Below are 49,579 nucleotides of genomic sequence, written 5' to 3' on the forward strand. Positions count from 1 at the left end.
GGTTCCCACCCCTGCCCCTGTGCCCGATCGGGGACGGCGGATTCAAGTGCCCGGGCTGGGCACGGTCTGGACTCGTGACCCGATTATTGCGGGCGGTAACTTTAGTTGGGGTGAAGCCACCAAAGATGGCACGCGGATTCCCGAAAATTCCACCATCACCCAAAACATCATTGCCATGGCCCGGCGAATGCAAGAGGTGCGGGCCCGGCTGGGCAATCGCACCATCACCATCACGAGCTGGTATCGGCCCCCGGCCGTGAACCGGGCCGTGGGTGGGGCCCGCAACTCAACCCACATTCGGGGCCATGGCGTGGACTTTGTGGTGGCGGGGTTGTCGCCGCGTGCGGCCCAACGGATTTTGGATCCCTGGTGGCCCGGTGGTTTGGGCTATGGCTCCTCCTTTACCCACTTGGATAATCGGGGATATCGGGCCCGGTGGAATTACACCAATTAATGAGTGATCCAACCAAGGGGATGGCGGGGGAGGTCGATCGGGTTCAGTCCAGCGATCACCCCACGGCTCCACCCAGCAGCAGCACTTGAATTTCGCTGTGGGCGGCGATTTCGCTGGTTCCTTGGGGAACTTGGGCCAGGGCGGTGGTTCCCGCTAGGTTAATCAAGTTGCCAGAACTGTGGCTGCCTTTGGCCAGGCTAAAGACCAGTTGCCCTTCGATGATCTGCAACGATCCCCAAAGGTAAGTTTCTCGCCGCCCGGCCCCTTGCAGATCCTGCGCCGATCGCGCCGTCAGCCACTGCACCCCGTGGGGGCCCGATCGCCCCGACAGCTTCCGCAACAGGGGAGCCACAAACCGCCAACAACCCACCAGGGCCGAAACGGGGTTTCCCGGCAAGCCCACATAGACCTTGGGGCCAAAGGTAGCCAGGGTCAGGGGCTTCCCGGGCCGCACGGCCACGGATTTGACGTGAATTTCGCCGCCCAACTCCGCCAACACCGCATCCACATAGTCGTAGTCCCCCACGGACACGCCCCCCGTGGACAGCACCAGATCCGCTTGGTCGATCGCCTGTTCAACGGCAGCTTTCAAAGCGGCGCGATCGTCCCGCACCACCCCAAGGGAGATCGGCTCCACGCCCACTTGTTGCAAAAAGGCGATCAGGGCGTATTGATTGGAATCGACAATTTGCCCCGGTTGCAGGGGTTGATCGATCGTGCCCAGTTCATCGCCCGTGGAAAACACCGCCACCCGCGGCCGCCGCACCACCGTGACCCGATCGCACTGAGCCGCCGCCAACACCGCCAATTCAGCGGGCCCGATCGCCAACCCAGCGGGCAAAATCTGATCGCCCGATCGGCAAAACATCCCCTTCGCCCGCACAAATTCCCCCACGGCCGGCTGGCTCAACACCTTCACCCGATCGGGCCCGGCCGGTTCCGTGTCCTCTTGAATGGCGATCGCGTCGGCCCCCGGCGGCATCATCGCCCCGGTGAAAATCCGCGCTGCCTGGCCGGGGCCCAAAGTTTGTTGCGGAGCCACCCCAGCCGGAATCGTTTCAATCACCTGCAATTCTGTTGGCCCCTGGGCCAGGTCAGCTTGGCGCACCGCGTAGCCGTCCATGGCGGAGTTGTCCCAGTGGGGAAAGTCCAAGCGCGATCGCACCGGTTCCGCCAACACCCGACCCAGGGCCGCCACGCTGGCGATCGATTCAGTGTCGGTGATTGGCGGCGTGATCCGTAGGGCGATCGCTTCAGCTTCTTGGGCGGAAATCATTAGTGAGTTGGGCATAGGGAGCGATCGTCAGTTTAAAACTCCCGGCCCGTGACTACAATTCCCGCAAGAATTCCCGCAAGAATTCCCGCAAGGCGCGATCGCCACCCGCCCGCCTCCACCCTGACCGCCCCAGTAGAATGCGATATCGTTGGGGGCAAGGGGTTTCAACCCCTTGTCTATGATTGTGATCTGTTACCTGCTCGCTATTGCTTTTTGATCATGCCCCGCGCTAAAGCCCAACCCAGCCCTCCTGAAACCGCCCCCGATTGGCATTACGAAACGGCCATGGCCGAGGTGGAAACGATCGTGCGGCAACTGGAAACGGGCGACTTGGATTTGGATCAAGCTTTTGATCAATTCACCGCTGCGGTCGATCGCCTGCAACAGTGCGATCGGTTCCTGCGTGATCGACAGGCCCAAGTGAGCCTAGCGATCGAAACATTGGACCATCTCGATCTGGAATAGGCTAGATGGTCTCGATCGCCAAATCGCTCGTCGTTGTTACGCTGTTACGCCCCTACCCGATCGCGCCCCATTGACGCGGGCCGGCCAATGCGCAAGATTTCCTTACCCGATGCGCCTGGGGCGAGTCGATCGACGGGATTCAATCGGGGTGTTTGGGGGTGGTTCAATTTCGTAGAGCACCTGGCCATTGCGAACCGCCACAAAGGACAGGGACAGGGGGCCGGCGGTGTAAATGTCGCGGGCTGCAATCACCCGCACCTCGACGGGTTGGGTTTGAGACTCCAGCCAGCGCACAAATTGGATCAAGCCCGGCACATTTTCCACCCGAAAGCCATCGGCGGCGACTCCCGCTCGCTGGGCCCGAAACAGGGCTTGGCCCAAGGCGAGTTCCAGGCGATCGCGCAGTTCCGGTTGCGACAGGTTGGCAGGATCCAGGGAAGACATCGCCAGGGTTTCGCGACGGGTAAAGAGAATTTGATTCAGCGCCACATCCAAAACAACTCGGATGGGTGGTTCTTCCCCGGTTAGATAGTTGGCGGTGGAAATCACTTTTACGTAATAGGCTCGACCATCCCGCACTTGGGCGATCACCTGCTCCACTTCTCCCCGCGAGAGAGAAATGGCCTGTTGATTGGCTCCGATGCCCGGCTGGGTGCGTTCGAGGGCGGCGCGGTTGGCGGCCACTAACAACCGCTCGATCGCCGCTTGGGTCATTTCGGGAGCGGGAATTCGCAAAATGCCGGCCGCCAACACTTCGCCCCGCCGCAGGGCCACGTTTCCTTCCCGCAGGGCCTGGGATTCTCGCTCCAGCCGCCGAACGGAAACTTCTAAGGATTGCAGCTCCGATTGGGCCGACTGAAACCGCTGGTTGGCATCTTGCAGCCGGGATTCCACGTCCTTGAGCCGCTGTTCCCGATCGCGGATTTGGACGGTGCGATCGCGGTTTTGGGCAATTAGGGTTTGATTCTGGCGATCGAGGGCCGATCGCTCATCCAAAAGGCGCGATCGATCCCCCTGAAGTTGGCGATTTTCTCCCCCAAGGCGTTGCAGGTCGCTTTGCAGGCTGAGCCGCTCGCCCTGGAGGGTTTTGATGTCGCTCAGCAGTTGCCGTGCCCGGCGGGAAACCTGGGTGAGCTGGTCCTTGGCGAGTCGGAATTGTTTATCGGCCTGGAGCAGACGCTTTTGGGCCACATTGAGGCGATTTTGGGTTTGGGCTTGCCTGGCCAGGGAGGCTTGCAGCGATCGGTTGATTTGGCTCAGTTCAGCGCGGGCCTGATCCTGTTGGACGCGGGCTTGATCCAGTTCCCGCCGGGCCCGCCCCAGGCGCGTTTGAATTTCCTCAAGTTCAAAAATGCCCGCCAAGAACAACAGACCCAAGGTGGATGCGGAAATCAGGCTGCCGGTCACGATCGTGACGAGGGTGGCCGTTTGGCGCGGTCGCAGGTTGAACAGGCTGAGGCGAGCTTTGCCCACGCGGGTGCCGAGCCGATCGCCCATGGTGGCAATCGCCCCACCTAACACCAAGGTGGCTAGCAAAATTAGTACATACCCGATCGTCATCGCCCTCTGTGCGATCGCTCCTTAAGCGGCCTTTGCCCAACAATCTAGGCCTTTGCAATGATAGTTTGGGCGAGGACGTTGGATGGTTAGGTAAACTGGTTCCCCAGGCTCACGGGGTTGTGTACCGTAATTTTCTTTTTGTGGATTGAGATGGCCTTGCGATCGCGCAAATCCCCGAGTAGCCGAGTCACCGTGACCCGCGTGGACCCGATCGCCTCGGCAATGGCTTGGTGAGAGAGCTTCAGATCGATCGTGATCCCATCGGAGCTGGGAACCCCAAAATCCCGGCACAGAATTAGCAAAAAGCTCACCAACCGAGATCCCATGTCGCGGTGGGCCAGGGTTTCGATCATCATCTCCGTTTGCAAAATTCGCGATGATAATCCCTGGAGCATCACCATGGCCAAGTCGGGATCATCCTTGAGGGCCTTTTCCACCCGATCGATCGGCACCGACAGCAACTCCACGGGCGTGAAGGCCACGGCGTGATAGAAGCGATCCGATCGATTGCCCGTCAGGAGCGACAACACCCCAAAAACCGTGTTTTCGCGCAGCAGGGCCACAGTAATTTCCTCGCCGGCCTCGTAGACACGGGAGAGTTTCACGGCCCCTTTCACCAAAAAGTAAACCCGCTCAGCCGGATCACCCGGGAAAAAAATCGTTTTGCCCCGATCAAACCGCTCAGTGGGCGGTGAGAAAGAATCTCCGCTCAGTTGGCGGAAAACAACGGCTAAAGGCTTGTCTACTGATAAGGGCATCTCGCTGCGCCGAACTGCCGAACTACTGAGAAACGTTATACCAAGCGCGATCGATTCGCGCATTTTTTTCGGATTTGATTTTTTGAGAGGTGGATACAAAACCCGATCTCAATCGATTAGGTTCGCGATCGCCAAGCCCAAAACTCAAAACCCGCGAAGGTCTTTCAGAAGCCCCTGACCGGTCTAAACTGATTCAGGTCACCTTCGCAGCACTACAATCTCGAACATTGTAATTCGCTCGTTGTAGCCTCTGATACGGTTTGAGTCAACAACGGGCTGCCAATCCCCATTGAATGGCAACTTTGCAACCCACCACTGCCCCATCAAGCCCCTCGCGCCCGATCGCTGACCCGATCGCCAAGGGAAACGCCCTCGGGACTCGGTGATTGGGATTTTGAGTTGGTGTTGGGATCTTGAGTTGGTGTTGGGATTTTGTGATTTGAGATTCTGTTGCTGAAATTTAGAACACCTATGCTGCTCAACCTCTCTGGAAAAAAAGCCCTCGTTACGGGGATTGCCAACAACCGCTCGATCGCCTGGGGCATTGCCCAACAGCTCCACGCGGCCGGGGCCGAAATTGCCGCCACCTATCTCCCCGATGACAAGGGCAAGGCCGAAAAGAAAGTGGCCGAGTTGATTGAACCCCTCAACCCCACCTTTCTGGTGCCCTGCAATGTGCAGGACGATGCCCAGGTGGCCGAAACCTTCACCACCATCCAGAGCAAGTGGAGCAACTTTGACATCTTGATCCACTGCCTGGCCTTTGCTGGCAAGGAAGAACTGACCGGAGATTTCAGCAATACGTCCCGCGAAGGCTTTGCCCGCGCTTTAGACATCAGCGCCTATTCCCTGACCAAGTTGGCAGCAGCAGCCAAGCCCCTGCTGAACGACAACGGCAGCATCATCACCCTCAGCTACCTGGGCAGCGTGCGGGCCGTGCCGAACTACAACGTGATGGGCGTGGCCAAGGCGGCCTTGGAAGCCAGCGTGCGCTACTTGTCCACGGAATTGGGTGAAAAGGGAATTCGGGTAAATGCCATTTCGGCGGGCCCCATTCGGACGCTGGCTTCTTCGGCGGTGGGCGGCATTTTGGACATGATTCACCACGTGGAAGAAACGGCCCCCCTGCGCCGCACGGTCACCCAAGTGGAAGTGGGCAATACGGCGGCCTTTTTGTGCAGCGATTTGTCTAGCGGGATTACGGGCCAGGTGATTTACGTGGACGCGGGCTACAACATCGTTGGGATGTAGCTGTGGAATGTAGCTGTTGGCCCCATTCTCCACAGCCTGAGATTCGTCCTGGGATTCGTAACCCATAACCCATGGGGGCTAGACGGGCGATCGCCCTTGTCTGCCCCCCCTTTGCCCGATCGCCCCTGTTGCCGTTTGCCCTCCGATCGTTCCTCAAATCATGCAAACCACCGAGCCAATTGCCGAGCCAATCACTGAACCGATGCTCGATCGCCCCGTTATCCTCACGCCCGATCGCACTGCCCGCGTCAGCCGCAAAACCGGCGAAACCGATGTTCATGTCGGTTTGAATTTGGACGGAACGGGCCGTTGCTCTGCCCAGACCGGCGTGCCTTTTTTGGATCACATGCTTGATCAAATTGCCTCCCATGGGCTGATTGATTTGGATATCCAAGCCACTGGGGATGTGCATATTGATGATCACCACACCAACGAAGATGTGGGCATTACCCTCGGCCAAGCGCTGCATCAGGCCTTGGGCGATCGCAAGGGCATCGTCCGGTTTGGGCATTTTGTCGCCCCCTTGGACGAGGCCTTGGTGCAGGTGGCGTTGGACTTTTCCGGCCGGCCCCACTTGAGCTATGGGTTGCAAATCCCCACGGAACGGGTGGGAACCTACGACACCCAATTGGTGCGGGAATTCTTCGTGGCGGTGGTGAATCACTCGCAAATGACCTTGCACATTCGCCAACTGGATGGCATCAACTCGCACCACATCATCGAAGCCACCTTCAAAGCCTTTGCCCGAGCAATGCGCATGGCGATCGAGGTGGATCCGCGTCGTGCTGGCAAAATTCCCAGTTCCAAGGGTGTGCTCTAGTGGCAAAGGGGCGATTGATCCAAAAGCGTTGGCTTGAAAACTGGCGGGTCGGTTTGGTGCTGGCTGGGTTCCTGCTGTTGGGGGGCCTGCTAGTGGGGGTGGTTTGGGGGCTGGAAACTCCGGCAGCCCAAGCGGCGGATTTTTGTCGGCCCTGGCATGGTCAGCAAATTTGCATTCTGAAAATTCAGCGCAGCGCCAAGAAACACTGGGAGTTTCGGGCCACAGTGGCGGTGGATGGGGTGGAACGGCCCCGATCGGCCTACAACTGCCGCCGCCGAATTTGGGTCGGGCTGGATGGCATCCGCCATGTGTTTGACCCCCATGGGCCCGGCGAGCTAATTTGCAGTTTGCTGAATCGGGATGATGCGCGCGAGGGTCTCAGCCGAGAATTGATGCTCGATCGCGCTCCCCGTCTCTTGCAGCCGCGCACCAATCCAGACTCCCTCAGCAACCGATCGGGTGAAGTGGCGACCCAAACCGCCATCACTCAAACTGCCATCAATTGATGATTGATTTTTGCTAACTCTGCCAACTCTCCTGATCCCAGAGTTGAGGCGGTTTTGGCCCGGCCGATCCCCACCTCAAACAGGCCCATGGCAGGCGTGAGAATCGGCCGGGAATTTTTTTGCCTTTTTCTCAAACTTTTTAAAAACTTTCTAAAAGTTTGGGATCGTCAAAAAGTAGTTTGATTTGCATTTAAAACCATCAAAATTCTAGAGAGTTTCTTTTTTGACCAAAGACCATTTATGACGAATGCATGGCACAGGACGAATTGCAACAGAAAGTCTTTAAAAATTGTTTAAGATTGGTGAAGCCATTTTTCTCCATTCTTTGGGAGTGTCGCTATGACAGCTCGCGTTACCCGTGGCTTGAGTCCGCTGTCGGTGACAGCTTCGGTGACGGCTGAAGACCAGGCGCTGCTGCGGGACGTATTCCAATCTTTGACTCCGACGAGTTGCCCGCGTCACTACAACTTTCACATGCACACAACGGCCTCCGATGGCCGCCTCAGCCCCACCGATTTGATTAACCAGGCCCTGCAAATTGGTCTCAAAGGCTTTGCCATTACCGATCACCACAGTGTGAATGGCTATCTCGCGGCAGCGAAGGCGCTGCAATTGGCTAAGTCGGTGAACCCTGAGCTGGTGGTTCCCCATTTGTGGACGGGGGTTGAAATTAATGCAGGGTTGCTGGGAACCGAGGTGCATATCCTGGGCTATGCCTTTGATATCAGCGCTGATGTGATTCAGCCCTATTTGCAAGGACGACCCGTGCGCGATGAGTATTACTACGCCGATCGAGTGATTCACGCCATCCAACAAGCGGGGGGCATTGCCGTGCTGGCTCACCCCGCTCGCTATCGCCTGGATGCCAAGCCCCTGATTATGGCGGCGGCAACCCTAGGGATTGATGGGGTAGAGGCTTACTATGCCTATAACAATCCCAATCCTTGGACTCCTAGCCCCGATCAAACCGCCCGAGTAAAAGAGTTGGCGGAACGATTTGGGCTGCTGATGACTTGCGGGACAGACACCCACGGGCCGAATTTGCTGCTGCGTTTGTAGATCTCTAACGAGCAAATTTGGTCAAAATTTCGCCTGGGCGCTAAACTGCATTCGGCAAGGGGGCGCGATCGCGTGGGTCTGAAGTGACACCCAAGACGGGCCAATGTCGATCGCCCAATCAGCCCGGCAGTTTTGGTTTGTTGGAGATCAATTTTGGTTGCTTTGCGTTTGTTTGGCGATGGCCGGAAGTCGGCCCCCGGAAAGCAAATGGCAGCCGTCGGGCTGTTGGGGCTGCTGGGATCGTTGGTGGCAGCGTTGCCAGCCCAGGCCGGGCAACTGCTGAATTGGCGGTTTGATCCGGCACGCAATCAATTGAGCTTCACGACTGATGAAGGGGTGCAGCCCCGGGCCCAAATTGTGTCGGGGCCCGATCGCCTGGCCATTGACCTGCCAGACACCACCTTGGCCCAACCGGTTCAGGAACAGCGGTTTGGGGGCATGGTGCGAGCGGTGCGTGTGGGCCAGCCCGATCGCAACACCACCCGCATCGCGATCGAATTCCAACCGGGCTATCGCATTGATCCCGATCGGGTACGGGTGCGCAGCTTGTCTCCGACCCAATGGACGGTGGAACTGGGCGGAGAACCAATTGCCCAGCAGCCTCCCCAGCAGCTTGTGCTTCCTGGCCAGCGGAATCGCCCACAACCCACGCCTCCCAATAGCCCCAATAATTCCAACGGTTCCGATCGTCCTTGGATTCCCGGTGCATTGCGAGAGGTTTTGGAACGATCGGGCGGCAACTCCCCGATCGCCCAAGTGGAGGGGGTGGAACTGTCTGAGGGCGGATTGGCCCTGCGGGTGAGCGGCGGAACTCCTGGCATTACGGTGAACCGCAGCCCCGATCGCCGACAGATCGAAATTTGGTTAGATAACGCCTCGATCTCCAATGGGGTCGATCGACTCGTGGGCGGCCGAGCGGGCGTAACCCGTCTGATCGTCACTCCCCAACGAGGTGGGTATCCGCCTCGGGTGCGAGTTTTGTTGGTGGTGGATCCGAGCAGCCCCGATTGGCAGGCTCGCGCCGAAGAGAGCTTGGTGATTGCCCAGCCGATCGGCAGCACCACCGCCGTGAATCCCCCCGCTGCCAACCCGCCCACGGCCAATCCTTTACCGCCGCGGCCTTGGCCCCGTCAACCGGACAACTCTGGCCAATCGCCCGGCTGGGTGAACGATTACCCCGATCCTCGCCTGGGCGGTTTGCCGATGTTGAATCGGCGGGTGCGCATTGTGGTGGATCCGGGCCATGGCGGTCGCGATCCCGGGGCGATCGGGATTGGGGGGCTGCAAGAAAAGCAAGCGGTTTTGGATATTGGTCTGCAACTGGCGGCTCTGCTGCGTCGCCAAGGGGCCGACGTGGTTTTGACCCGCGATGACGACACCTTCATCAGCCTTGATGGGCGTACCCAGTTGGCTAACCGCATTAATGCCACCGTGTTTATTAGCGTCCATGCCAACTCAGCGGGCATTAATCGCCCGGACGTGAGCGGCGTGGAAACCTACTACCACCAGTCCGGTGGCCAGTTGGCCCAGGCGGTGCAACAAAGCATCATGCGCGCCTTTCCGTTCATGCGCAATCGCGGGGTGCGCACGGCTCGGTTCTATGTGCTGCGTAACAGTCGAATGCCCTCAATTTTGGTGGAAACCGGTTTTGTGACGGGCCGACAAGATGCGGCCCTGCTGACCAATCCCACTTGGCGATCGCAAATGGCCTGGGCGATCGCCCGAGGGACGATCGAATATCTCAACGGCCCTGGCCGCTAAACTGTCCTCTCCAAACCGTGGGGTGTGCCCAACCCCGCCGCCTCCAACCGATCGCGCAGGGCCTGGGGATCGGGCAAGGCTGACAGTTCTGCTTGGTGTTCCTGCATAAACACCAGGAGACGATGGGAAATTAAGCCCCGAGCCACCGCCAACTCGCCCAACGTTAGCCACTGGGGATTGCGTTGATAGGCCCGAGCCGCCGCAATCCAATCAAAATCAATCAACCCAGCTCGGTAAAGGGCCGCCTCGGGCTTCAGGGTCAGGCCGCCGGACGGGATTGCCAATTGCAACAGCCGCACCATTTGGGCGCTCAACCACCCTCGCTGGATCGCCACCAATTCCGGTGATGGGCTGTCACCGGCTTCCAACTCCCGGAGTTGTTGAGGGGTCAATAATCCAGCCTGTTCGCAGAGCTGAACGATCGCCGATCGCGACTGGAGATCCACCCCCGATCGCTCGCCCAACCGTGGCAAAACTGTTTCAAAAAACTGCAAAACCGGTGGCTGCACCACGCCCTTGGCTAACAGAATTTGTTCTAGGGGTAGCGGCTGGCGTAGTTCATACCACTCAATTAGCTCCTGCAATTGCCCTTCGGTTAAAAATCCCGCCTCTTGCAGCAAGATCCCGATCGGTCGGTGCAGTCGGTAGCGACCCAACAGGGCCGCCCCCAAATCCATAAAAAACGGCAAACTCTCCACCAAATAGCGCCGCCAAAGACGCTTTGGCTCACAGGACAACCGAAATAGCCACTCCAAACCCACATGGCTCATCCAGCGGGGCGATCGGGGCACATTGCCCGCCTCAAAGTCGATCGTCGCCCCAAAACCAAAGGCCACCGTCACATGTTTCAGCAAATGGCGATGGCGATAAAACCACTTTTCTTGCTTGGGTGCGCCAACTCCCACCAGCAGAACATTAGCCCGCGATTGATTAATCAAGTCAACAATCTTGGCGCATTCCACCGGGTCGCGCTCAAAGCCAAAAGGCGGCGAATAAACCCCCGTAACCATTTCGCGACCCACCTTTTCATTAATGAGATGGCGAGCCTTTTCGGCCACTCCCTCCATGGCCCCCAGCAGAAAAATAGTCATCTCTGGGTCATGGGCATAGTATTCATAAAAAACCGGAAAGAAATCGGATCCCGAGATTTTGTCAGTGATGTGGTAGCCCATCAGCTTGGCCACAAAAATCAAAACCTGGCTATCACAAACCAAGTAATCGGCTTTGTGATAGATCGTGTCAAAAACCTCATCTCTCCGAGTTTTAACCAAATGGTCAATATTGGGCGTGGTCACCCAACCGCCCCGTTTCAAATTTGCCAACAACTTCTGTTGGGAAATGTTGTCGAGCGTGATGTTCAGAATCGGAACCTTGGGTGCGATCGAGGTCATGGCAGCCTCTCCAAAATAGGTAGTTATTGAGATGTGACACTCAGAGTGATTGTGCAGTGATGAGAGATGGATAATCAGTGGCTCGAAAGACAAAAATGCTGATCGCTCCAGATATCTGGTCAAATACACTCGCTGCACTCGTGATATTCATCCACCCTTGGGGAACAGCCTCAGGGTTAATTTCCCCATTAGGTCAAAATTGGTCTAATGGCCGAATTCAATGGCTCAGTTGAACGATCCAATTTGCCTGTTTCATCCAGGGCCTAATCGCGATGCCCAATTAATAGCTGTAATGGCCTTGCCCAATGTTGGCTTGCACCCCGGATCCTTATGAAGCTATCATAATGCCCACCGTGATTGAGGGCATCAAGACCATCGTTTTTCGATCAATCATTCAAAAAGTCTTTAAAAAACTGACTAGTGAATTTCCCCAGCTGAATCGAGTCTGAATTGGGGTTGAATTAAGCCAATTGGAGATAATGGGGAAGTTCTCCTAATCTGGCAATTCTTGACTGAAGCCCTTTGCAAGCCCTGTGGTTTTAGGCAGAATGGAGCCGATTAAGGGTGTTTTGACGAGTATTGCGACTGATATTTCAGCTAGGTAAAGTGACAGTGATTGACCTATTTGGCGCAGATTTGACGAAAATTCGGCGCTCATGAGGCCCTGAGTTGGCCCTTGGGGTTGGCGAAGGCGATTCGCTCAACTAATCACCACAAGACTCTTTATTTCTCAGGCGATCGACCTATGGCTAACTGCTTCTCAATCTGGCAACCGATGCCGCCGCTGCTGCTTGAATCTGGGGTGGTTGGGGTCGCCTTGGGGGTGGAGTGGGCCCTGTGGGGGGTGACGGGTCTGGTGTCGTTGCCGATCGCGATGTTGGCGATCGAGTGTTTGGTGGGAGGGCTGTTGCCGGGTTTTGGCCGATCGCCCTCCACGGCGGGTTGGCGGCGGCCCAGGGTGGCGGTGCTGATTCCGGCTCACAATGAGGCGGCCTCGATCGGGACAACCATCCAAGCCATTCAGCCCCAGTTGCAACCGGGCGATCGGCTTCTGGTGGTGGCGGATAACTGCACCGATGCCACGGCGGAACTGGCTCGATCGGCCGGTGCAGATGTGGCGGAGCGCTTCAACACCGAGCAGCGGGGCAAGGGCTATGCTCTCGATTTTGGGGTGCGGGTGTTGGCCCAGGAGCCGCCGGAGGTGGTGGTGATTGTGGATGCGGATTGCACCCTGGAGCCGGGCAGCCTAGATCGTTTGGGGCAGTGGGCGCTGAAGCACAATCGCCCGGTGCAAGGACGCTATTTGATGGAACTGCCGCCATCGCCCAGCGCGGCGCGGCGGGTTTCGGCCTTTGCCTTTGCGGTCAAAAATTTTGCCCGATCGGAGGGATTGCGGCGGTTGGGGTTGCCCTGTCTGTTAAATGGAACGGGGATGGCATTTCCCTGGCAAGCGATCGCCCAACTGCCCCTGGCTAGCGGCAATCTGGTAGAGGATATGCAAATGGGCATTGATCTGACGGTGGCCGGCTCGCCGCCGTTGTTTTGTCCCGATGCGCCCGTGACCGGTCGGTTGCCCCAGGCCGAAAGCGCCGCCACCAGCCAACGCACCCGCTGGGAGCATGGCCATTTGCAAACGATGATTTCTGTTGTGCCGCCATTGTTGGGGCGTGCCATTCGCACCGGCAATGGCCCCCTGTTGGTGATGGGGTTGGATTTGCTAGTGCCGCCTCTGTCGTTTTTGGTGATGATTTGGGTGGGTGCGGTGATCGCGGTGACTGGTTTGGGGGCCCTGGTGGGGCGTTGGCAACCCGCGATCGGGATGGGGGTGTTGGGGTTGGTTTTGTTTGGGGCGATCGGCCTGGCTTGGTGGCGAGTGGGGCGGCCGTTTCTGTCAGCCCGAATGTTGCTGATGATTCCGATCTATGTGCTGCAAAAAGTGCCGATTTATTTGGGATTCCTGAAGCGGCGACAGACGGAATGGGTACGCACGGAGCGGGACTAGAACATCATTTTCGATATTTTCGATTTTGATACTTTCGATTTCGATATTTTCGATTTCGAGATTTTCGATCACTGTCCCCATTTCCCAATCCAAATTTTCCGAGCTATGGAGTGAGTGGGCAACGATGACCGTAACCTTGGGCGTAATTGGGGCCAGCGGGTTTATTGGCCAGCGAGTCGTGGAGATGTTGGCGCAGGATCCGAACTTCACGGTGGTGGCGATCGGGCGATCGGTGCCCAAGCGCGTGCCGGAAGGGGCGATCGCCCGGATCGCTGATGCCACCAAACCGACTTCCCTGGCCCAAGCCCTGACGGGTTGCCAAGCGGCGGTCTATTGCCTGGCCGGTAGTCCCAGTTTTGTGCGCAAAAACGCGCCCGTGGTTTACCAGGCGGCCGCCGATGCTGAGGTGAAACGATTTATCTATCTCAGCAGTGCCGTGGTGCATGGCCAAGCGCCGGCCCCCGGCACCACGGAAAAAAGCCCCCTGCGGGACAACTACCCGATCGCCTACAACAACGCCAAGGTGAGGGCAGAGTGGCGCTTACAGGCCGATCGAGCACAGACCAAAACCGAATTAGTCATCATCCGCCCCGGGATTGTTTGGGGCCCCAAATCCACTTGGATCGAGGCTTTTGCTAATGCGGTCACCGATGGCGTGGCTTACCAAGCGGACTATGGGCGCGGCATTTGCAACAGTGTCTATGTGGATAACTTAGTTCATGGGATTGCGCTGGCGGCCGAAGCGGCCAAGGTCGATCGCGCGGCCTTTTTCATTGGAGATCAGGAAGTGGTGACTTGGGCTGACCTTTACCGCCCGATCGCGGCGGCCCTCGGTCAATCCTTTGATCAACTGCCCAACGTCAACATCGAAGCCTTTCGCCCCAGTGTGAAGGAAGAGTTGCGGGAAACACTGCGGGGAATGCGCCTGGTGGGGACACTACTATCGGGTTTGCAGGCCCAACGCAAACGAGCCAGCGGCCAGCGGCCGCGCCCGGTGTTGTCGCCTTTGAATCAGGAGCTTTCGGCTCTCTACCGCTGCCAATGGCATTTACCCTTAACAGAGGCGGAAACCCGCTTGGGTTATCGTGCTCCGGTGTCCTTTGAGGAAGGCTGTCGCCGGACGATCGAGTGGTTGCAACAGTCCAATCGGGAATCCCTGGGTCATCACTAGTGTTTCAGCCCGTTTTTTTAACCCAAGTTTTCCAACCCCAGCACGCTAACCCAACTATTTCCACGCCCCTTCTCCACCGTCACCTATGGCTGGATTAGTCATCCAAGAAACGATCGCCTCATTGATTGAAATGGCGGAACAGGGGTCGATCGACCCGTGGGATGTGCGGGCCGTGGAGGTGTTGGATCGGTACTTGGATCAACTGCAACGGGCAATCGAACCGGTGGCAAGCCAAATGGGTAAGGCGGCCTACGATGTGCATCTGTCTCGATCGGCTCAGGCCTTTGTTTCGGCGGCCCTGTTGGTGTTGATTAAGGCGAACCGGTTGACCCTGGCCGAATTTCCACCGCTGACGGAGGGCGATGATTGGGAAGAAGAAGCGGAAGCTGCCATTGAGGCGATCGCCCGTGGTCGGTTGCCCCTGCATTTGGAACAATGCCTGAAGCGGCGCGGCGTGGCTCCCCAAACCGGCCAGCGGCGCGTGTCCTTGGGCGACATGATTGAGCAATTGCAGCAGGTGGCCAGCCTGTTGGCCACCCAACCGGCCCGCCCCCGCAAAACCCGCCGCCCCAATCGCCGTCAAAAAATGCGCGCGGTGCAGCAACTGGCGCACCAAGAAAACCTAGGGGAAGTTTCGGAGGCCTTGGCGGCATTTTTGCGCCCCTTTGGCGATCGATGGCTGAGTTTTGATGAATTGGTCGCTCAAGTCCCCCGCACGGGCCCCCAGGCAATTCCGCTGACGATCGCGCATCATGGGTCAATGGGTCAAGGTGAGCTGCTCAGTGACCAACCCACCAAAAGCGATCGGGCAGGGGCCTTTTGGGCGTTGCTGCTGCTGGCATCCCAATCGAAGGTGGAATTGGATCAAACGGAGTTTTATCAAGACCTGCGGGTGCGATCGCTGCCGGATCCTTTGCCGCCCATTCCAGACCCTTAACTCCACCTATGTCACCGCTTGATCGCCCCAGCGAACCCGACCCCACGCCCGCCGCCCGATCGCCCCGTGTGGATTGGATGCGATGGCTGGCTCCCTTCTATGGCCTGTTGTTTTGCGGCATTCTTTGGCTGGCCTACACGGGAAATTTGCCCAGTTTTTTAGGCAAAATTCCCCACTACGACATCCCCGGTCACATCATCCTCTACGCCATGGGCAGCTACCTGGGCCACCGCTTCAGCCGCTGGAAAACCATCCGCCTGGGCGGCCGCGCTTGGCCTCTGTTTCCCTTGGGCTTTGCAATTTGGACGGCGGCGGAAGAATGGTTACAAAGCCTGTCCCCTAATCGCACCTTTAGTGGGGTGGATTTGGTTTGCAGCTTTCTGGGCATTGGGCTGGGTTGGTGGTTGGCCAATCGCGATCGCCCGGTTCAACCCTAAAGATTCCTGGTTGGGTTAGCAACGATTGGTTAGGAACAATTGGTTAGCAGCAATTGATTAGCAGCAATTGATTAGCGCCGATCGCGAATGAGCCGCTCGATCGCCGCTTGCCAGTACCAATCCTCCGATTGGTCGGGCACGCGCGCTCGCTCCAGATCAACCAACCGTTCAGCCGTGGGCCGGTTTTGTTGCACCATCAGGAGCAATTGCCTTTCCAGGGATTGGCTGGGACGGCGGCGGGGTGCGGCCGCTGGGCGACGATGAGGTGAATGGGGAGGCTGTTTGTTGTTATTGGGCCGTTTGTTGCTATTGGTTGGAGGCTGGTGCTTTGCCTGACGCGCTCTCTGTGAGCGCTGTTGGCGCTTGAGGGCTAACTGATCGAAGCGATATTGACCAGGTTTGGAATGAAGGCTTTCTGGGTTGGTGCTGCTTAGGTGCTGCGTTGTTTGTGCCGTTGGCGGTGACGCAGTAGCCTGGGGCTGAGTGGGCCGGTCAGAGTGTAGGTGATCGAGCGATTGCTTACCAAGGCGATATTGCCCATTGGTGAGGTTGATGCCACGGGGTTGAGCAGTTGTCGTGGCCCTAGCGGGGCGATCTCTCTTGGGCCGAGGGGACGCGGCGGGGCGAATCGATCGCCGGGGCCGGGGCGATCGGTTCCGCCACCAGCGACTGGCCGCCAGCCCCAACCCCAAACCCACCGCCCCGCCTCCCAGAATCAGCCAAGATTCCGGATTGGCCAGCCACTGTTGCACCAATTCCCAAGAGCGCGGATTCGCCATCATCCAGTCCGTATCCGGTTCCGGGCGGGCTGTCCAATTCAGTCGATCCAAATCCCGTTGCTCAATCACCTGATAGATATTGCGCACCGAAGATTCCGAAAATTGCCCCAACCGCAGCACTTGGGCCAGCTCCTCCGGAAACAGTTCCATCACGGGATGATCGGGATAGTGAATTTCCAGAGCCACATAGGTATGGACAGCCCGGGCATATTCAGCCCGTTGGGTAAACAGCCGCCCACAGGTCAACAACAACAGCGGTGCGCTGGGGTGCTCGGCACTGACCACGGCCCGATCGAGCAGGATGGTTAACCCTCGGCAAGCTTCCGGACTGGCTAGGCTGCCCGGACTGGTGCGATCCAAAATTCGGCGCACATTAGCCCGCACCGCGCCAATTAGCGCACTGTGGGGATAAATCTTGGCAAATTGCACATAGGCTCCAAACGCCTTGTTCAATTGGCGAGCCTTTTGGGCCTGTTCAGCGGTTTGATAAAGCTGACATTCCGCTAATCGATAGCGACTTTCCACGGCCGTTGGGTCTCGATCGTCCGGAGTGGATCGATCGGCTACCTGCTGAAACCGAGGGATTGCGGCGGCACAGTTGGCTTGGTCATAGGCCGATCGCGCTGCCCTCAAAATCGGGTCACTACGCAGCCACCACTCCAGACCCAGCCCCGCAACCGCCAACACCCCCAACACTCCCAACAGCCCAATCAGGATTTGCCCCTTGCGTTGCACGGCCACCCTCCGTTATTGAATCCTTGAGTTGTTGAATCCTGGAAATGAATTCCAGTCAAAAAGCCAGTCAAAATTACTAGGTCAAGCGCCCGGTCGATGGCCCGGTCAACCGTCAAAAGTTTTGCTTCCAACCGGGGCCGGGCGATCGCTAGCGATAGAATGAAGTCCGAGCGCTTTGATCGGGTTTTTGATCGGGTGATGGTCTGGCTAGTTGATTTGGCCACTGGCTCAACGGTTGATTCACCCTTTCAATCATGCCAACTGGGGCCCTCTCGGGATTCTAGGCCGATCGCGCTCAAAGACCCACAGTAGGAATACTGGACGGGCCATGGGCCATGGACACTGAATCGGTCTACTGAATCGGTCTTCTGATTCAGCCGGACTCAGTTCCTCTGGGTTCATTCAACTCTGGTTCATGCACTTTCGGTTCATTAACTTCTCATCCGTCACTCACAGCAAGTTCAGCCAAGCATATGACCGTTGCCGCGCCTGCCAAGACCGAATACGAAGCCGTCATTGGTCTCGAGACCCACTGCCAACTGAGCACGGAAAGCAAAATTTTCTGTAGCAGTTCCACGGAGTTTGGAGCCGATCCCAACACCCACGTGGATCCGGTGTGCTTGGGGTTGCCGGGCACGCTGCCGGTGCTGAATCAAAAGGTGTTGGAATATGCGGTGAAGGCGGGCTTGGCGCTCAATTGTCAGATCGCCCCCTACAGCAAGTTCGATCGCAAGCAATATTTCTATCCCGACTTGCCCAAAAATTATCAAATTTCCCAATACGACCTGCCGATCGCGGAGCATGGCTGGCTGGAAATTGAAATTGTGGACAAGCAAGGGAACGCCACCCGCAAACGGATTGGCATCACCCGTTTGCACATGGAAGAAGACGCGGGCAAGTTGGTTCATGCGGGGGCCGATCGCCTGGCCGGGTCAGCCTATTCCCTGGTGGACTACAACCGAGCCGGTGTGCCGCTGGTGGAAATCGTTTCGGAGCCGGATATTCGCACGGGCCAAGAGGCGGCGGAATATGCCAAGGAACTGCGCCGTATTGTGCGCTATTTGGGCATCAGTGACGGCAACATGCAGGAGGGTTCCCTGCGCTGTGATGTGAATGTGTCGGTGCGACCGGTGGGCCAAAAGGCCTTTGGCACGAAGGTTGAAATCAAAAATATGAACTCGTTCAACGCGATTCAGCGGGCGATCGAGTACGAAATTGAGCGCCAAATTGAGGCGATCGCAACCGGCGAGCCGATCGTCCAAGAAACCCGTCTTTGGGAAGAGGGCAGCCAACGCACCATTTCCATGCGCTCTAAGGAAGGCTCCAGCGACTATCGCTATTTCCCAGAGCCGGATCTCACCCCGATCGTGGTGTCGGAAGAGCAACGGGAATCTTGGCGTGAGGAGTTACCGGAGTTGCCTGCCCAAAAGCGCCATCGCTATGAAACGGAGTTGGGGCTGTCGGCCTACGATGCCCAGGTGCTGACCGATGAGCGGGCGGTGGCGGAATATTTTGAAGCCACGGTGACCGCTGGGGGTGATGCAAAACAGGCGGCGAATTGGATCATGGGCGATATTGCCGCTTGGCTGAGGAACGAAAAACAGTCGATCGAAAACTTGGCCCTAAAACCGGCGGAGTTGGCAGAGTTGGTGGGGTTAATTGTGAATGGAACCATCAGCGGCAAAATCGCCAAGGACATTCTGCCGGAGCTGCTAACGGAGGGTGGCTCGCCCAAGGCCCTGGTCAATCTCAAGGGGTTGGTGCAAATTTCTGACCAAGGGGTGATCAAGGCCCTAATCAAAAAGGTTTTGGCGGCCCATCCGGCGGAACTGGAACAATATCGCGCTGGAAAAACCAAGCTGAAGGGCTTCTTTGTGGGGCAACTGATGAGAGAGAGCGGCGGCCGCGTGGATCCGAAGCTCACGAACCAATTGCTGGAGGAGTTGCTGAATGGCTAGGCGATCGGCCGGCTGGGTTTCCAAGAATTCATCAAAATTTCAAAAAGGGGGGTGACACCCCTCGCCCTCCTGCTGTTATACTGTGCTAAGTAGATGCACCCTGATGACTGGGAGAGTCCGCAACGACTCTCCTTTTTTTTGTCAATTTTTTGCCGAATTTCTACCCAATCTTGCTCGACCAATTTCCCAAGCCATTTGGCCCAGTCAATTGCCGCCCCCATGGCTTGTTACCTGCCTGCTAGTGGCCGATCGGTGGCTGTCGTCTGCCCGAGTGAGGTTGACCCGCCGATCGTCCACTCGGGATTGGTTGGGCCCCAGGTCAATGGGCGATCGGCCCCAAAACAGGCGACAATGGATTGAGTTATTTGCCCACCCGATCGCTACGCTTTCCATGTCTGCACCATCCGCCCCATCCGGTCAGTCCAGCCAACATCGCGAGCAATATACGGTTTTCTTGGATCCGACCTTGATCAATCGGGTGTTGGAACTGACCGATGCACCTGGAAATGCGATCGAGGATGGGTTGCGGTTGTGGTTAGCTCAGCAAGCGGAACCTGCGGCCCCGGCGATCGCTAGCCGTAGCCTCCCCGCCAGCACACCACCACAATTGCCAGCTAAGTTGGCAGCCCCGATCGTGCCGGAGCGCCGCAGCAAACCCCGCATTCTGAATTTGGCTCCGCCGGTTGCCCCCGCCCCGATCGACCCGATGAACGATCGCAACCTGCCGAAGCCCCTGACTCGTCCCAATGCACCGACCCCGCGCCGATTGCCGCCGCGCCGTTCGGTCTCGGGCCCGATCGACCCGCGCAAGAGTAATGATGACGAAACGGGCTGGCTGGTTTAGGGCGGTCGGTTCAGAAAATTCGCCCTATTAGCATGGCTGCCTTAATTCGCTGGGTTAAATCACATGGCTGTTACCGTCGCCTGATCGTTAATCAGCAAGGGGCTTAAGCCCCTTGTTACCACGACTGGCTCCGCAACTTTGACCCAATGTATTCAGCCTGTCATGCTACTAGTTGCTCAGAATGGTTTGGCCGTGAAAGTCGGCTGCAAGGGTTGTCGCTAGGCGATCGAGTGAGAACTGGTTTAACCCATGCCCGGTTCCAGAGCCGTATCCCAAGGATCGGCCCAAAAATCTACCCAATCGGAGTCTGGCGATCCTTGAGCAGAAGTGGCAGTGCTTGATCGCTCACTTTGGAAATTCACGCCGCTGGTCATGGTTTCCGTGGTGGTCATGGCCGCAGTCAACCCTGGCAATTGACGGGAGGGTTCCGTTTCCGCCCGCAGTTCAGCCGTCGGCCGTGACTCAGAAGATGACTCAGAGCAGGAAATTGGCTCGATCGCGTCCGGGCCCGGTTGCGCGAACTGGGTCAATCTCCGTAAATTCACTGAGTCATCCTCAGTGTTCTCCGAAGTTGCAGACGGGGCCCCAGAGTCGGCCAAACCGGCTGGCGGTTGGTCGGCCATGGCTTCGACCGTGGTTGCTGGTTGGGAATCCGAAGCTGACCGCCCCGCAGCGGGCACTTCCGGGGTAGCGGTTGTTGTTTTTTTGACCTGCGTCACACTGTTGCGAAACGACCAAGCGAGATAGACGGCCAACGCGTCGGCGATCGCCCGCACGTTGTCCTCTGGACGCTGGCCAGATTTGGGGGAATGCGTGCTCATCATTGCTCGATCGCCCATCATGCTTGTGATATCTCTAGTTTCACTCGGTTAGCAATCACAGATGGCGACGGCGATCGCAAACGGAGACCGATCTCAGTCATGCAGCAGCCTGTCCCCGATCGCCCAATTTCCGTGTTTTCACCACTGGTCGTAGCGATCGTCACCATCTTTTTTCCTCTTCCTACCGAAGCAGCAGACTTCCGGACTGGGGAGGGGCTGATTGTCGCCTGCGAAACTGGCCGATGATCGGTCGTCAAATCTGCCCACGCCCGCTAGGAAGCTGAGATTGCTGAAAATTCAGCGCGTTCAGGCAATTTCCTGCTCAAAACTTCCAGGATTGGGGAATGAGGGTGTGATCGCGGTGAGGGATTGGTGGTTGGGGATCGGTAGTCAGGAATTCACGGGGTGCGATGCAGGGGCGATTAACCGTTCAACCAACCGTTCAACAATGGGAAAAAGTGCCCGATTGGCCCCTGGCCTTGCCCGATCGCCAGAGCATGGCGCAATGCTTGCGTGACGTAGGTTTTGGCTGCCTGGGTTGCCGCCAAGGGGGCTTGCCCCAAGGCCAAGTTCGCTGCGATCGCCGCAGACAAACTACAGCCCGTGCCGTGGGTGTGGGGGGTGTCCACGGTTTCCGTTCGCAACACCACCGGTTCATCGCCCGCAAACCACACATCCACGCCCCGTAAATCTCCCGGCAAACCACCCCCCTTCACCACCACCGCCTGGGGCCCCAACTGCCAAATGGTTTTCGCCGCCGCGATCAAATCCGCCAAGGACTCGATCGCCCGTCCGGCCAATAATTGCGCCTCATAGCAATTGGGCGTGGCCACCGTCGCCAAGGGCAACAGCCGATCGCGCATCAGTGCCACCGCGTCATCATCAATCAACTGCGCCCCCGTGCGGGACACCATCACCGGATCCACAACCAAGGCCGGTAACGGGTCGGCCGTGAGCCGATCGACCACGGCCGAAATAATGTCTCGATTCAGCAACATGCCCGTTTTGGCCGCTGCGATGCCTAAATCGATCGCCACCGCATCAATTTGGGCCACCACCGCCGCCGGAGCCAATGGGTCAACCCTGGTGACCCCCAAGGTGTTTTGGGCCGTCACGCAGGTTAAAGCACAAGCACCGTGAACACAGTGCATGGCGAAGGTTTTTAAGTCGGCTTGAATTCCCGCGCCACCGCCGCTATCGGAACCGGCAATGGTCAGGGCGATCGGGGGCTGCAATCCCTGGCTCATGGTCTAGATGATCTAGGACGATCAAGATCGGGTGGGATCGGGGAGCCTAGGGATTCCGCCGCCGTTGCAGGAACTCGGGAATATCTAGCCCACCCAACATGCTGTTGCCCTTTTGGTCGCCCGTGGGGTTTGGGAGGGGCTTGGGGGTCGATCGCGGTAAACCAGTGCCCAAGCGGCCCGCCGCCGGACTGGGGGGCAAATCTGCCGAAAAGCCCGTTGCAATGACCGTGACGCAAATTTCCCCTTGCAGTCGCTCATCAATCACCGCGCCGAAGATGATGTTGGCGTTCGGGTCAACCACTTCATAGATCGCTTCAGCGGCCGCATTCACCTCATGGAGGGTTAGATCGCGACCGCCCGTAATATTCAAGACCACACCCTTGGCCCCTTCAATGCTGGCTTCGAGCAGCGGGGAGGAAATAGCCGCATTGGCCGCATCGCGGGCCCGGGACTTACCAGAACCAATACCAATGCCCATTAGCGCCGAACCGGCATCGGCCATCACTGCCCGCACATCGGCAAAGTCCACATTCACCAAACCGGGAATGGTGATGATATCAGAGATCCCCTGAACCCCTTGCCGCAACACGTCATCGGCAAACTGGAAGGCTTCTTGGACGGGGGTTTGTTCTGGAATGGCGGCCAACAGGCGATCGTTAGGGATGATGATCGTGGTGTCCACCTGGGCTTGCAGTTCCGCAATGCCTTCTTCGGCTTGGGCCATCCGCCGCCGCCCTTCAAACTTAAAGGGCCGGGTCACCACTGCCACCGTCAGCGCACCGGCTTCTTTCGCCATTTCCGCCACGATCGGGGCGGCCCCGGTTCCAGTGCCGCCGCCCATGCCGGCCGTAATGAAGACCAATTCTGTGTTTTGCACCAGGTTGGCAATTTCTTCCCGGGACTCTTCAGCGGCGCTTTTGCCAATGGTGCGGTTGCCGCCAGCCCCCAGCCCCTTGGTTAGCTTTTGACCAATTTGCAAGCGGTTTTGGGCCGCCGATTGGGTCAGGGCTTGGGCATCGGTGTTGATGGACCAAAACTCAATGCCGGAAATTTGGCTGGCAATCATGCGGTTCACAGCGTTGCCGCCGCCACCACCTACGCCAATGACCTTAATACGGGCGATGCTTCCTGGCACGATCTCGCTTCCTTTGGCAGTTTCACCGGGCTGCATCCCGCCATCTCCATTATTCTTAAAGCCGCTACCGATATTGCTGAGGGGCAGGCCAGCACTTCCATAGGCTCCGCTGGCTCCACGGGGGTACTCGGCGGAGTCGTAGGCGGTTGGGTTGTCTTGGGCAGGCCCCAGGCGGTCATTAAGCGTCATGGGATTGGCAAGCTAAAAGGGTCGAAGGTTAGATTGTCCAACCGACAGAATTTACAGAATTTGTAGACAACTATAGGGTAAGTTGCTGAAAGTTGCTGGAAAAAAGTTATCTCAGCAATCTGGCGGCTGTTGGATCAAGGGGGCCGGGGCGTAAACGAGTGTGGGGAAGTTGCTGAGGCGGAAATCCGATCAACGGGTGGAATGCTCGGGCAATGTGCTCAGGCAATGTGCTCAGGCAACAACAGTGTTACTAGGGTGGTTTTAGCTGTTGTTGTGCTCCCTTGTCCAGAGTGGTGGATCGCATTTGGATGGCGGGTCGCTCTAAATCCCGAAAATCAATGTGATCAATTTGCCTGGGATCAAGTTGTTGCGGGAGCGATCGCATCCGCGCCAGGAGGGCCATTTGCTGGGCCCAGCGATCGCGCCCATAGGTTCCCAATTCCACGGGCCCCAATTCCGTTTGCAAACGGATCGATCGGGGGTTGCGCCAATCCACCACCTGCACGGCCACGGGCGACAGACTCAGCCAACGGTAGATAAAAGCCCATTCCCGTTGGATCGTGCCATAGTCCCCGATCGCCTTGAGCACGGGCAATTGGGGAACAGGGCGCATGGCTTGGTAGCGCTCTAGCTCAATCCAAGTGCCCTGGCTGTCCATCAGACCGATTTGGGCGCGTGGGTTGCCGCCAGCCCGTTGCACCGGAACCGTGGACTCAATCACAGCCACCGGAAACAACTCCGTGACCTGCACCACCAACTTGGGCGGCAACAGTTGGCGAGTGACTTCCGCATGGGCCACGGGGCCCCTGGCCCGCAAACTGGCGGCAATCACTTGGGGCTGGAGTTTCCACAAAGATTGGGGATAGCTGATGCCCAGGAGCGATCGCACGTGATCATCGCTCAGCATCCGATTGCCCAACACGTCCACCTGTTCGGGCCCCCGAATCACCCAAGGGGCAGACGTAACCAAGCTGGCCGTTGCGATCGCCACCAACCCCACTGCCACCAAGCGCCAACTCCGCCGCGCAATTTTCCAGTGGCGACGACGGCGAAGGTGCGATCGCCGCAGATCCAAGTGGCGACGAGACAAGGGAACAAGCGGATCCAGATCTGGATCCGGCCCGTCATCTGGCCCGTTAAACATCTGGCCCATTTAACTGATCTGTTTTATGTAATAGCGTCTGGAATAGTGTCCTGAATAATGGCTTCCTGCAAGGGATTGCTGATTTCTCCTGAGCTTCAGTGGCCAAGACCCCCAACCCCAATTCAAAATGGGGCCCTTTAGAATAGTTGCCGCTGCTCGCCATGCCCACCGCAGCAGCAACCCAGGACAAACTGCACAACTTCAATCAATTTCAAGATTTCAGGACAAGATTTCAGGAATAGATTTCAGGGTGAATGCCGGTGTCCCTGTACTTTGATCGCTAGGTTGGTCATGATGGTTGCATCGTAGCCCTAGTCCAAGTCGATTGTTGCTGTTTTCTTTGGCCGATATTTCTCAGTACCATGGCAATTGACGATATATCCCGCTTCTTTAAGGCCTGTAATCCTTCCTATACGCTCGATCTCGCCAAGCCGGAAGATCGAAAATACTATATTGATTTCTCGAATGTGCGCGGTGGCAATATCATCGGTGAGCTGAAACGGACGATCGTCCGAATTTCTCCCGATGTGCCCACTTGTCAGCTTTTTACGGGACACATTGGCTGTGGAAAATCCACGGAACTCTTGCGGTTGAAAGCTGAACTGGAGCAAGAGAATTTCCATGTGGTCTATTTCGAGTCTACCCAAGACTTAGACATGGCCGATGTGGATATTAGTGATATTTTGTTGGCCATTACTCGCCAGGTCAGCGAAAACTTAGATGCCGTCGGCATTAAGTTGAAACCCAGCTATTTTGCCAATTTGTTCCAAGAGGTTTCAGATTTTCTGCAAACCCCGATCGAGCTGGGTGCTCAGGCGGAGGTTTCCCTAGGAATCGCCAAAATTACCGCTAAAACCCAGGACAATCCCAAACTACGCAGCCAATTGCGGCAATACCTGGAACCGCGAACGGAGGGAATTCTGCGGGCCATTAACGAGGAAATTATTCAGCGGGCCACCCAAGAATTGCTGCGGCGCGGCAAGAAGGGCCTAGTGGTGATTGTGGATAACCTCGATCGGGTGGATAGCCGCACCTTACCCTCGATCGGGCGGCGGCAACCGGAATATTTATTTATCGATCGCGGTGCTCAGCTCCGGCGAATTAATTGCCATTTGGTCTACACCGTTCCCCTTTCGTTAATGTTTGCTGACGAATACGAAGCGATGAAAAACCGCTTAGGCGGCGGTTTGGCTCCCAAAGTATTGTCAATGATTCCGGTGCGGACTCGGAATGGGGAACCCTTTGAACCAGGCATGGAAGCCTTGCGATCGGCTGTTTTGGCGAGGGCTTTCCCAAACCTTTCTCCCACCGAAGCACTCAGCCATGTCAGCGAAGTTTTTGAAGACTTGGAAACCCTAAATCGTCTTTGTCGGGTCAGTGGTGGTCACCCCCGAAGCCTGTTAGGATTACTCTATCGCTGCCTACAGCAGGAAGACCCTCCCTTTGCTCGGGCGAACTTGGAGCGCGCCATTCGCGACAGTCGGGACGATCTCACCCTGTCGATCGATGACATTGAGCGAGAGCGCCTTTTCCAGGTTGTCCGCGAACAAAGTGTGCGTGGCGAGGACAGCTACCAAATGCTGCTGCGGACTCAAATTGTTTACGAGTACCGCGATGCCCAGGGACGGTGGTTTGGCATCAACCCTTCCCTCGAAGAAACCGATTGGTTTCAAGCTTGGCAGCAACAAAACCGCTAACTCCCAGATGATCGCCGCCTGGGCCTAACCCATCCACCCAGGCGCAATACGTAGCAGTCATGCGACTGTTCCCAAAGAGGAGCGTTAAGCCATGGGCCCCAAAGTTCCAGGCGGTCTCGCCAACGCCAATGAGCGATCTGTTGCCATTTTGGCCAGAACTCTGTTGCACCAGCAGGGAGAATTTGCCCTGATTCTGGCGCACTGCAACGATCCAACGGTTCAGCGTTGTGCCACTAATCGCTTACGCGAGATGCTGTCCTTGGAGGTCGGGTGCTTGCAGTTGCCCACCTCCGCCCGATCGCTCTTGTCACCAATCCAACACCTTTGCCACCAACACCCGCCTCAAGCTTTGGTGGTCACTGGGCTGGAAACCCTAGAAGAACTGGATGATCTGTTGGTGGCCACCAATCGGGCCTTCAACGCCTTCACTCATCAGTTTCGGTTTCCCATCATTTTGTGGGTGAACGATCGGGTAGTGCGCCACCTAGCCCGCTACGCCCCCGATCTCAAAAACCGCACGCCCACCAGCATTCGCTTCTTTGAGCAGCAGCCTCAGCCTCTCGCCTCAGTGTTGAGCAATTAGCGCTTTCCTGCTCCAACAAGTTGGATTTTTTTTCGGAATTTTCCTGTAATTTCCTAGATTTTCCCGATTTTACGCAAAATTTGTAGAGCTATACTGCTGGGTGATCTCCTTGGTACCCCATGACATTGGATCAGTCCCTTGTCAGTGCTGAGTGCTGGGAAAATTTCTACGCAGCACTTTTCTACTATTCCCGAGATTTTCCTAATTTTACGCAAAATTTATAGAGCCGCATTGCTGAGTGATCGCTGAGTGATCTCTTAAGTGCCCTAAGACACTAAATCAATATCCTGGCAGTGCCGAGTGCTTGAGGATTTGTCGTGCGTCTTGAATGGATTGAGCCGATCTCCTGGTATCACTTATGACCACTGCCACTCGAGTATCCGAACAGTCAATACCCAATATTCCGGGCTACACAATCACCGAGCAGCTCTACAGAGGATCGCGAACGGCTGTCTATCGAGCTGTCCAGGATGGTGATCAGCGATCGGTGGTGTTGAAAATCCTGCTGTCGGACTATCCCACCTTTGGCGAACTGGTGCAATTTCGGAATCAATACGCGATCGCCAAAAACCTCAATTTACCTGGCATTATTCATCCCCTAAATCTTCAGCCCTTCGGTAATGGCTATGTGCTGGTGATGGAAGATTGGGGAGGACTATCTCTCAATCAATACCTACAACAGCACCAGCTTAATTGGGTCGAAGTGCTCAAGATTGCGCTGCAACTGACCACCATTCTGCACGATCTGCATCAGCAGCGCGTTATTCATAAAGATATTAAACCTGCCAATATTCTGATTGATTCCGAATCGAAAGAAGTAAAGTTAATTGACTTTAGTATTGCTTCTTTGCTACCCAAGGAAACTCAAGAAATTCAAAATCCCAACATTCTAGAGGGAACTTTAGCCTACCTGGCTCCCGAACAAACTGGGCGCATGAATCGTGGCATTGACTATCGGGCCGATTACTATTCCCTAGGAGTCACCCTGTATCAATTGCTAACCATAGCGAATACGCTTCCCTTTGTCTCTAATGATCCCTTGGAGCTGTTGCATTGTCATATCGCCAAAACAGCGCAACCAGTGGATCAGGTGAATCCGTCAGTGCCCAGGATCGTAGGGGCGATCGTGGCCAAGCTGATGGCTAAAAATGCTGAGGATCGATATCAAAGTGCCTTGGGTCTTCAGCATGATTTGCAGCAATGCTTAAGCCAATGGGAAGCAACAGGAACGATTGCCGCATTTGAGTTGGGACAACGGGATCTGAGCGATCGTTTCTTGATCCCTGAAAAACTCTATGGTCGCGAAACAGAAGTTGAAATTTTACTCAAGTCTTTTGAGCGAGTTTCCCAAGGTGCATCAGAACTGATGCTGGTGGCGGGATTTTCGGGAATTGGGAAAACTGCCGTCGTCAATGAAGTTCATAAACCCATCACTCAGCAAAAAGGCTATTTCATTAAAGGAAAGTTTGATCAATTTAATCGCAACATTCCCCTGTCAGCATTCGTGCAAGCTTTGCGGGATCTGATGGGTCAACTGCTCTCAGAGTCTGACAGTCAATTAGCCGAATGGAAAGCTCAAATCCTCAAAGCTGTTGGTGAAAATGGGCAGGTTTTGATTGAGGTAATTCCAGAGTTAGAGCAGGTCATTGGTCAGCAGCCCGCAGCTCCGGAACTGTCAGGAACCGCAGCCCAGAATCGATTTAATTTATTGTTTCAGAAGTTTATTCAGGTTTTTACGACCATTAACCATCCGTTAGTAATCTTTCTAGATGACTTGCAGTGGTCTGATTCTGCTTCGTTGCAATTGCTGAAAGTGCTCATGGAAAGCAGTGGCTATCTGCTGATGTTGGGTGCTTATCGGGATAACGAAGTTTCACCAGTTCATCCCCTGATGCTGACGATCGGGGAATTGGAAAAAGCGAACTTAACCGTTAATACAATCACTTTGTTGCCACTGAGCCTAGAGCATACCAATTGCTTGGTGGCGGATACGTTGAAATGCAGCCAAGAGCTATCAAAGCCGCTGACTCAACTGGTCGATCGTAAAACCCAAGGGAATCCTTTCTTTACGACCCAATTTCTGAAGGCACTTCACGAAGATGGGTACATCGTCTTTGACCGTGATCAAGGCTATTGGCAATGTGATATTGCCCAGGTCAATGCTCTGGCGCTGACGGATGATGTGGTGGAATTTATGGCGTTGCAGTTGCAAAAACTGCCGACAGCGACGCAAGAGATCTTGAAGTTAGCAGCTTGCATTGGCGCACAGTTTGATTTGCAGACCCTGGCGATTGTGGCAGAGCAATCCCAAACGGAAGCAGCCACTTGCTTGTGGAGAGCTTTGCAGGAAGGATTAATCATCCCGATCACTCAGGTTTACAAGTTTTTTCAGTCTGAAGAAATTGAGCAGATTGAAGCTCAAAATCATGCCAATCCAGCCTATCGATTCCTGCACGATCGAGTGCAGCAAGCGGCTTATTCTTTGATTGCCGAAGAGCAAAAGCAAGCTACCCATCTCAGAATTGGACAACTCCTACTAAATAGTACGCCAGAGGAAGAATTAGAAGCCACAGTTTTTGATATTGTCAATCACTTAAATATAGGAATTGATTTAACTAATGATCAATCCTGGAAGCACAAGCTGGCTCAATTAAATCTAATGGCTGGTGAAAAGGCAAAGAAATCTAATGCTCATGCCACAGCAATTAAGCACTTAAACCTTGGAATCGAGCTGCTATCTATTGATGGCTGGGAAGCCAACTATGAACTGACTTTTTCCCTGTATCGGGAATGTGCTGAATGTGAATATTTGAATGGCAACTTTCAAGCCAGCCAGCAACTTTTAGACATCGCTTTCCAGCATACGTCTATCAACCTAGATCAAGCTAAGCTTTATTCAATTTTGATGAATCTTTGCATGACTCAAGGGGATAACTTTGCTAATGGAATTTCTGCGGGGCTAGAAGGCTTAGAAGTTTTAGGATTATCAGTTCCAAGACAAGACAATGAATTACAACAATTAATCTCTGACGACCAACAACAGGTACAGCAGTTTTTGGCAAGCATTGATATTGCAAGTCTTTATGATCATCCAGTGCAAACTGATCTTTCACAAAACTTTATCATGCGCCTTTTGGTTGATTTATGGACTTTAGCTTACTTGGATGCCAATATTGATTTATTGCAACTGACTGTTTTAAAAATTGTATTATTGTCCTTTGAATTCGGTAACACTAGTCTTTCTGCTTTTGGCTATGTTACCTATGCCATGAACTTAGCATTTGATCAAAATTACTCAACAGCCTATGAACTGGCTCAAGTAGCTTTGAAGCTGAATGAAAAATTCAATCGAACTGACTTGGTTGGCAAGGTTAATAATTTGTTTTGCCATTCAATCAATCCTTACAACCGCCCCTTTGTAACCAACATTGCTCTTTACCAGGAATCCTATCAACGTTGCAGAGATTGTGGTGATCTAACCTATGGTGTTTGGGCTTTGTTCTTTATTATTTGGACAAAATTAGAGATTGGAGAAGATTTGCAAGAAGTTGAAAAAGATGCTGAAAAATATCTAAATTCTTTGAGAGAGGCAGGCGACTCTAATATGCTTCTTTCTTTTTTGGCATTACAGCGAGTGATTAAAAACTTCCAGGGTAAGGGCAAGTCTATTCACAGTTTGAATGATGACATTTTTGATGAAGATCTATGCGTAACCAAATGGTGCGAAAACAACTTTGATCATGGTTTGAATTGGTTTTACTATACAAAAGCACAGCTGTTTTACACTTATGAGCAGTATGAAGCAGCGCTGCAAGCCTGTCAGATTGTTCAAGATAAAATTGCAGCCAATTTTGGTTTCTTTCCAGTAACTAAATATTATTTTTATTATTTATTGGTTCTAACGGCAATCTATCCAAGTGCCTCTGAGCAAGATCAGCAGCGTTACTGGCAAGTCATAGACTCACACCAACAACAGATTCAGACTTGGGCTGACAGTTGCCCCGAAAACTTTCTACATCAATTTTTGCTAGTTTCTGCTGAAATTGCGCGCATTCAAAATCAAAAACTAGAAGCAATTGAATTGTACGAGCAGGCGATTTTGGCAGCAAAAATGGAGCAGTTGACCCATCACGAAGCTCTTGCCAATGAACTTACTGCTAAGTTTTATCTTGACTGGGGTAAAGAAAAATTCGCCGCAGGCTACATGCAAGAAGCCTATTACTGCTATGCACGTTGGGGCGCAAAAGCCAAAATCGATGATCTAGAAAAACGTTATCCTCAGTTATTGCAACCTATTTTGCAGGCGGCCAACCAGCGCTTAACTATTTTAGAAACTCTCTCGAGTATTACCGCTCCTGTCTATTCAATTCATTCCACGCCTCACACGCATTCTGCTAGCAATATCAACCAGACTCTAGATTTGGCTACGTTGCTGCAAATTTCTCAGACTTTCGCCAGCACGATCGCCCTAGATGAGCTTCTCAGAAATCTGACCCAAGCCATGCTGGAAAACTCCGGAGCAGATGGATGTGCCTTAATGCTCTGTGAGGATGATCGATGGCAAGTTCGGGTCATGGCAAATGCAGGACAGATAGTGCTGCAATCTGTGCTGTTAGAAGATAACTCTACGGTTCCTATCAAACTGATTCATTACGTAAAAAATACTTCAATGACAGTGGTGGTTGATGATCTCAAGACTGAGCTTCCTGTAATTGACGATTACCTCGTTCAACATCAACCTAAGAGCGTATTGTGCTTGCCAATTTTCAGTCAAGGAAATTTAAACGCTATTTTATATTTGGAAAATCGATCAACCAGCGGTGTATTCACGAGCGATCGCATTGCAGTACTTAACTTCCTTTGCACCCAAGCAGCAATTTCTCTGGAAAATGCGCGACTCTATCAACAATCTCAAGAACATAGCCAACAACTAGAGCAATCTCTTCATGAATTAGACACTACTCAATCTCGCTTCCATCATCTAGTGGATAACGTTCCGGGGGTGGTGTATCAGTTCCTCATGAAAACTGATGGCTCAGTATCAATGCCATATATCAGTAATGCTTGTTACGACCTGTATGAAGTTACGGCTGAACAGGCGATCGCTGATGTGCAAATCCTCTTGAATATGGTGCATCCAGAAGATGCTGAATCACATCGTCAATCGATTGCTGATTCAGTGCAAACCTTAACTCCTTGGCACTGGGAAGGGCGAATTATTACACCATCTGGAAAAGTTAAATGGATTCATGGAGAAGCACGAATCGAAAAACTGGCGGATGGTGCTTTGGTGTGGGATGGTCTCTTGTTAGATATCAGCCATCGAAAGGAAGCTGAAGCTGCGTTGATTGAGAGCGAGGCTTATCACCGCACACTTTTTGATCAAGCATCGATTGGGTTAGCGCTGTGCAGAATGAATGGGCAACTGCTCTATTGCAATCCTGCCTATGCCCAGATCTTAGGACGAACAACTGATGAGCTTCCTACACTAACTTACTTTGAAATTACCCCAGCATCTTATGCCGATCAGGAGCAACTACAGATGCAACGCCTCCAAGCAACTGGACGCTATGGCCCCTATGAAAAGGAATATATCCACAAGGATGGGCATCTTGTTCCGGTTCGGCTATCTGGGATTCTTGTGGAGCGACATGGCGAGCAGTTCATTTGGTCAAGTGTTGAAGATATTAGTGATCGCAAAGCTGCAGAAGCCATAATTCAGCAAAAGTCTCAAGATTTAGAAAATACATTGCAAGAGCTACAAAGTGCTCAGTTACAGATGGTTCAGAGCGAAAAGATGGCTTCTTTGGGGAACCTAGTAGCGGGGGTTGCTCACGAGATTAATAACCCGATCGGTTTCCTGAATGGCAGCATCAATAATGGTAAAGAGCATGTGCAAGACTTGCTTGAACATCTAGCCCTATATCAGCAGCATTATCCCAGTCCCACTTCTCCGATTCAAGATCACGCTGAAGATATTGATTTGGAATATGTTTGCGAAGATTTGCCTCAGCTCCTGAATTCAATGCAAGGGGCAACCGATCGCATCAAAAGCATTAGCACCAGCCTGCGCACCTTTTCCCGTGCCGATACGGAGTATAAAGTCAGCGCCAACCTGCATGAAGGGATTGATAGCACGCTGCTGATTCTGAAATATCGGCTTAAGGCGAATGCTAATCGGCCGGCGATCGAGGTGATTACCAACTATGGTGAGATACCACCGATCGATTGCTTCCCAGGACAGCTCAACCAGGTATTTATGAATATTCTGGCTAATGCGATCGATATGTTTGATGAGTTAGCCCAGGGTCGATCGTTCAAGGAATTAGAGGCATATCCTCAACAGATCACCATCAGCACAACTCTGGTAAACAACCAAGTGCAGATTGCCATTCGGGACAATGGCAAGGGAATGAATGCAGAAGTGCAATCCAGGATCTTTGACCACTTGTTCACCACAAAATCCGTAGGTAAAGGCACAGGGTTGGGCCTCGCGATTGCCCAACAAATCGTAGTGGATAAACACGGTGGCAGCCTGACCGTTGAGTCAGAGCTAGGACAAGGCACTGAATTTTTGATTCGACTGCCAATCAAGTCATAAGTTCTATTAAGCAATACTAAGCTGTTATATCGAGATAAATTGCGTCCGTAAGTCATGTCATATTAGGCACTTCAAGGTTGCCGCATCACCAGAAGGGAGCTTTATACTGAAAAGTAGGTTTTCTTCTTAACCACATCCATGTCCCCCCTCACCAGCTCTTCATCCCAGCCATTACCTGCAATTGGTGGCTACACAATCACGGAGCAACTCTATTGGGGATCGCGAACGGCTGTCTATCGAGCTGTCCAAGATGCGGATCAGCGATCGGTGGTGTTGAAAATCCTGCTGTCAGACTATCCCACCTTTGGCGAACTGGTGCAATTTCGGAATCAATACGCGATCGCCAAAAACCTCAATCTGTCTGGCATTATTCATCCCCTGACTCTTCAGCCCTTCGGTAATGGCTATGTGCTGGTGATGGAAGATTGGGGAGGGGTATCCCTTAATCAATACCTACAGCAGCACGAGCTTAATTGGGTTGAAGTGCTCAAGATTGCCCTGCAACTGACCACCATTCTGCACGATCTGCATCAGCAGCGCGTTATTCATAAAGATATTAAACCCGCCAATATTCTGATTGATTCCGCATCGAAAGAAGTAAAGTTAATTGACTTTAGTATTGCTTCTTTGCTGCCCAAGGAAACTCAAGAAATTCAGAATCCCAACATTCTAGAGGGAACTTTAGCCTACCTGGCTCCCGAACAAACCGGGCGCATGAATCGTGGCATTGACTATCGAGCCGATTACTACGCCTTGGGCGTGACGCTCTATCAACTATTGGCGGGTCAATTGCCTTTTGAGTCTGACGATCCCTTAGAGTTGTTGCATTGCCATATCGCTAAAGCAACACAGCCCGTGGATCAGGTAAACCCGTCAGTGCCTGAGATGGTGGGGGCGATCGTGGCCAAGCTGATGGCTAAAAATGCTGAGGATCGATATCAAAGTGCCTTGGGTCTTCAGCATGATTTGCAGCAATGCTTAAGCCAGTGGGAAGCAACAGGAACCATTGCATCATTTAAACTGGGACAACGGGATCTGAGCGATCGCTTCTTAATCCCTGAAAAGCTCTATGGTCGTGAGAGTGAAGTACAGATTTTGCTCAAGTCTTTTGAGCGAGTTTCCCAAGGCGCGTCAGAACTGATGCTAGTGGCGGGATTTTCAGGGATTGGGAAAACGGCTGTTGTGAATGAAGTGCATAAGCCAATCACGCAGCAAAAAGGCTACTTCATTAAAGGGAAGTTCGACCAATTTAATCGCAACATTCCCCTATCAGCATTCGTACAAGCTTTGCGGGATCTGATGGGTCAACTGCTCTCAGAGTCTGACAGTCAACTAGCCGAATGGAAAGCTCAAATCCTCAAAGCTGTTGGTGAAAATGGCCAGGTTTTGATTGAGGTAATTCCAGAGCTAGAGCAGGTCATTGGTCAGCAGCCCGTAGCTCCGGAACTGTCAGGAAGCGCAGCCCAGAATCGATTTAACTTACTGTTTCAGAAGTTTATTCAGGTTTTCACGACTGCCAATCACCCCCTCGTAATCTTTTTGGATGACTTGCAGTGGTCTGATTCTGCTTCGTTGCAATTGCTGAAAGTGCTCATGGAAAGCAGTGGCTATCTGCTGATGTTGGGTGCTTACCGAGATAACGAAGTTTCACCAGTTCATCCCCTGATGCTGACGATCGGGGAATTGGAAAAAGCGAACTTAACCGTTAATACAATCACTTTGTTGCCACTGAGCCTAGAGCATACCAATTGCTTGGTGGCGGATACATTGAAATGCAGCCAAGAGCTATCAAAGCCACTGACTCAACTGGTCGATCGTAAAACCCAAGGGAATCCCTTCTTTACAACCCAATTTCTGAAAGCACTTCACGAAGATGGTTACATCGTTTTTGACCGTGACCAAGGCTATTGGCAATGTGACATTGCTCAAGTCAATGCCCTGGCACTGACGGATGATGTGGTGGAATTTATGGCGTTGCAGTTACAGAAACTGCCGACAGCGACGCAAGAGGTTTTGAAGTTAGCAGCTTGTATTGGCGCACAGTTTGATTTATCAACCCTGGCGATCGTGGCAGAGCAATCCCAAACGGAAGTAGCCACTTTTCTGTGGAGAGCTTTGCAAGAAGGACTGATTGTGCCCATTGGTGACGTTTACAAGTTTTACATCGGTCAAAGTATTGAATCAAGTGCGCTAAAAAATCAGCAGATCATTAATTATAAATTTCTGCACGATAGAGTACAACAAGCAGCTTATTCTCTAATTCCCGATGATCAAAAGCAAGTAAAACACCTAAAAATCGGGCAGCTTCTTGCTCGTGTAGTAAATTCAGTAGATCAAGAAGAGAGGATCTTTGAGGTTGTCAATCAGTTAAATCAAGGAGCTGACCTAATCAAGTCTCAAGATGAACGAGAAGAGCTAGCTAAATTGAATCTAAAAGCTGCACGAAAAGCAAAACTTTCTACTGCTTATATTGCAGCTATTGAATATGCTGACCAAGGGATAAAGTTACTTGCTTTACAGTCTTGGAAACAGCATTATGAAATCACGCTGAGTCTATATAATTTAGCGGCAGAAGTAACTTGTTTGGTCAGCAATTTTGAAAAAATGCAGCAGTTGGTTGACGAAGTAGTTACAAACGCGCGTCATGTGCTGGATAAAGCCAAAGTCTATGAAGTAAAAATTTTGGCCGAAGTAGCACAAAGTAAACAACCTGAAGCTATCAAAACTGCTCTTAGTGTTTTAGAGCTATTTGGCATAGTGTTTCCAGGAAACCCTAATGCCGCTGATATTTCTCGCAGCCTAAAGCAGACTCAGGAATTATTAAAAGAAAAAGACTTAGCAGATTTATTGTTGCTACCAGAGATGACTGACTTACAAGCCATCGCTCAAATGCGAATTTTAGCAACTGTTACAGCAGCGGTTTATCAAGCGGTTCCTGAACTTTTACCACTGATTGTGTGTAAGCAAATTGAATTATCAGTTCAGTATGGTAGCGCTGCTGTGTCGGCTCAAGCCTTTGCTTGGTATGGAGTAATTTTGTGTATTACCGGAGAAATTGACTTGGGTAATCACATTGGAGAAATTGCGCTGGGGTTACTATCGCGCTTTCAGAACCGAGAATTTAAAGCCAGCACTATCAACATGGTTTATCCATTTGTAAAACCCTGGAAGCACCACATTAAAAATTCTCTAGCTCCTTTACTTGATGGATATTACAGTGGACTGGAAACAGGAACTTTAGAATATGCTGCCTATTGTGCTTATAATTATTGCTCGCTTTCCTACTTTCTCGGCAAAGATTTGTCAACTCTAGAACCAGAAATTCAACTATACAATCAAGCGTTAGCGCAAATTAAACAAGAAGTAGCTCATAATTATTTAAAAATTTTCTATCAATCTATCATGAACTTAGCGATGCAAAATGAGCATCCTTGGAAAATTCAGGGTGAAATTTATGACGAAAATAATATGTTACCTCTGCATCAAAAGGCTAATGATCTTTATGCGTTGGGAACCCTTTACGTGAATAAGTTAATTCTCTGTTACCTTTTTGGCGAATGGGAATCTGCGACCACAGCTGCCACACAAGCTAAACAATATCTCGGCGGAATATCGGGCTGCTTCATGGTTCCCTTATTTCATTTCTATGACTCATTAACTTATCTTGCTAAATTATCTAGCGCTCAGAATTTGGATTTGCAAAGAGTTGCTGAAAATCAAAATCTGCTAAAAAAATGGTCAAATTCTGCACCCACCAATTATTTACATAAGTTTTATTTGGTAGAAGCAGAGCAACATCGAGTTTTGGGGCAAATATACGAAGCGATGGATTACTATGATCGCGCAATTGCTAACGCCAAAGAAAGTGGCTATATCCAAGAGGAAGCTCTCGCCAATGAGATTGCTGCTAAATTCTATCTCAATTGGGGTAAAGAGAAAGTTGCTACAAGCTATATGCAAGAAGCCTATTATTGCTATGCTCGTTGGGGTGCAAAAGCTAAAGTTGCTGATTTAGAGCAGCGCTACCCCCAACTATTACAACCAATTTTAAAAACTGCTATTCAATCTCTAACTATTTTGGAAACCCTAACCAGCATTAATGCTCCAGGGTATGCAGCTTATTCTACTTCTCGAAAAAGCTCCTCTAGCAGTATTAATCAATCGCTAGATTTGGCTACCTTGTTGCAAATTTCTCAGACTTTTGCAAGCACGATCGCTCTGGATGAACTCCTACAAACACTAGCTCAGACAATGCTTGAGAACTCTGGGGCAGACCGATGTGCTTTGATGCTTTGCGAAGAGAATCAGTGGCAAGTGCGGGTAATAGCAGACCTGGAGCAAGTAACTTTGCAGCCTGCACTGCTAGACAATAATCTAACGGTTCCTGTGAAGCTTATTCAATACGTAAAGAACACTGCAACGACGGTGATGGTTGATGATCTCAAAACTGATCTTCCAGTGATTGGCAATTATCTAAATTATCATCAACCTAAAAGTGTCTTATGTTTACCAGTTCTGAATCAGGGGAGTCTACATGCTATTTTGTATCTAGAAAATCAATCAACTAGTGGTGTATTTACTAGTGATCGTGTTGCAGTGCTTAGTTTCCTTTGCACTCAAGCTGCTATTTCTTTACGAAATGCTGACCTCTACCAAACTCTACAAAATAGTGAAGCGAAGTTTAGAAGATTAGTAGAAGGAGCAGATGACATGATTTGGTCTGCTCTAGCAGATAGTACATTGACTTATTTATCTCCTCAATTTGAACCAATGTTCAAATTATCGCTATCTGACTGGGTAGGGCAGTCTTTTGTTAAGTTGGTTCATCCTGATGACATAGAAATAGTGACAGCATCAGCCACGGCTGCACTCGAAACAGGCAAAAGCCAGAAAAATATAGAATTTCGACACCTATGCCAAGGTAAAGAATATCTGTGGGTAACAGTCAATGTAACGCCTATTAAAAATCTCCAAGGCCAGTCTATCGGGCTACAAGGAATTATACGAGATATCAGCGATCGTAAGGCTGCAGAAGCTATTATTCAGCAAAAGTCTCAAGATTTGGAAAATACATTGCAAGAGCTACAAAGTGCTCAGTTACAGATGGTTCAGAGCGAAAAGATGGCTTCTTTGGGGAACCTAGTAGCGGGGGTTGCTCACGAGATTAATAACCCGATCGGTTTCCTGAATGGCAGCATCAATAATGGTAAAGAGCATGTGCAGGACTTGCTTGAACATCTAGCCCTGTATCAGCAGCATTATCCCAGTCCCACTCCTCCGATTCAAGATCACGCTGAAGATATTGATTTGGAATATGTTTGCGAAGATCTGCCCCAACTCCTGAATTCAATGCAAGGGGCAACCGATCGCATTAAGTCGATTAGTACAAGTTTGCGGACTTTCTCCCGTGCGGATACGGAATATAAAGTCAGCGCTAACCTGCATGAAGGGATTGATAGTACCCTACTGATTTTGAAATATCGCCTCAAGGCGAATGCTAATCGACCGGCGATCGAGGTGATTACCAACTATGGCGAAATACCACCGATCGATTGCTTCCCAGGACAGCTCAACCAGGTATTTATGAACATCCTGGCTAATGCGATCGATATGTTTGATGAGTTGGCCCAGGGTCGATCGTTCAAGGAATTAGAAGCGCATCCTCAACAGATCACCATCAGCACAACTCTGGTAAACAACCAAGTGCAGATTGCCATTCGGGACAATGGGAAGGGGATGGATGCAGAAGTGCAGTCAAGAATCTTTGACCATCTGTTCACCACAAAATCCGTAGGTAAAGGCACAGGGTTGGGTCTCGCGATCGCCCAACAAATCGTAGTGGATAAACATAGCGGCAGTCTGACCGTTGAGTCAGAGCTAGGACAAGGCACTGAATTTTTGATTCGACTGCCAATCAAGTCATAAGTTCTATTACGCAATACTAAGCTGTTATATCGAGATAAATTACGTCCGTAAGTCATGTCATATTAGGCACTTCAAGGTTGCCGCATCACCAGAAGGGAGCTTTATACTGAAAAGTAGGTTTTCTTCTTAACCACATCCATGTCCCCCCTCACCAGCTCTTCATCCCAGCCATTGCCTGCAATTGGTGGCTACACAATCACGGAGCAACTGTATTGGGGATCGCGAACGGCTGTCTATCGAGCTGTCCAGGATGGTGATCAGCGATCGGTGGTGTTGAAAGTCTTGCTGTCGGACTATCCCACCTTTGGCGAACTGGTGCAATTTCGCAATCAATACGCGATCGCCAAAAACCTCAATTTACCTGGCATTATTCATCCCCTGAATCTTCAGTCCTTGGGGAATGGCTATGTGCTGGTGATGGAAGATTGGGGAGGATTATCTCTCAATCAATACCTACAGCAACACAAGCTTAATTGGGTTGAAGTGCTCAAGATTGCCCTGCAACTGACCACCATTCTGCACGATCTGCATCAGCAGCGTGTTATTCATAAAGATATTAAACCCGCCAATATTTTGATTGATCCCGAATCAAAAGAAATTAAATTAATTGATTTTAGTATTGCCTCTTTGTTGCCTAAAGAAACCCAAGAAATTCAAAATCCAAATATTTTAGAGGGAACTTTAGCCTACCTGGCTCCCGAGCAAACCGGGCGTATGAATCGTGGCATTGATTATCGCGCTGATTACTATTCCCTAGGAATCACCCTTTACCAATTGCTCACTACAGATAATACGCTTCCCTTCGTCTCGAATGATCCCTTAGAGTTGTTGCATTGCCATATCGCCAAAACAGCACAGCTAGTGGATCAGGTGAATCCGTCAGTGCCCAGGATCGTAGGGGCGATCGTGGCAAAACTGATGGCTAAAAATGCTGAGGATCGATATCAAAGTGCTTTGGGTCTTCAGCATGATTTGCAGCAATGCTTAAGCCAGTGGGAAGCAACAGGCAAAGTTACTGAGTTTGAGTTGGGACAACGGGATCTGAGCGATCGATTCTTAATCCCTGAAAAGCTCTATGGTCGTGAGAGTGAAGTACAGATTCTACTCAAGTCTTTTGAGCGAGTTTCCCAAGGTGCATCAGAACTGATGCTAGTGGCGGGATTTTCGGGGATTGGGAAAACTGCCGTTGTCAATGAAGTTCATAAACCCATCACTCAGCAAAAAGGGTACTTCATCAAAGGGAAGTTTGATCAGTTCAATCGCAACATTCCCTTATCAGCATTCGTGCAAGCTTTGCGGGATCTGATGGGGCAACTGCTCTCAGAGTCTGACAGTCAATTAGCCGAATGGAAAGCTCAAATCCTCAAAGCTGTTGGTGAAAATGGCCAGGTCTTGATTGAGGTGATTCCAGAGCTAGAGCAGGTCATTGGTCAGCAGCCCGCAGCCCCAGAACTGTCAGGAACCGCAGCCCAGAATCGATTTAACTTACTGTTTCAGAAGTTTATTCAGGTTTTCACGACTGCCGATCACCCTCTCGTAATCTTCTTGGATGACTTGCAGTGGTCTGATTCTGCTTCGTTGCAACTGCTGAAAGTGCTCATGGAAAGCAGTGGCTATCTGCTGATGTTGGGTGCTTATCGAGATAACGAAGTTTCACCAGTTCATCCTTTGATGTTGACGATCGGGGAACTGACAAAAGCGAATTTAACTGTTAATACGATTACTTTGTTGCCACTGAGTCTGGAGCATACCAATTGTTTAGTGGCGGATACTTTGAAATGCACCCCAGAGTTAGCGCAACCCCTGACTCAATTGGTCGATCGTAAAACCCAAGGGAATCCCTTCTTTACAACCCAATTTCTGAAAGCACTTCACGAAGATGGTTACATCGTTTTTGACCGTGACCAAGGCTATTGGCAATGTGACATTGCTCAAGTCAATGCCCTGGCGCTGACGGATGATGTGGTGGAGTTTATGGCGTTGCAGTTACAGAAACTGCCGACAGCGACGCAAGAGATCTTGAAGTTAGCGGCCTGCATTGGCGCACAGTTTGATTTGCAGACCCTGGCGATCGTGGCAGAGCAATCCCAAACGGAAACAGCCACCGTCTTGTGGAGAGCTTTGCAGGAAGGATTAATCATCCCGATTACTCAGGTTTACAAGTTTTTTCAGTCTGAGGAAGTTGAGCAGCTTGAAGCTCAGAATCATGCCAATCCAGCCTATCGATTCCTGCACGATCGAGTGCAGCAAGCGGCTTATTCTTTGATTCCGCAGGTACGAAAGCAAGCCACTCATCTTAAAGTTGGACAGCTCCTGCTGAATAGTACGCCACAAGAAGAATTAGAAGTCGCAGTTTTTGATATTGTCAATCATTTGAACATAGGAATTGACACTGATCCATATTCTGTATCGGTGATTCAGTTAGCAGAATTAGCACTTTTAGCGGGCATGAAAGCCAAGATTTCGGTCGCTTATCAAGCTTCCATTGAATACTTTAATATTGGACTTCAGCGATTATCTCAAGAAATCTGGAACTCCCACTATCATCTCATGCTAAGTCTCTATCGGGAAAAAGCAGAATGTAGCTACCTTGTTGGTGAATTTAGTACTTCAGAAACTTTACTAAACTACATTTTAGAGTGGATTACAGATCCTCTAGATACAGCTCAAATTTATAGCATTCTTATGACGCAGCGAATGACCTTGGGAACAAATATGCTATCTAGCGTTGAAGCAGGGATTAAAGGTTTAGCTGTTTTAGAAATGGTATTGCCAACTGATGAAAACGAGTTGAAATCTTTAGTAGAGGTAGAGCGGCAACAAGTTCAAACTAATATTTCTCAAGTGTCAGTTCAAGGTCTGCTAAATTTACCTGAAATGACCGAACCAGTTCAGCAGAGTTGCATGAAGCTTCTAGCAATTTTGTATTCAGCTTCTTATTTGGCAGGTAATCAACTGCTGAATTTGCTAACAACTTTGCGCATGGTGAACCTATCCCTCAGGTATGGACGAGCAGAAAGCTCTAGCTTTGCTTATTGCTGTTACGGCATGATGTTGGCATTTGAAGGAAATTATCAAAGTGCTTATGAATTTGGCAAGGTCGCCTTAGATATTGACCGTATGTTTAAAAATACTCAATTTATGGCCAAAAACAATAACCATTTTGCTCATATTATCAACCCCTTTTCGCGGCCTTTAGCAGAGAATATACCACTCTATAAGCAATCGGCTGAGCTGTGTGCAGAATCGGGCGATTTAGTTTTTGGGGCATGGGCAATTATTTTCTTGATTTGGTCTCATCTTTTGAAAGGAACTCCTCTGCTTTCTGTACAAGAAGAAATTCAAAAATATTTCGGCTACGTTGAAAAAACAAATGATCAAAATATGCTGTGTGTTTTTCAACTTCAAAGACAGTTTGTCCGAGAACTAATAGACGATATAACTGAGGACAAGACCCTAACAGCACCTGGCTACTTTGAGCATCCATTTTTTCGGTTGTGGCAACAAAGTCACTTTAACGTTGCTATTAGTTGGTATGGGTTTTTGGTTTTACAGCGGGCTTACTTTAAAGGTGATTATGCCCAAGTTTTAGCAATATCAGAAACTTTGCAAGACACATTGCCTGCAAACATGGGATTTTTCCCCATCATCGTCTACCATACTTATTATCCCTTGAGTTTGGCAGCCATTTATGCTGATGTGAACGAAGAAACTCAATTAGCTTACTATCAACAAATTCAAGAACATCAGAAATTATTAGAAAAATGGGCTGAGGCTTGTCCTAATAATTTTTTGCACAAATACTATTTAGTTACAGCAGAGCTTGTTCGTTTGAGTGGAGACCGCAGTTCAGCAGTTGATCTATATGATCGCGCCATCCTACTGGCTCAAAAAAACGAGTTCATTCAAGAAGAGGCTCTCGCCAATGAACTTACTGCTAAGTTTTACCTTGATTGGGGAAAGGAGAAGATTGCTGAAAGTTATATGCAAGAAGCTTACTATCACTATGCTCACTGGGGAGCCAAGGCTAAAGTAAATGACTTAGAGGAACGCTACCCCCAGTTATTGCAGCCCATTTTGCAAGCTGCAAATCAACGCTTGACTGTTTTAGAAACACTATCGAGTCTTAGTGCCCCTACTTATTCAATTCATTCTACGCCTCACACGTATTCTACCAACAATATCAATCAGACTCTAGATTTAGCTGCATTGCTACAAATTTCCCAGACTTTCGCCAGCACGATTGCCCTGGATGAACTGCTCAAAAAGCTGACCCAAGCCATGCTTGAAAACTCTGGAGCAGATGGATGTGCCTTAATGCTCTGCGAGGACGATCGATGGCAAGTTCGGGTGATGGCAAATGCAAAACAAGTAGCACTGCAAGCTGTGCCGCTAGAAGATAACTCTACGGTTCCTACCAAACTGATTCATTACGTAAAAAACACTTCAATGACAGTGGTGGTTGATGATCTCAAGACTGAGCTTCCCGTAATTGGCGATTACCTCGTTCAACATCAACCTAAGAGCGTATTGTGCTTGCCGATTTTCAGTCAAGGAAATTTAAGCGCTATTTTGTATTTGGAAAATCGATCAACCAGCGGCGTATTTACAAGTGATCGCATTGCAGTGCTCAATTTTCTTTGTACTCAAGCGGCAGTTTCTCTGGAAAATGCGCGACTCTATCAACAATCTCAAGAATATAGTCAGCAGCTAGAGCAGTCTCTCTATGAGTTGGACAATACCCAATCCCGTTTTCATAATCTAGTGGATAACGTTCCGGGGGTGGTGTATCAGTTCCTCATGAAAACTGATGGCTCAGTATCAATGCCCTATATCAGCAACGCTTGTTATGACCTGTACGAAGTTACGGCCGAACAAGCGATCGCCGACGTACGCATTCTCATGAATATGACACATCCAGAGGACGTTGAACTGTATCGTCAAACGATTGCTGATTCAGCTCAAGCCTTAACACCTTGGCGGTGGGAGGGAAGAATTATTACCCCATCTGGGAAAGTTAAGTGGATTCATGGAGAATCACGCATTAAAAAACTGGCAGATGAAACGTTGGTTTGGGATGGACTTTTGTTGGACATCAGTGAGCAAAAAGCTGCATCACAAGAGCGCGAAGCGGCAGAGGCTTCGTTGAGGGATTTTCAAGAGAGGCTGACATTTCTGATTCAGCAAACACCTGTTGGCATTATCGAATGGAATGACCAATTTAAGGTGGCGAGCTGGAATCCATCCGCTGAAAGAATATTTGGTTATCTTGCAGAAGAAATGCTGGATCATCACGCAACTCAGATTGTTCCAGAATCGGATAGACCCCTTGTAGCTGAAGTTATGACAGCATTGCTGGAACAAAGGGGGGGATTCCATAGTTTAAATCAGAATATTCGGAAGGATGGAACGATCATCACTTGTGAATGGATCAATACGCCTCTGGTAGATAATGAAGGGAAGGCTATTGGCATCTTTTCGATGATTCAGGATGTTAGCGATCGAATTTTGGCTGAAGCTGTAATTCAGCAAAAGTCTGAAGATCTAGAACGCACATTGCAGGAACTAAAAAATGCTCAGTTGCAAATGGTGCAAAGCGAGAAGATGGCTTCTTTGGGGAACCTAGTGGCGGGGGTTGCTCACGAGATTAACAACCCGATCGGCTTCCTGAATGGCAGCATCAATAACGGCAAAGAGCACGTGCAAGACTTGCTTGAACATCTAGCCCTGTATCAGCAGCATTATCCCAGTCCTACTTCTCCAATTCAAGATCACGCTGAAGATATTGATTTGGAATATGTTTGCGAAGATTTGCCTCAACTTCTGAATTCAATGCAAGGGGCAACCGATCGCATTAAGTCGATTAGTACAAGTTTGCGGACTTTCTCCCGTGCGGATACGGAATATAAAGTCAGCGCTAACCTGCATGAAGGGATTGATAGCACGCTGCTGATTCTGAAATATCGGCTCAAGGCGAATGCTAGTCGGCCGGCGATCGAGGTGATTACCAACTATGGCGAAATACCACCGATCGATTGCTTCCCGGGACAGCTCAACCAGGTGTTTATGAATATTCTGGCTAATGCGATCGATATGTTTGATGAGCTGGCCCAGGGTCGATCGTTCAAGGAATTAGAGGCACATCCTCAACAGATCACCATCAGCACGACTCTGATTGATGATCAGGTACAAATTACGATTCGGGATAATGGCAAGGGGATGAATGCAGAGGTGCAGTCAAGAATCTTTGACCATTTATTCACCACAAAATCCGTAGGTAAAGGCACAGGGTTGGGTCTCGCGATCGCCCAACAAATCGTAGTGGATAAACACGGTGGCAGTCTGACCGTTGAGTCTGAGCCAGGACAAGGCGCTGAATTTTTGATTCGACTGCCGATCGAGGGCTGAGCAGTTTGAATTGAGCCAGTCGCTGACGAGCACCGATCGACTGGCCCAACGATTTTAGGTGGCGGGTTAACAGCTTGGCCTAGAGAACCTGCGATCGCATCAGGGCCACGGGCAGACAGCGCACTTTCCCCGTGGTGGGGACATAGGCGCGTTTATTGAACACGTCGTAACCGTTGCGCTCGATCGAGTGCAAAATTCGGCTGTAGAGCATCAAAGCAGCCCAAACGGGCCAACGAGCATCGGGGTGAAGCAGGCGAATGCCCTTGGCGGCGCTGTCAAAAATGGTGCGGGCCCGCTGAATTTGGAACTGCATCAGGGCACGCCAGCGATCGTCAACTACACCGTTCATCAAGTCTTGTTCGGTGTAGCGGAATCGCTCCAAATCTTCTAAGGGCAGATAAATTCGGCCCCGGTGGCGGTCTTCGCCCACGTCTCGCAGGATGTTGGTGAGCTGGTTGGCAATGCCGAGGGCGATCGCCCGTTCCGTGGGGTCATCCGGGTTGCGATCGGGGCTGGTTTGCATTTGCAAAAACCCATCCCAAGGGGCGCGGGCCGGCTCGCTAGCCACCCCCAAGACCGGCGTGGTCATCAGGCCCACCGTGCCCGCCACGCGATAGCAATATAGCTCTAGCTCTTCGTAGGTCTCGTAGCGACTGCGATAGAGATCCATGCGCTGCCCGGCGATCATGTCGCGGAAGGGCTGAATATCTAGGTTGTAGCGCCCGATCGTGTCAACCAGGGCCACATCAGAATCATCCAGCGCATGGCCACCAAAGAGCTGTTCGAGTCGCCGTTCCCAATCGTCCAGGGTCTCCGGCGTGGTCAGTTTAGCCATGGGCCCATCGACCAGTTCGTCAGTGCGCCGACACCAAACATAAATTGCCCAGATGGCCCGCCGCTTAGCCAACGGCATCAGCGCACTGCCCCAATAGAACGTTTTGGAGTACTTGGCTGTGACCTGGCGACACAACTCATAGGATTCTTCCAGGGTCGCCAGGGTGTTAGTGCGTGGCGGGTCAGGCAAGTGCAGCATGAAGACCGGCGGGGCTGGGAAAGGTCGATGGGTCAGTCAAAGGAGTGGCTTAGGCGGAAGCGGCCAGGGCCAAATCGCGATCGCGCTCAAGGCGCGCGGCATTGCGGACAATCGCTTGCGCTGTCAGCTTACCAGAAAGCACAGCCCCTTCCATGCTGCCTAGAAACTCTTGCATGGTGTAGCTACCGGACAGGAAAAAATTCCCGATCGAGGTTTCCTGTTGGGGGCGCAGGGCCTGGCATCCCGGCCGGGCCGTGTAGACCGATCGGGGCGTTTTTTTCACCTTGGCTTTGCGAACTTTTGCCTGGTGGGGAATGTGATCGGGGAACAGCTTGGCCAGCTCGTCCATGGTGGCAGCAATGATGTCTTCATCGGAGCGGCCGATCCAATCCTTGGCCGGAGCCAACACCAATTCCAGCATCGATCGATCCGGGTCTTCGTATTCCCGAGTGGTGCGGCTCATATCCGCATAAACACTGAGGATATCCGATCGGGAGAACAACAACTGGTCGATCGTCGGCAACTTGCAATCAAACCAAATTTGCACATTGATCACCGGCACACCTTCGAGGCCTTGCAGCTTCTCGAACTCCGGCACGGTTTGCCAAGCGTCCGGCATCATGATCTTTAAGGCATCCACCGACATGGCGGACACAAAAGCATCGGCCACAATTTCCTCATCGGGCGCGCCGTTTTGACCGCGCACAATGAAAGACTTCACCGATCGATCGCCATTCAAAACAATTTCCTTCAGCGGCGCTTGGGTGCGCACTTCTCCGCCCCGAGCCGTCACGTAGTCCACGATCGGCTGGCACAACCGCTCCGGCGGGGCCCCATCCAAAAAGGCCACCTTTGACCCATAGCGCTCTTGCAAAAACCGATTCAGCGCCGTCAGGGGAACCGTAGCCGACACATCCTCAGGATTAATAAACGTCAGGGCCTTGGAGGCGGCGATGAAAATGTCGGTGTTCACCTGCTCATCCACCCCCTGGAGCCGCAGCCATTCCAAGAGGCTGTATTTATCCATGGATTCCACATACTGCTGACCCCGCACGATCGCTGGCAACAGCCCGATCGCGAACCGAATTTTTTGCTCCCAGGTCAGCATGTCGTTATTCCGCAGAATCGACATGATCACATTAAACGGAGCGGGAATGTCCGGCACATCAAACCAAGACAGGGTTCCCGGCTTTTCCGGTTGGTTAAACACCAGGGCGTGGCGCTTCCATTGCAGGCGATCGAGAATGTCCAGCTCGCCCATCAGTTGCTTCATGTTGTGATAAGCGCCGAAAAAGGCGTGCAGCCCCGTTTCCAGCCAATCACCATCCTCATCCTTCCAAGCGGCCACCAAACCACCCAACACGGCCTCGCGTTCCAACACGATCGGCTGGTGTCCCGCATCGACCAAATATTTGGCACAGGCCAGGCCCGCTAGGCCGCCACCGGCGATTGCAACTCGCATGGATTTCAACAGTCCTACTCGCTAGGGGTAAACAACGGAAGCCACAGGGCTGATGGGGGTGGAAACCGCCCGATCGCGCTTGAAATGCGATGGGTGTTGGATTCCCTTGAATAATTCTTAAGAATTAATTTTTCAGAGCTATTATACGTTGCAATTCGTTACATTTGGGGGCAAATCAGAAGATGGTCATCCCCAGGCTACTTCCCGATCGAGCCAGGCCAGAGACCCAAGCCCCCAATCCATCAAGGTTAAGCGGCGCTGGGCTGCGAGCTTTTAAGACCTAACCGATCTTTGACCGGCCTGCTTTCGACCCGGCACACCACCACAGAAGTAGGGCCAAAATCCTAAGAACCGCTGGCGCTGTCGGACACAGGCTCGGGAATTTGCACCTTTTGGCCAAATTTAGGTTCTGTTCCCTTCAACAGGCGGCTGATGTTGGTCTTGTGTCGCGCAATCACAAACACCGTAATCGCCAAGCCAAATAAACAGTAGGGCAAGGGATTTTGCAAAGACAGCATCAACACGCTGACCATGATTGCCCCGACGATCGACCCGAGGGACACATATCGCCAAATGGCCAGCACCACACAGAAGGCCGCGAACCCGCCCAAGCCCACTTGCCAAGACAGGGCCAGCAACGTGCCCAAGCTGGTGGCGACGGATTTGCCGCCCTGGAAATTCAGCCACAGGGATTTGCTGTGGCCAATCACGGCGGTGAGACCGGCGACCACTTCTAACCAGGGCTTGATTGCCAGCCAGGTGGGATCGACGATGAGGTCGCTAGTCCAAAGGGCGCGCACCAGGCCAATGGCGATCGCCCCTTTCAGGATGTCGAAGATAAAGACGGTGATCCCGGCTGGTTTGCCTACGGTGCGCATCACGTTGGTGGCCCCGGTGGAGCCGGAACCATATTGGCGGATGTCGATGCCCTTGAGCCAGCGCCCGGCTAGATATCCAGCGGGGATGGAGCCGAGCAGGTAGGCCAAAACGAGTAATCCTAGTGCGATCGCAACAGCCATAGTTTCCAGTCCGCCAACGCCAAGCTGAATTCAACGCCACTTTATCAGCATCCCGGCCGCTAGGCTTCGGCAACTGAGGGCGGTTGCGCTTAGGAATCGCGGCGGCGGGGTGGGGGATGGGCTGGCCCTGACCGGGGAGCGGGTCGGCGGG

Annotated in this window: 31 protein-coding genes; 18 read left to right on the plus strand and 13 right to left on the minus strand. The window is 52.1% G+C overall.

Annotated elements, in window-relative coordinates:
• On the plus strand, positions 1-454 hold a 454-nt coding region (locus AMR42_RS11120; RefSeq protein ID WP_143473032.1), incomplete at its 5' end, for a D-Ala-D-Ala carboxypeptidase family metallohydrolase.
• Positions 455-509: 55 nt separating this feature from the next.
• Here the strand turns inward: AMR42_RS11120 and glp are convergent.
• Positions 510-1,730: a gephyrin-like molybdotransferase Glp gene (glp, locus tag AMR42_RS11125; RefSeq protein WP_099533532.1), complete on the minus strand. Its 1,221-nt coding sequence runs from the start codon at positions 1,728-1,730 to the stop codon at positions 510-512.
• 219 nt (positions 1,731-1,949) lie between these two features.
• Here glp and xseB point away from each other — a divergent pair, with 219 nt between their 5' ends.
• Positions 1,950-2,195 carry an exodeoxyribonuclease VII small subunit gene (gene xseB / locus AMR42_RS21595; RefSeq protein ID WP_099533533.1) on the plus strand — a complete coding sequence of 82 codons (246 nt, stop codon included), beginning with the start codon at positions 1,950-1,952 and terminating at the stop codon, positions 2,193-2,195.
• 102 nt (positions 2,196-2,297) lie between these two features.
• Here the strand turns inward: xseB and AMR42_RS11135 are convergent, their stop codons facing one another.
• Positions 2,298-3,755 carry a DUF3084 domain-containing protein gene (locus AMR42_RS11135; RefSeq protein ID WP_099533534.1) on the minus strand — a complete coding sequence of 486 codons (1,458 nt, stop codon included), beginning with the start codon at positions 3,753-3,755 and terminating at the stop codon, positions 2,298-2,300.
• An 86-nt stretch (positions 3,756-3,841) separates the two neighbouring features.
• Positions 3,842-4,513, minus strand: coding sequence for a global nitrogen regulator NtcA (gene ntcA, locus AMR42_RS11140; protein WP_099533558.1), 672 nt, complete (start codon positions 4,511-4,513; stop codon positions 3,842-3,844).
• Positions 4,514-4,987: 474 nt separating this feature from the next.
• Between ntcA and fabI the strand changes: the two genes are divergently transcribed.
• The 5 genes from fabI to AMR42_RS11165 all read left to right on the plus strand — a co-directional run bounded on the left by fabI (position 4,988) and on the right by AMR42_RS11165 (position 9,910).
• Entirely contained in the window at positions 4,988-5,764 is a 777-nt protein-coding gene (fabI, locus tag AMR42_RS11145; RefSeq protein ID WP_190355293.1) for an enoyl-ACP reductase FabI, read from the plus strand.
• Positions 5,765-5,966: 202 nt separating this feature from the next.
• The gene (hisB, locus tag AMR42_RS11150; RefSeq protein ID WP_099533559.1) at positions 5,967-6,584 is read left to right on the plus strand and encodes an imidazoleglycerol-phosphate dehydratase HisB; all 618 of its coding nucleotides are present in this window, start codon (positions 5,967-5,969) and stop codon (positions 6,582-6,584) included.
• Positions 6,584-7,090 (plus strand): hypothetical protein, encoded by a 507-nt coding sequence (locus AMR42_RS20855; protein WP_199858156.1) that lies wholly within the window; start codon positions 6,584-6,586, stop codon positions 7,088-7,090. The genes hisB and AMR42_RS20855 overlap by 1 nt, the downstream gene beginning before the upstream one ends.
• Before the next feature lie 339 nt (positions 7,091-7,429).
• The gene (locus AMR42_RS11160) at positions 7,430-8,149 is read left to right on the plus strand and encodes a PHP domain-containing protein (protein ID WP_099533536.1); all 720 of its coding nucleotides are present in this window, start codon (positions 7,430-7,432) and stop codon (positions 8,147-8,149) included.
• A 153-nt stretch (positions 8,150-8,302) separates the two neighbouring features.
• On the plus strand, positions 8,303-9,910 hold the full coding sequence (locus AMR42_RS11165; RefSeq protein WP_143473033.1) for an N-acetylmuramoyl-L-alanine amidase: 1,608 nt from the start codon (positions 8,303-8,305) through the stop codon (positions 9,908-9,910).
• Here AMR42_RS11165 and AMR42_RS11170 read toward each other — a convergent pair.
• Positions 9,907-11,301 carry a WecB/TagA/CpsF family glycosyltransferase gene (locus tag AMR42_RS11170; RefSeq protein WP_099533538.1) on the minus strand — a complete coding sequence of 465 codons (1,395 nt, stop codon included), beginning with the start codon at positions 11,299-11,301 and terminating at the stop codon, positions 9,907-9,909. The two genes, AMR42_RS11165 and AMR42_RS11170, sit on opposite strands and share 4 nt — an antisense overlap.
• A gap of 745 nt (positions 11,302-12,046) precedes the next feature.
• On the opposite strand from AMR42_RS11170, the gene AMR42_RS11175 reads away from it, so the two are divergent.
• The 4 genes from AMR42_RS11175 to AMR42_RS11190 all read left to right on the plus strand — a co-directional run bounded on the left by AMR42_RS11175 (position 12,047) and on the right by AMR42_RS11190 (position 15,848).
• Positions 12,047-13,303 carry a glycosyltransferase family 2 protein gene (locus AMR42_RS11175; RefSeq protein ID WP_234406955.1) on the plus strand — a complete coding sequence of 419 codons (1,257 nt, stop codon included), beginning with the start codon at positions 12,047-12,049 and terminating at the stop codon, positions 13,301-13,303.
• 124 nt (positions 13,304-13,427) lie between these two features.
• A complete protein-coding gene (locus AMR42_RS11180; protein ID WP_099533540.1) occupies positions 13,428-14,474 on the plus strand; it encodes an NAD(P)-dependent oxidoreductase in 1,047 nt (348 codons plus the stop codon).
• An 85-nt stretch (positions 14,475-14,559) separates the two neighbouring features.
• Positions 14,560-15,411, plus strand: coding sequence for a segregation/condensation protein A (locus tag AMR42_RS11185; RefSeq protein ID WP_099533541.1), 852 nt, complete (start codon positions 14,560-14,562; stop codon positions 15,409-15,411).
• Between the two features lie 8 nt (positions 15,412-15,419).
• On the plus strand, positions 15,420-15,848 hold the full coding sequence (locus tag AMR42_RS11190; protein WP_234406956.1) for a hypothetical protein: 429 nt from the start codon (positions 15,420-15,422) through the stop codon (positions 15,846-15,848).
• Positions 15,849-15,919: 71 nt separating this feature from the next.
• Here the strand turns inward: AMR42_RS11190 and AMR42_RS11195 are convergent, their stop codons facing one another.
• Positions 15,920-17,368, minus strand: coding sequence for a tol-pal system YbgF family protein (locus AMR42_RS11195; protein ID WP_099533542.1), 1,449 nt, complete (start codon positions 17,366-17,368; stop codon positions 15,920-15,922).
• Between the two features lie 467 nt (positions 17,369-17,835).
• On the opposite strand from AMR42_RS11195, the gene gatB reads away from it, so the two are divergent.
• Complete coding sequence (gene gatB, locus AMR42_RS11200) at positions 17,836-19,320, plus strand: Asp-tRNA(Asn)/Glu-tRNA(Gln) amidotransferase subunit GatB (protein WP_099533543.1); 1,485 nt, start codon at positions 17,836-17,838, stop codon at positions 19,318-19,320.
• A 204-nt stretch (positions 19,321-19,524) separates the two neighbouring features.
• On the opposite strand, the gene AMR42_RS19875 is transcribed toward gatB, so the two are convergent.
• Positions 19,525-19,713, minus strand: a complete 189-nt coding sequence (locus tag AMR42_RS19875) for a hypothetical protein (protein ID WP_143473034.1) — start codon at positions 19,711-19,713, stop codon at positions 19,525-19,527.
• Here AMR42_RS19875 and AMR42_RS11210 point away from each other — a divergent pair.
• The gene (locus AMR42_RS11210; protein WP_143473035.1) at positions 19,712-20,164 is read left to right on the plus strand and encodes a hypothetical protein; all 453 of its coding nucleotides are present in this window, start codon (positions 19,712-19,714) and stop codon (positions 20,162-20,164) included. The genes AMR42_RS19875 and AMR42_RS11210 overlap by 2 nt on opposite strands.
• Before the next feature lie 242 nt (positions 20,165-20,406).
• Here AMR42_RS11210 and AMR42_RS11215 read toward each other — a convergent pair whose 3' ends face one another.
• From AMR42_RS11215 to AMR42_RS11230, 4 genes are all read right to left on the minus strand, one after another.
• On the minus strand, positions 20,407-20,985 hold the full coding sequence (locus AMR42_RS11215) for a hypothetical protein (protein WP_158234452.1): 579 nt from the start codon (positions 20,983-20,985) through the stop codon (positions 20,407-20,409).
• A gap of 422 nt (positions 20,986-21,407) precedes the next feature.
• Positions 21,408-22,232 (minus strand): bifunctional hydroxymethylpyrimidine kinase/phosphomethylpyrimidine kinase, encoded by an 825-nt coding sequence (thiD, locus tag AMR42_RS11220; protein ID WP_099533547.1) that lies wholly within the window; start codon positions 22,230-22,232, stop codon positions 21,408-21,410.
• Between the two features lie 46 nt (positions 22,233-22,278).
• Positions 22,279-23,556, minus strand: coding sequence for a cell division protein FtsZ (gene ftsZ, locus AMR42_RS11225; RefSeq protein WP_099533548.1), 1,278 nt, complete (start codon positions 23,554-23,556; stop codon positions 22,279-22,281).
• Between the two features lie 250 nt (positions 23,557-23,806).
• Positions 23,807-24,700, minus strand: coding sequence for a cell division protein FtsQ/DivIB (locus AMR42_RS11230; RefSeq protein ID WP_190355183.1), 894 nt, complete (start codon positions 24,698-24,700; stop codon positions 23,807-23,809).
• Positions 24,701-25,062: 362 nt separating this feature from the next.
• Here AMR42_RS11230 and AMR42_RS11235 point away from each other — a divergent pair, with 362 nt between their 5' ends.
• The 5 genes from AMR42_RS11235 (at position 25,063) to AMR42_RS11255 (ending at position 45,914) form a co-directional block, all read left to right on the plus strand.
• Positions 25,063-26,397 (plus strand): P-loop NTPase fold protein, encoded by a 1,335-nt coding sequence (locus AMR42_RS11235; protein WP_099533550.1) that lies wholly within the window; start codon positions 25,063-25,065, stop codon positions 26,395-26,397.
• Positions 26,398-26,488: 91 nt separating this feature from the next.
• Positions 26,489-26,980 carry a hypothetical protein gene (locus AMR42_RS11240; RefSeq protein WP_099533551.1) on the plus strand — a complete coding sequence of 164 codons (492 nt, stop codon included), beginning with the start codon at positions 26,489-26,491 and terminating at the stop codon, positions 26,978-26,980.
• A gap of 358 nt (positions 26,981-27,338) precedes the next feature.
• A complete protein-coding gene (locus AMR42_RS11245; protein ID WP_099533552.1) occupies positions 27,339-33,581 on the plus strand; it encodes an AAA family ATPase in 6,243 nt (2,080 codons plus the stop codon).
• A 138-nt stretch (positions 33,582-33,719) separates the two neighbouring features.
• The gene (locus AMR42_RS11250) at positions 33,720-39,506 is read left to right on the plus strand and encodes an AAA family ATPase (RefSeq protein ID WP_099533553.1); all 5,787 of its coding nucleotides are present in this window, start codon (positions 33,720-33,722) and stop codon (positions 39,504-39,506) included.
• Between the two features lie 138 nt (positions 39,507-39,644).
• Entirely contained in the window at positions 39,645-45,914 is a 6,270-nt protein-coding gene (locus AMR42_RS11255) for an AAA family ATPase (RefSeq protein ID WP_099533554.1), read from the plus strand.
• A gap of 79 nt (positions 45,915-45,993) precedes the next feature.
• On the opposite strand, the gene AMR42_RS11260 is transcribed toward AMR42_RS11255, so the two are convergent.
• The 3 genes from AMR42_RS11260 to plsY form a co-directional block, all read right to left on the minus strand.
• A complete protein-coding gene (locus AMR42_RS11260) occupies positions 45,994-46,947 on the minus strand; it encodes a phytoene synthase (RefSeq protein WP_099533555.1) in 954 nt (317 codons plus the stop codon).
• Between the two features lie 49 nt (positions 46,948-46,996).
• The gene (gene pds, locus AMR42_RS11265) at positions 46,997-48,409 is read right to left on the minus strand and encodes a 15-cis-phytoene desaturase (protein ID WP_099533556.1); all 1,413 of its coding nucleotides are present in this window, start codon (positions 48,407-48,409) and stop codon (positions 46,997-46,999) included.
• A gap of 344 nt (positions 48,410-48,753) precedes the next feature.
• The gene (plsY, locus tag AMR42_RS11270; protein WP_099533557.1) at positions 48,754-49,428 is read right to left on the minus strand and encodes a glycerol-3-phosphate 1-O-acyltransferase PlsY; all 675 of its coding nucleotides are present in this window, start codon (positions 49,426-49,428) and stop codon (positions 48,754-48,756) included.
• Positions 49,429-49,579: the final 151 nt, after the last annotated feature.

Origin of the sequence: Limnothrix sp. PR1529 (genome assembly GCF_002742025.1) — a bacterium.
Lineage (GTDB): Bacteria > Cyanobacteriota > Cyanobacteriia > CACIAM-69d > CACIAM-69d > CACIAM-69d.

Bases quoted from the DNA above. Each gene is read 5' to 3' on its own strand.
- gatB (WP_099533543.1), top strand. From the start codon at position 17,836: ATGACCGTTGCCGCGCCTGCCAAGACCGAATACGAAGCCGTCATTGGT.
- pds (WP_099533556.1), bottom strand. From the start codon at position 48,409: ATGCGAGTTGCAATCGCCGGTGGCGGCCTAGCGGGCCTGGCCTGTGCC.
- AMR42_RS11170 (WP_099533538.1), bottom strand. From the start codon at position 11,301: ATGACCTCGATCGCACCCAAGGTTCCGATTCTGAACATCACGCTCGAC.
- AMR42_RS11245 (WP_099533552.1), top strand. From the start codon at position 27,339: ATGACCACTGCCACTCGAGTATCCGAACAGTCAATACCCAATATTCCG.
- AMR42_RS11255 (WP_099533554.1), top strand. From the start codon at position 39,645: ATGTCCCCCCTCACCAGCTCTTCATCCCAGCCATTGCCTGCAATTGGT.
- AMR42_RS11175 (WP_234406955.1), top strand. From the start codon at position 12,047: ATGGCTAACTGCTTCTCAATCTGGCAACCGATGCCGCCGCTGCTGCTT.
- AMR42_RS19875 (WP_143473034.1), bottom strand. From the start codon at position 19,713: ATGGAAAGCGTAGCGATCGGGTGGGCAAATAACTCAATCCATTGTCGC.
- AMR42_RS11190 (WP_234406956.1), top strand. From the start codon at position 15,420: ATGTCACCGCTTGATCGCCCCAGCGAACCCGACCCCACGCCCGCCGCC.
- AMR42_RS11250 (WP_099533553.1), top strand. From the start codon at position 33,720: ATGTCCCCCCTCACCAGCTCTTCATCCCAGCCATTACCTGCAATTGGT.
- AMR42_RS11215 (WP_158234452.1), bottom strand. From the start codon at position 20,985: ATGAGCACGCATTCCCCCAAATCTGGCCAGCGTCCAGAGGACAACGTG.
- AMR42_RS11210 (WP_143473035.1), top strand. From the start codon at position 19,712: ATGTCTGCACCATCCGCCCCATCCGGTCAGTCCAGCCAACATCGCGAG.
- glp (WP_099533532.1), bottom strand. From the start codon at position 1,730: ATGATTTCCGCCCAAGAAGCTGAAGCGATCGCCCTACGGATCACGCCG.
- ftsZ (WP_099533548.1), bottom strand. From the start codon at position 23,556: ATGACGCTTAATGACCGCCTGGGGCCTGCCCAAGACAACCCAACCGCC.
- AMR42_RS11135 (WP_099533534.1), bottom strand. From the start codon at position 3,755: ATGACGATCGGGTATGTACTAATTTTGCTAGCCACCTTGGTGTTAGGT.
- plsY (WP_099533557.1), bottom strand. From the start codon at position 49,428: ATGGCTGTTGCGATCGCACTAGGATTACTCGTTTTGGCCTACCTGCTC.
- thiD (WP_099533547.1), bottom strand. From the start codon at position 22,232: ATGAGCCAGGGATTGCAGCCCCCGATCGCCCTGACCATTGCCGGTTCC.
- xseB (WP_099533533.1), top strand. From the start codon at position 1,950: ATGCCCCGCGCTAAAGCCCAACCCAGCCCTCCTGAAACCGCCCCCGAT.
- hisB (WP_099533559.1), top strand. From the start codon at position 5,967: ATGCTCGATCGCCCCGTTATCCTCACGCCCGATCGCACTGCCCGCGTC.
- AMR42_RS11260 (WP_099533555.1), bottom strand. From the start codon at position 46,947: ATGCTGCACTTGCCTGACCCGCCACGCACTAACACCCTGGCGACCCTG.
- AMR42_RS11185 (WP_099533541.1), top strand. From the start codon at position 14,560: ATGGCTGGATTAGTCATCCAAGAAACGATCGCCTCATTGATTGAAATG.
- AMR42_RS11235 (WP_099533550.1), top strand. From the start codon at position 25,063: ATGGCAATTGACGATATATCCCGCTTCTTTAAGGCCTGTAATCCTTCC.
- AMR42_RS11240 (WP_099533551.1), top strand. From the start codon at position 26,489: ATGGGCCCCAAAGTTCCAGGCGGTCTCGCCAACGCCAATGAGCGATCT.
- AMR42_RS11160 (WP_099533536.1), top strand. From the start codon at position 7,430: ATGACAGCTCGCGTTACCCGTGGCTTGAGTCCGCTGTCGGTGACAGCT.
- ntcA (WP_099533558.1), bottom strand. From the start codon at position 4,513: ATGCCCTTATCAGTAGACAAGCCTTTAGCCGTTGTTTTCCGCCAACTG.
- AMR42_RS11230 (WP_190355183.1), bottom strand. From the start codon at position 24,700: ATGTTTAACGGGCCAGATGACGGGCCGGATCCAGATCTGGATCCGCTT.
- AMR42_RS11180 (WP_099533540.1), top strand. From the start codon at position 13,428: ATGACCGTAACCTTGGGCGTAATTGGGGCCAGCGGGTTTATTGGCCAG.